We start from the raw sequence: 57671 nt of genomic DNA on the forward strand, positions 1-57671 counted from the left end.
GATCTGTTGATTGTCTCACCCAATGAATCAGCGCCTATTACAGGAGTCGTAGAGGAAGTTTTTCAGTCTGGCATTCCAGTGATTGTAGTCGACCGTAACATCAATTCAAGTCAGTTTTCGGCATACATTGGAGGAGATAGTTTTGAAATAGGAAAGACTGTAGGACAATATATTCTCAATACTTATCCGAATGATCATAGAATTTTAGAAATATGGGGTTTGAAAGGAAGTTCACCTGCTAAAGAAAGACATCAAGGTCTAAGGTCTACAATTGATGGTAGTGATCATTATATCAAGTATCAGATAGATGGGGAATGGGAACGAGAGGTAGCAAAAGAGAGGTTTCGAGAATTTTTGAAGTCAAATCAAGATGCGCAATTTGATATAGTTTTTTGTCACAATGATGTTATGGCAATATCAGCATCGGAGGTTTGCAAAGAATTTGGTTTAGTAGATGTCAAAATATTGGGAATTGATGCGCTTCCAGGTCCTAGAGCCGGCTTGCAAGCGGTAAGTGATGGGGTGTTGGATGCTACTTTTTTTTATCCCACAGGGGGAGATAAAGCCATTGAGGTAGCTTGGAAAATTTTATCAAATGATAGTTTTGAGAAACTGAATTTTATGCAAACTGCACCAGTTGATTTTACTAATATTCGAGTCATAAAACAACAGACTGATAGGATTATCAATCAACAAGCCAATATTATAAGACAGTCTGAAATGATCGCTTCTCAGGTTAAGATATACAATAATCAAAGAGGATTGTTGATTGTATTTGGTATGACCTTATTGATTGCAGTGGTTTCGCTTGGTTTTGTATTCAAATCTTTGAAGGAAAAGCAGGTGACTAACAAAAAGCTCAAAAGAAAGAACGATGAGATATTGAATCAAAAAGAACAAATTGTACAGTTTGCAAAAGATGCTGAAGAGGCAACTCAATACAAATTGGAATTTTTCACCAATGTTTCACATGAGTTTAGGACACCACTTACCTTGATTCAAGGGCCTGTGGAGGATATGTTGGCAAATAGCAATGCTTCTCCTTTCAAAGAGAACCTTATTTTGATAAGAAAGAACACTTATAGACTATTAAGGTTGGTGAATCAATTGTTGGATTTCAGGAAAATTGATAGTGGAAAATTAGCTATTCGTGTTTCGGAAATCACTTTGGAATCCTTTATTCTTGAGATCATGTCAGTATTCATGAAGCATGCAAAAGATGAACAGATCAGGTTCAAATTGTTTTGTGAAGACTCATCACTGAAGCTATGGTGTGATCCTTTGATGTTAGATAAAGTGATTTTTAACTTGTTATCTAATTCATTTAAATTCACTCCTAAAAAAGGGAGTGTTAGTATCAGAGTTTTTAAAGACTCATTGAATTATGAGGCTGTGATTCAAATAGAAGATACTGGTGAAGGAATGAGTGAGGAGGAACTCAAGCATGTGTTTGATAGGTTTTATCAAGGTAGTTCAGGAGTTCGGAATATAGGATCTGGACTTGGCTTGGCTCTGGCAAGGGAACTTGTCGAAATCCAACAAGGTCAAATTCATGCACAGAGCAAATTAGGAGAAAGTACAGTATTCGAGATTCGGATGAAGTTGGGTAAAGATCACTTTCAAAAGGGTGATTTTTTAGAAACGGATTTTAAGGATCTTGTTTTGGATCATGAAAGCTACGTTGCCGATGAATCAACCAAGCCAGCAAAAATAAGAGATAACCTAGAAGCGGAGAAGTCGATTTTGGTCGTAGAAGATGATAAGGAGATTAGGGAGTATTTGCGTAGGGGGCTGTCACATTCCTATCAGATTCTTGAAGCTCAAAATATTGATGTGGCCTTTTCGTTGGCAGTGGATAATATTCCTGACTTGATAACCTGTGACTTGATGATCAAAAGTCAAAATGGCTTTGATCTTGTCGCAAAGCTAAAGGATGATTCACGTACCTCTTCTATACCCATCATAGTGATATCGGCCAAAAGCTCGCAAGAGGATCATCTGACAGGGGTAAAGCTTGGGGTAGATGATTTTATGTCCAAGCCTTTTAGCATAACTTTTTTAATAGAGCGGATTAATAATATTTTCAAGAATCGATCAAAGATTGAAGAAAGGTTTCTTCACAGCTTAGCCATTTCTGAAGACAAGTCAATAGAAAGTAGTACAAAGAAAGTCAACAAGAAGTTTATCAATGAGTTTCGTACAGCAGTCGAAGAGAATATGTCGAACCCTGAAATTGGTGTGAATGATATCTGTCGGCAATTGGGCTTGTCTAGAGGACAGCTTTACAGGAAAGTTAAAGCTGAGTTAGGCTATTCTGTCAATGATTATATTGTAAAGGTTCGTCTACAGAAGGCAAAGTTTTTATTGGGAGATGGGAATCTTAGTATTTCGGAAATTGGATTTCAGACAGGTTTTAAGACGGCAGCATATTTCTCAACAGTATTTAAAAATTCCTATGGAATGACTCCGAGTGAGTTTAGAGAGAAGCGTAAAAGTTGAAATAAAATTGAAATCTTGGTACAAAATTGAAAGTTTCAACAGTAAAGATATTTTTCTAAATCGATTGCAATTAGTCAAATGGCTGTTTTTTCTTAAAAAATCTTGTTTGAAACAAATTTGAAAGTATTAAATACTCAATTGAAATTGGTTGAGTCTGCAGTGGGCTAATTTGCTGATAACAAAATTCCCAAAATATGAAAACTGTAGTAGCAAATCTATGCATAGCTGAGAAAGTCAGATTTTTGTTTGGTTTTAATTTAAATGAAGGCTTAAAGGTCTCACCAAAGTACTTTTCAAAAATATTCAATCCTTCACCTTCTTACTTTACACCTTTTACTTCTTTTCAAAGTGATGATAATTCAGGAGAATTGTCTATGCTCTTTAGGGAGATCCTTTACCCAGATTTTAAAATTCCTGCGAATTGATTTATCAGGAAGCATTGGCTTTGAAGATCATGTTTTCAAGTGATACGCTTCTTTAGAGATTTCTCCTTTGAAAATAATACAAAACTCAACCTATTAAATACCTATGCCCACAGCACAAATGGCTGTGGGTTTTCATCAAATTCTCACAATAAACCCCAAGTTTATGAAAAAAAGATTATTACTCATTTTATGTGCTGTATTGGTAACTATACCTTCTATAGCACAACAAGCGAATGTGACAGGTACTGTACTGGATAAATCGATGGGAGAACCATTGCCAGGAGTGACTGTCTCTGTAAGTGGCACTACCAAGGGGGTAGTGACTGATATGGACGGAAAATATTCCATTGAAGCGCAATCTTCAGATGTTTTGATTTTCTCCTTTATAGGTTTTTCTTCTGTTAGAGAGACAGTAGGCAACCGAAGTATTATTGATGTATCAATGGAAGAAGATATTGATGAGCTGGATGCAGTGATGGTGATAGGCTATTCAAGTCAACGAAAAGCGGATGTGACAGGCTCAATCGTATCTGTAGATTTAGGTCCAGTACAGGGTCAAAGTATGAGTTCAGGAAACCCAATGCAGGCTTTGCAAGGAAGAGTGCCTGGCTTGTATGTAGAGAAATCTGGAAGTCCTTCAGGTGCGAGCTCTAGGGTTCTTATCAGGGGCGTTTCTACCTTAGGAAACAATGACCCTCTTTATGTGATAGATGGTGTGCCTACTAAGCGGCCAGGTGTTTTTGCCAGCTTGAACCCAGAAGCTATTGAGTCTATTCAGGTTTTGAAAGATGCTTCAGCAGCTTCGATTTATGGTTCTAGGGCAGCAAATGGTGTAATTGTAGTCACTACAAAAAGTAGGGCAAAGGGTGGAGAGAGTTTGAGTGTTTCGATCAATTCGAATTTTTCTATTCAATCAGAAAAGCAGCAACGATACAAAATGCTCAATGCTACCCAAAGAGGAGAGGTACTGTGGAGGGCAATGGTGAATGATGGATCAGACCCAAATTCAGGCTATGGTGAAATATATGACTTTGATTGGAATGGTGATTTTAGTAACCCTGTTTTGAATAGTGTTACTCCGAGACCATTTGTAGGGGGAGATCCAAATGTCCCTGTAGGAGATACTGATTGGCAAGCTGAAATGTATCAACCTGGATATGTTTTCAACAATGAAGTGACAGTATCTACCAACAATGAAAAGTCTTCCTTGATGATCAATTTGGGTCACCTTAAGAATACTGGAATATTAAAGCATACTGGATTTGAGCGTTATAGCGCTAGGATTAATGCAGATACTTATCTTTTTAATGATAAGCTGAGATTTGGGGTAAGTACTCAGTTTACAAATTCGAATGAAACTCCAGCCTCAAGAGATATCGGTAGTGCCCCAGTACCAGAGCTTGCCATTTTTATGGCTCCAACTATCCCAGTAAGAGATGCTAATGGGGATTTTGCAGGACCCTTAGGTGCAGGGTATTCTGATCGTAACAATCCATTGCTTATGCAATACATCAATCGATGGGATAATATTAGAAACAATAACTTCTTTGGAAATGTCTTTGCAGAATTGACCATAATCGATAATCTGACTTTCAAAACTAGTGCAGGAATAGATTACAATAGTTTTTTTCGAAGAGATATAGAACCAACTGTAAGAAACGGGTTTATTACTAGATCAAATAACAGACTGATTCACGATACTAATGAGTTTTCAAGTTTGGTTTTTTCCAATACCTTGAACTATAGCCTGACTTCGGGCAATCATAGGTTTAGCTTTTTGGCAGGGCTAGAGGCTATTAAGGATGATTTTTCGTCTACAGTGTCTATCGCAGACGGTTTCGCAGTAGAGACCAATGACTACTTTGTCTTAGATGCTGCTACAGGAGCAAGAACCAATACAGGTAGAATGACAGGAAGCAGGCTTTTATCTCAATTTGGTAAAGTGGATTATGCCTTGTCTGATAAGTATTTGGCTTCATTTACGATTCGTAGGGATGGATCCTCGAGATTTGGAAGAAACAATAGATACGGGATCTTTCCAGCGGGTACTTTAGGATGGAGATTGATTGAGGAAGATTTTATCAAACAAGTTAAATCCATTTCTGATTTGAAAATTAGAGCTGGATATGGGATAGTTGGGAATCAAGAGATTGGTGACTTGGCAAGGTTTGGTCTATATGAAGCTAGGTATGGAGCAAATCAGTCACAGTTTATAGATGGTTTTTTTGAGTTTTACTACAACGTTGGTACAGCTTATGATATCGCTGGAAATGGTACGGGTACATTACCTTCCGGCTTTGTGTCGATCCAAGGTGAAAATCCGGATTTGAAGTGGGAGACTACAAAGGAACTGAACTTTGGGTTAGACTTCAGTTTATTTGACTATGCTATAGTGGGTTCATTTGATTATTACAGGAGAAATACCAGTGATATACTTACAACTCCTCCTATCGCCTCTGTAATAGGTGAAGGGCAACAGCGAGTTCTCAATGGTGCTTCTACAGCATCTCAAGGCTGGGAATTGATTTTGAGCTATAACAAACAGCTGAACAATGGATTGAACCTTACTGTAAATACAAACTTTGGAGCATTCAGAGATAAAATCACTTTCTTACCAGAGGAGGTTCGTGCCGCATTCCCTGGGACAGCTCAGAATTCAATTATAGGTCAGTCGCAGTTCTCTATTTTCGGATACAAAACGGATGGGCTTTTTCAAAGTGAAGAGGATGTAGCCAATAGCCCAACGCAAGTGGGAGCAAGACCAGGGGGAATCAAGTTTGTTGACTTGAACGGCGATGGAGTAATTGATGCAGATGACAGGGACTTTATTGGTAATACACTTCCAGCACTAGAGTTTGGTTTGGGCATTACACTTACCTACAAGAACTTTGACTTTGCAGTCTTTGGGTCGGGTGTGACAGGTAGAATTGGTCTTGATCCTTATATTTTCTGGAATAATTTCGTTCAAGGCCGTGAGAATGCGGGTTTAGGAGTACTAAATGCTTGGACTCCTCAAAACCCAACCTCTGATATTCCTGCGCTTTCGTTGGCATTTAATGAAACATTGACCTCTGATTACTTATATAGAAATAACTCATATTTCAAGTTGAGAAATCTTCAATTGGGATATTCATTGCCTGAATCTTTGGTAGATAGAGTAACAGGACTTGGGAGTGTGAGAATGTATCTCCAAGGTGAAAATCTTTTCTGGGTTACCCCTAGAAACTATATAGGGTCTGATCCAGAGAGAACAGAACTCAATCGAATTCCAGTGCCAGCAGTGTACTCCATGGGGCTTAATATCAATTTCTAAATCAGATAATAATGAAAAATTTATATAAAACATTAGTTTGTGGCTTGTTAGTAGCAAGTATCATGGGATGCTCTGATTTTTTGGATTATAATCCAAAAGGAGTGTTGTCAAGTGAAAATGTCAGTACACCTGCAAATGCAGAATCTTTGGTGATCGCCGCATATGCGGGGATTGGAAATGATGAAATGATAGGACCCCTTACAAGTATGTGGGTGTACGGAAGTGTGAGGTCTGATGATGCCTACAAAGGTGGAGGAGGTAGAAGTGATGTGGACGTAGTAGACCGATATGAGCAGTATAACCTCACCCTCCCTGATATGGGAGATCAAATGGCGCCAAGGACTTGGACGAACTATTACAAAGCAATATCAAGGGCAAACTTTGCATTGCGGACGATCAATAATATACCCGATGAAGATTATGATCAAAAGTTGATCAGACAAGCTGAATTAAGATTTCTTAGGGCTCACTCCCATTTTATGCTAAAGCTTATCTTCAAGAAGATACCTTTTATCACAGAGGAATTGACTCAAGAAGAAGCCGCGAGTGTATCCAATGATATACCAAATGATGAACTATGGGATAAAATAGCAGCTGATTTCTTATTCGCTTACGAGAACCTTCCTACTTCTCAAGATGAAGTTGGAAGAGCGAATAGAAATGCTGCAGCAGCATATCTTGCCAAGCTTAGGCTTTATCAAGCTTATGAACAAGATGAAAGACATCAAGTTACCAATATCAACAGGTCAAGACTTGAAGAGGTTATAGCGTATGCTGATGAGGTAGAAGGGGCATTGGAACCTGATTTTGCAAATAACTTTCTAGATGGATTTGACAATGGTGTGGAGTCAATTTGGGCGGTTCAATTTTCTATCAATGATGGGACTGTGGTAAGTAGGGTCAGTTTTGTAAATGGGCTGAATTCCCCACATGGCACGGAGCTTTATGGTTGTTGTGGTTTTCATTTAGCCAGCCAAAACTTGGTAAATGCATTCATCACAAATCCTCAAGGATTGCCTTTACTTGAAGATTTTAATAATCAAAGTATTTTCAATGTAATCACTTCTGGTGGAATAGCACCATTAGCTGAAGGTAGAACCATAGACCCTAGGTTGGACCATACTGTTGGGATACCAGGGAGGCCTTACAAGTACCGCAATTCTTTAAGCACTAGCGGGGATATGATTTATAATTTTTCATGGGCAAGAGATCCAGGAGTATATGGTTATTTTGGAAATATGAAAGAGCAACAAGCGCCAGATTGTAGCTGTTATGTCAAAGAAGGACCTTTTATTGGTACATCAAAGAATATAGATTTTATCAGGTACGCAGATGTTCTTCTATTCAAGGCAGAGGCATTGATTCAATTAGACAGGTGGAATGAGGCTTTGCCTATTATCAACCAAATCAGGGAGCGTGCAGCACAAAGTACCCAGCGACCGCTTGCAGCTGGAGCTAGCAATGTGTACAATATAGCTTCTTACGCATCTTTTCCAGACAAAGACTTTGCTTTACAAGCTTTGAAATTTGAGAGAAGACTTGAATTTGGAATGGAGGGGCATAGGTTCTTTGATTTGGTAAGATGGGGAGAGGCTGCCCAGGTGCTCAATTCATATTTGAATACAGAAAGACAACGCAGAGATTTCTTATCAAATGCGAGATTTACCGCTGGAAGAGATGAGTACTACCCTATACCGCAGCGAGAAATTGACTTTACCCGTGGAGTATATAAGCAAAATCCTGGTTATTAATTTAGCATGTAGCCTTTGAGTTTTAATTAAATGCTTCATACTGAACAGTATCAAAATTGAAATTATTAATTTGAAAGCATGTATACATAAGTGTTTGATCATGGAGATCTCTTGATTTTCGAGTCAATAAACCAGTTTAAATGGTAAATCTCTTTGAAAATGAATTGCTTATGTATACTTTTTAACTTTATAAAACAGATATTCATGAAAAATACAATATCCCCAATTACTTTATTGTTGATTTGGTTGATGCTATCATGCCAGCAGCAAGAAAACCAAGAAGTGGCTAATGGATACTATCAAGAGCCATACAGGCCTCAATTTCACTTTAGTCCAGAGGCAAACTGGATGAATGATCCCAACGGGATGGTTTATTATGAAGGAGAGTATCACCTTTTCTATCAGTATCATCCAGAAGGCAACACATGGGGGCCAATGCACTGGGGGCATGCAATTTCTGAAGATTTGGTACATTGGGAGCATCTTCCCATAGCGCTGTATCCAGATCAGCACGGTACCATTTTCTCTGGTTCGGCAGTAGCAGATTTGAATAATACCTCAGGATTGGGAACTGAAGACAACCCACCATTGATAGCTATATTTACCTATCATGATGCAGAGGCTGCAAAAGATGGCGCTATCGACTTTCAAACCCAAGGCATAGCCTACAGTTTAGACAAAGGAAGAACATGGGAAAAGTATGATAAAAACCCTGTTTTAAAGAATCCTGGAATCAAAGATTTCAGAGATCCGAAAGTAATGTGGTATGAAGATGCTGATGGTAATGGGAAATGGATCATGAGCTTAGCCGTGAAGGATAAAATTTCATTTTACAGCTCTGGGAATCTGATAGATTGGGAGTATGAGTCTGATTTTCAGCCTTTATGGGCGGCTTATGGAGGGGTTTGGGAATGTCCTGATTTGTTTAAAGTGAAAAGTAATGAAGGAGAAGATAAATGGGTATTATTTGTAAGTATAAATCCAGGAGGACCTAATGGTGGCTCGGCTACCCAGTACTTTGTGGGGGATTTTGATGGTAAAGACTTTACTACCACAGAGGAGGAAGTAAAATGGCTAGACTATGGAGCGGACAATTACGCAGGAGTCACATGGTCAAATGTGCCAAAGGAAGATGGACGTGTGTTGTTTATAGGTTGGATGAGCAATTGGGATTATGCCAATGTGGTGCCTACAGAAGTATGGAGATCAGCCAAGACTATTCCTAGGTCACTTGAATTGTTCGAAATAGGAAATAAGTCGTACCTAGCCTCTAAGCCTATAGAAGAACTGCAAAAGCTTCAGGCGAGCACACAAAAACTCAAAGGAGATGAAATTGTACTTGAAGATGAACTTCTTGAGATCGTGTTGACTATAGATGAACCCAATTTTGAGTTTCAACTTTCTAATGATGCTGGAGAATCAATTGTATTGAAAAGGGAGGGCGACAAAATTCACTTTGACAGGAGCAACTCTGGAAAAACAGCTTTTGAAGCTGCCTTCAAGAAGTTGCACTCAGCGCCAGATTTGGGTATAGCTTTAAAAGATTTGAGGGTATTCGTGGATAAAGCTTCCATTGAATTTTTCTTCAATGATGGAGAATTGGTCTTGACAGAAATCATATTTCCAACGCAGCCTTATAGTCTACTAAAAACAGAAGGTTTTTCTGACACAAAGCAGATCCATGTACTTAAGTCTATTTGGTAAATTGACTAGATTGAAGTGTTAAATTAAATCGGAGATAGGATGATTTTCACAAATATTAAATTGTGAATTGAAATATTGCATTATCTTCGCACTTAAAGTAAAATATGCTATTCAGGACAGTTAAATCAATTTAGCATATTTAATTTGATATTTTAATTTTAGAAAAAAACCTGAAATCTGAAATATACATTAGCGGAAGGCATAAGTTGCAAAATGAGGCTTAGCAAATGCCAATGTGTATTTCAGGTTGAAATAACCTATCAATTACCCTATGCAAAATAAAAATTACGTTCTCTTCTTATCCATTACAGCTGCGCTTGGTGGTTTTCTTTTTGGTTTTGATACAGCTGTAATCTCTGGTGCGGAAAGAGATATTCAAACATTGTGGCAGTTATCTGACCTTAAGCATGGTTTGGCTGTAGCGATTGCCTTGTATGGGACTGTACTCGGAGCGCTTTTTGGAGGAATACCTGCTGATAAATGGGGTAGAAAAACCTCATTGTTATGGATTGGTCTTTTTTACTTGGTGTCCGCTTTAGGTTCAGCCTTGGCTACGGATGTGAACAGCTTTATGTTTTTCAGGTTTTTGGGTGGTCTGGGAGTAGGTGCATCATCCGTGGTGGCGCCGATGTATATCTCCGAAATAGCCCCTGCAGCCAGAAGGGGCCAGTTGGTGGCTCTTTATCAATTCAATATCGTATTTGGGATATTGATGGCCTATTTTTCCAATTACCTGATTGGCACGGCAAATCTAAATGAGGCGTGGAGATGGATGATGGGAGTAGAGGCTATCCCAGCTTTGATTTATACTGTTTTGATCTTCAAAGTACCAAAGAGTCCAAGGTGGCTAATTGCAAAAATGCGTGATTTTGATGAAGCTAGGGTGATTTTGACCAAGACTGACCCCGAAGGAGTGGATGAAGCTATAGCTTTGGCAATAGAAGAAAGTAAAACCATCAAGGGTAAAGCAACCGTAGGGATGCTTTTCAATAGTAAGTTTAGGAAAATCAGTATCATGGCAGTTCTAATGGCTTTCTTCAATCAGGTGTCTGGAATCAATGCGATTATTTATTTTGCTCCCAGGGTTTTTGAATCGGCAGGGATTGCAAGTGAGACAGCATTGATGTCCACGATTGGTATTGGGGTGATCAATTTGGTGACGACCATGCTTGGCTTATACTTGATTGACAAGTTTGGGAGGAAGTTGCTCATGTACATCGGTTCGATTGGGTATATTGTTTCGCTTTCTTTGATGTCCTATAGCTATTTTGGAGGGGCAATTGATAGTAGTTTGCTACCGTATTTCGTTTTCGCATTCATTGCTTCACATGCGATAGGTCAAGGATCAGTAATTTGGGTGTTTATTTCAGAAATATTCCCAAATGAGCTAAGAGCGTTTGGACAATCCATGGGGTCATTCACACACTGGATTTTGGCAGCTTTGATAGCAAATATTTTCCCTTTAATTGCCAATAAGTATGGTGCTGGAAATATTTTTGCTTTTTTTGCAGTGATGATGGTGTTACAGTTACTTTGGGTAGCTTGGAAGATGCCAGAAACCAAAGGTCGATCATTGGAAGAACTACAAAGAGAATTACAAGGTAAAAATGGCTAAGAATATAATTTGTTTTGGAGAGATGCTTTGGGATTGTTTCCCAGATGAGGATGTAGCTGGTGGTGCTCCTATGAACGTTGCCTTGAATCTACAGCAGTTGAGGCTTGACGTCGCGATGATTTCTAGATTAGGATCAGATGAATATGGGGATAAGATGAGGGCTTTTTTGCAATCATATAGTTTTCCCATGGACTTAGTACAGACTGATGAATTTAATCCCACTGGCTTAGTCAAAGTAGATAATTCAGATAAGGAACATATCAAATATGAGATTGTAGAACCTTCTGCGTGGGATTTTATTTCACTTTCAGAAAAAAATCAGCAAGCTGTAGCCAAAGCGGATGCATTGATATTTGGGAGTTTGGCGGTGAGAAATGATGTTTCTTGGCAGACCCTGTATCATTTGGTTCACCAGCCCTTACTTACTGTTTTTGATATCAATTTGAGAGCGCCATTTATTGATTTTTATAAAATTGATAGCCTTTTAGGATATACCGATGTGCTGAAGATCAATGAAGATGAGCTGGATATTTTGTTGGATTTTTTTGAATTGAAAGCAAGTCTCGAAAATCGAGAAAAGGTGCTTTGTGAATACTTAGAAGAGGCGTATCCCATATCGTGCATTTGTATCACTCAAGGCAGCAAAGGTGCAATGATGTATCAAGAGGGTAAGTTTTACAAACACGATGGTTACAAAGTGGCAGTAAAAGATACCGTAGGAGCGGGAGATGCTTTTTTGGCTGGGTTTGTGAAAAATTACCTGCAAGGAAATAGGCCATTAGAAATTCTTGATTTTGCAACCAAAATCGGTGCTTATGTAGCGAGTCAAAAAGGGGGTACGCATAAATATACCATGGAAGACATCCAGGGTATAGGATCAATACGTTAAATCAATGTTAGCATCTTTTTTATCATTTTTCATAAGTTCAATGCACAAAAAATGTATCAAAACCAACATGGTTGTTTTGATGGGGTTTTTGTTGAGTGGTTAAAAGTCAGGTTAAATTGCGTTAATAGTCTTTTAGCTTGATGAGCTTTTGCCTGAATCGCTGAATCGGAAGGAAGTTTTGTTCTAAGCTTGGTGCAAAAGGAATGGGTGAATCTAGACTTCCTTCGCGCATCACTGGTGCGTCTAGATACTCAAAGCAGTGTTCTGATATCCATGCACATATTTCTCCACCTATTCCTCCTGTCAAGCAATCTTCTTGCAAGAAAATCACTTTTCCAGTTTTCTTCACCGTATCTCTCACTGCATCTTTGTCCCAGGGAAGCAGTGTTCTCAAATCTAAAATATCAGCGTCTATATGCAGTTCTTCTAAAGCAGACTTCGCCCAATGGACTCCCATACCGTAGGTTATGATGGATAGCGTATCACCTTCTTGAATCAAACTAGCTTTCCCTACAGCTACGGTGTAATAATCGTCAGGTATATGCTCGCTGAGGGATCTATAAAGTGCTTTATGTTCAAAGAAAAGAAAAGGGTTGGGTTCTTCTATGGCTGCGTTTAGAAGACCTTTGGCATCATAGGGGCTCGATGGATAGACGATTTTGAGTCCTGGAGTGTGAAAAAACCAAGCTTCATTGGATTGGGAGTGAAATGGGCCAGCAGCTACTCCAGCACCTGTTGGCATACGAATTACCACATCGGCATGCTGTCCCCAGCGATAGTGAATTTTAGCAAGATTGTTCACAATTTGATTGAATCCAACTGAGACGAAATCCGCAAATTGCATTTCTATCATTGCTTTGTAACCCTTGATCGATAGACCAAGGCCAGCACCTATAATCGCACTTTCACACAAAGGCGTGTTTCTGACCCTTTCAGCCCCGTATTTTACTTTGAAACCGGCTGTAATTTTAAAGGCTCCACCATACTCACCAATGTCCTGCCCCATGAGGATCAACTTTGGAAACTTCTCCATTGATTGGTCTAAGCTGCCAGAAATGGCGTCGATAAATCGTCGTTCGGATAATTTATCAGAGCGAGGTTGAATCAGTGCTTGTGTAAATGGTGAATAGACATCCTGTAGCTCATCAGCAGTGTTTGGAGTTATTTTTTCTTCCGCAAAGGCAATGTCCAATGCCTTATTTATGGAGGCTTTTAGTTCGTTTGAAATACTTACTTTTATTTTTTCATTTAGGATACCCAAGCTAAGTAAGTACTTCTCATAGTTATCTACAGGGTCTTTGAGCGCCCATGTTTTCATTAATTCTTTTGGGACATATTTTGTACCAGAGGCTTCTTCATGTCCTCGCATTCGAAAAGTGATAGCCTCTACGAGTACGGGTCTGGGGTTTTGACGAATATCCTCGGCCAAGGTTTTGATACAATCGTAGACTTCCAGTACATTGTTGCCATCAATCCTTATGGTTTCCATGCCATATCCTGGACCTTTTTCAGTGAAATACTGAAATGCAAACTGTTCTTCACTAGGCGTACTCAGTCCGTAGCCGTTGTGTTCTACTATAAAAATCACTGGTAGCTTCCAAACTGCAGCTACGTTCAGACCTTCATGAAAATCTCCTTCCGAACTCGCCCCATCTCCTGTAAAGACCAAGGTAACTTTGTTTTCTTTGGATAATTTATGGGCTAATCCAATGCCATCTGCTATGGCTAGCTGAGGACCAAGGTGTGAAATCATTCCAACGATAAAATGCTCCTTGCTTCCAAAGTGGAACGACCGATCCCTGCCTTTAGTAAACCCAGATTTTTTTCCTTGAAACTGTGTAAATAATCTCTCAAGAGGGATCTCTCTGCCTGTAAAGATTCCCAAGTTTCTATGCATAGGGAGAATATATTCGTCTTTTTCTAAGGCATTCACAGCTCCTATAGAAATTGCCTCCTGACCCCATCCGCTAAACCACTTTGATACCTTACCTTGTCTAAGTAAGATGAGCATTTTTTCCTCTATCCTTCTGGGCAAAAGCAGAGATTTATACAATGAGATTAACGTGTGATCGCTGTAGTCCTTTCGGTCAAAAACAACTGGGGTGTCGGCTGAAATAGCTCTATTCATTATGGGTTTATTTTGATACACCAAAATAGAATTTTCTTTTTGAAATATTACATGGAAATTTCTATTTCATGTCTTATTTTACTTTTCCAACTCCTTCTAATTTGGGAGTTGTCTCCAAAGACCAATGATCTTCCCATATCAAGAAAAGACAAACCTTAGTCTGTGTCTTTGAAGCCCAATTGACTGTGATCCAAAAGGCCGAATTTTATGTGTTCCTATAGATCAATTTATTTTCTACCTCCTGAACTTTGTCTTCAAAGGTCAGTGATTATTTTAACTCCTTGTGACATTTCAATAGTTTCCAGATTTACTTAGTTGAAGGTGTTTTTCATTTCAAGTGTAATTCTTTCTAACTTTACTGATATGGACACACTATTGATCAAGAATATGGTTTGCCCGCGTTGTATTATGGCGGTGGAGGACTTGCTACAAGCTGAATCTATTGCTTACAACAAGGTTCTTATGGGGAAAGTTATACTTGAAGAATCACTTTCAAATCAAAAGAAGATTCAATTTGAAAATGGATTGAATCAATTAGGTTTTGAGATACTGAAGGATAAGGATGTTAAACGGATTGAGTTGATCAAAAGTAGTCTTAGAGAAGTAATTTCAGATGGGGAACTTTCATCTGACTTCAATCTGTCTGGATACATCAAGTCAAAACTCTTTGAAGATTATAGTATGCTTAGCCATCTTTTTAGTAGCATGGAAGGAGTTACTATCGAGAAGTTTTTCATAGCGCTGAAAATTGATAAAGTTAAAGAATTTCTGTTTTATGAAGAGTTGACGTTGAGTGAAATATCTTACCAGTTAGGCTATAGCTCTGTTCAGCATCTTTCCACTCAATTCAAAAAAATAACTGGAATGACACCCACAGCCTATAAGAGACTTGTTAAGGAAAATTTATCTGGCTGGAAGTAAGATGAGAATTTTGAATTAAAAGGTTTTTGAAAATTGGAACCATTAAAATTTTAAAAGAAAAGCCTCTTGATCACTCAAGAGGCTTTTATGGATAAAAAAGTTGGTGGTTTAGAAGTTGAAGTTCAATCTTGTAAATAAAAATCTTCCATTGAATCCCATTTGTTGTACTCTTCGGGAATAAAAAAATCTTCCAAGCCTGAAATTATTGCTCGTTTCAACCCGTTGAGATTTGCATAAAACTGTGGGTAGAATGCCGTAGGCATGAACGACAGGTCCTTGGCATGCTTGATATGTGGTATCAGTAAATCATCACTCTCCATATAACTGGATCAAAGCCTCGGTGTCAGCAATGCTTCTGTCCAAAATACGAGGTAAGATGAAAATACTGACAAATAGAAAAGCTATTGAAGTTAAAATCATTCCCATAAATAACTTAGCAAAAAGGCCCTCGTGTATTCCTTGTTGCCTGTAGACAAAAGTATAGCCTTGCATACAAATTATGACACCAAAATTAATTATTCCATACAGGTTGTTTGATGCTAAGAAAGAAGCATATTTCCTGAATTTTTTATACGTATGCCGATATTTGATCCATATCCAAAAAAACGATAAAAAAAGAAAACCTATCATCATCAGAATCCAAGATTGAGGATCTTTCAGTAATTTGGAGGATTGGGAAAAGATATATAGTAAACCTAATGGATAGAGTACTCTATAACTTGACAAAAGTGCTTTTAACTCTGTCCAATAGTATATTCAAAGTCTCTTTTTTCGATCATTTTTTTATAAGACTCCTCCAATGCTGAAAAGCCAAAAATCCCAAAAGTGGCATGGGCTTTTTGGAATGCATCACCGATACTTAGCTTTGGATTTGAGGCTATCAGCTCTTCTACTTTACAAGCGACATGGTCCAAAATCTCATATTGCACATCGACTTCTGGATAGCCCTTGTACGAGATCAGTTTTTTGAGTTGATCAATTTGGTCCTTATCGAGCTTCATGGAGGAAAGGTTTTAGTTGTGTTTTAAATACTTGGTAAATTGCTCTCATTGACACCAACATGAGAAAGATAATGGGAATTGTAATGGCTGGGTTGTGATATGCCAAACTAAAGAATCCATCTAAATCTAAATATTCTCTACCTTCGGTAAGAATAATCTGCCAGCTGAAGAAATTAGCAGTCACAACAGACCATAAAGCATCACGTTTAGCACTTCCATACCTTTTGTTTTTAAAAATCTTTGACTTTTCTCCGAAAGTGTCACCATTGTAATGGACCCAAGTTTGAAAGGTTACAGGAAATACAAACCAAAGAACCATAATCAATCCTTTCATTAAACCTTCATCTTGGTAAAAGTTAAACCCAAAAATGATAGCAAATCCAAGAAACACAAGGTTGACTTTGAGGTTTTGTTTTTGTAAAGAAAACAAAGATCTAAAGTAACATTTTAGAAACTTCAAAATCATCAAGTTATGGAATTTTATTCTCAACTTGAATATCTTCCACCAACTCCAATTTAATTTTTCCTGCTCCCAAAATTTCTCAACATTATCGATTCCAGAGGCTTCATACTTGCAAAGTACGTGGTCAAGAATTTCATAATATAATTCTTCCCACTTGAAAGGTCTTTCTGCCAGTTTTTCCTCTAAATAATTTATATCTAATGTATTCATGATTTGACCAGCTTGAAGGTTTTTAAATTGATGGAAGTAAATACTACCCAAGAAAATGCTAGGAGAAGTGTTCCCAAAAAGAGAAAGAGAATTGGAGTGAAATTTTCATAAGGAGTGTTTTGTAGAAACTTAGGGAGTAATTGGGCAAATAAGTTAATCATCCCAAAAACTAATCCTTGAGAACCGAAGAACATCGCTGCCATAATGTGTTTAGGTTGATGTTTGCCCGGAGAAAGGGATAGCGTGAATCCATATTTTTTTCTATTGTAATAGATAGAGTATCCTGATAATATTACAAAAAACATCATTGCTGCAACGTAATAAAACGCTGCTCCTGCAACGTAAAAAATTGGAATTAGAATAAGTGTAGTAAGCATCAAAACACCAATTTTCTTCCAGCCCAAGTTCCAGATTTTGTAGCAGGTTTTAACGGTATTCATCAATTCTCGCCAAGCAACCTTTTGCAGGTCTTTTTCCATTTGCTTGATGATAGACCATGAAAATTCATCATCCAAAGCTTCTTTTTTTATTATAAAACTTTCTTTTGGTGTTTGCTCTAAAGCTGTGATATAATGATCCAAGAGCTCATCATATATTTCTACATAAGCAATCAAACAGCGATCTAGCCGGTCTTTGATGATTTGGATTTCTATGTCAGTTAGTTTTCTCATGGCTTAAAAGAGTTATCTGAATCGAGGTTTGGAGAGCCTGGTCTTAACGCTATACCTTACTATTGTCAATAGGAGGAGAAGCCAAACGCCTATTATAGTGGCATAGAGGTATGGTGGTTCGAAAATAATAGACTGACTCATTGTCTCATCAGTATATATCCCATAAGTGAAGAATAGCGGGATCATTACTAATGCCATTATAATTACATGAAGTATGGCATAACCCTTTGGTGTGTCGGCCTTGGTATGGGCAAAAATGGGTTTGTCATCCTTACTTCTGTAATGATGTTTATGTTTTTTGTTAGCGTAATTTCTCCCGATCATCCAATTTTCAATGCTCATGGTAGAGATTACAATCAAATTGAGTAGATGTACTAATGCACCGCTTTTTGGAATCCAACTAGGAAAAGAAATCACTATTCCCAAAATTAACAGCGTGATCCAAATTTTTCTAGTTGTAAATAGAGCTATTAGTTCTTGCCTGAATCTTATGGTATATTCTTTTTTTAAGTTACTCAAATAGTCTCTTCCTGCTTTTCTACAATAGCCAATTGTGAAAGTTTGATCAAGAGATCTCAAGACATCTTCCATTGACTTTGCATCCTCTAATTCCAATGCAGTCTGATAGTGATCCAATACCTCGTCTCGAATTTCAACATACTCGATATGTTTGGCATTGATGTGGTAATGCAATTGCTCAATTTGGTCTTTATTTAACTTCATGGCTTGATCAGTTTGAAGGTTTTCAAATTGATGGAGTGATAAAGAGATAGCGCATAGAGATTCAAAAATGTACTGTAGAATAGCATCAGAATCATTGCTGAATTTTCTAAATTGTTGTTAATCAGTATAATTGATGTGATGAAAAAAAAGAAATTACTCGAATTTAAAACAAACAAGTATCTTCCTACAGCTGCCTGTAAGATTACATTTCTAGGTCTGAAATATCTTGGATTGAAAGAAAACCAAAAATTATTACCTGAGTGATAAAGCAAGGCTGTTATAACCCCGAACCCTGGCAAAAAAGCAAAAGCCATCATTACATCAAGACTTATCGTTTTATAAATAAAAATTAATAAAACTGTGTAAGTGAAAATCCCGAAAACTCTCCAAAAGTCCATTTTCCAAAACTTCAAGGCTTCTAATTGTGAACTTTGAAGTTCCTGGCTAACATTTTTTAGAAGTTCTTTTTCCATATGATGAACCACCGACCAAGCAAACTCGTCATCCAATATTTCTTTTTTTTCAACAAATTCTTTTGAATCTACTTGTTCTAATGCCGTTACATAATGGTCAAAAAGCTCATTGTAGATTTCTATATATGAAAGACTCAGGCTTTCAAGCCTTTCTTTGATGATTTCCAATTCTACATCAGTTAGTTTTCTCATATCAATGCCGTTTTTGATTTGATTTTCAAGACTTCTAATAATGAGACTGCATAAAGTGTGAGCAAGACCGTGATAGCGGCCGATACTGCAGGCAAAAAGGGTGGTAAGTCAATTTGGGAGAAGATTAATTTTGGAACATAGACAAAAATTTGCGCCATCAAAATAGGGAAATACATCCGCTCAGTGATTGGTAGCGCCAAAGAAGAATTGATTGGAATGCCAATACCTTTAAATGTTTTCTTGATCGGTCTGAGCTTTTTGATATTTTGATAGCCAAAGGCCATATTTGCTAGAAGCAAAAGCATCATGGGAGATAACAAAAGGATTCCTAGTTCTTTTTCAGTTTTAGCTTGTGTCGCTACATAAAAAACCAAAACCAAAATCCCCGCTAAGTACAGCCATCTGGAAGTACAGAAATACTTTCTAACCACCATCCATTGAGTTTGGTGAATATCTTCCTTGGCTTTTTTATTGAACCTAAATTGCAAGGCATGGCAATACCCATAAGTGAATTTTTGGTCTAATTCAACAAGTTGATCATGGAACTCCGCTTCTGAAAACTTCTGCAAATGGCTGAAATAATGATCATAGATCTCCATAAGAATCTCTGCTGAAGAAATTTCTTTCCTCATGATAGATCTTCTGATTTCTTGGAGTTCTATTTCTGTTAGTTGACGCATATTTCCGATTAACCTTTAAGGTCTTTTTTAGACCTCGAAGTTTTGAGATTTGTGATGGTATTAATCTGTTTTTTGGTTTTAAACCTTCGAGGTTTTTAAAGCCTCAAAGGTTTGTCTCACGCCAAGCCTGGCTTCCATTCTGGATCTAGGATTCGCTGTAAATTGCCTACAAAGCTTTGAAGCTCGGACATTTTGGTGCTGACTTCCTTTTGTCCATCTTTGGTCAGGCTATAATACTTCCTCACTCGATTATCCACATGTTGAATCTCTGTAGTCAGCATCCCTTCTGCTTCTAATTTGTGGAGGGCAGGATAAAGGGCTCCTTCTGTGATTTTGATTTCCCCTTCTGTAAGTTCCTTGACTCTCTGTGTGATTTCATAGCCGTACATTTTTTCATTCTCTTCTAAAAGTTTGAGAATAATAGTTTGCAGGCTTCCTTTGATTAAATTATTGTTTGACATGGTGTTTTTGATGCATCAGTAAGTCAAATATATAAAATAATTATATACATAAGAAAATTAGGTGTTAATTTTTGGTATAAGCGAAAGGTTAGAGGTGAGAAGCGAGAGATTATAGTTTTGAATCAATAGGATAAGTAGCTCCATTTAACATTGATTAACCATTGTGTTAGTTGTGTTGTTAAAGATTTAATCTATTTTTGTATAAATCAAACCTGAAATAAAATGAAAACATGTTTTACAGCAATTATTGTATTAATCGGTTTTTTATTTTTCAATAGAGTAGAAGCACAAGGTTTGGTAGACTTAGAGCTTTATGGTGGGTTGAATGTAAACTATTTTGAAATGGGACAATTCTCTAATCTGCCAGATACTGAACTTTCTAGTAAACTAGGTCTGCATGCCGGAGCAAACCTTCTACCTAAGATCAGTGAAAAATGGCAACTGAGTTTACAGGGAGAATGGATGAGGTCTGGAGTACATGTTGAAACCACCAGCTTAAACGAAAATACCATTTACAGAAACTATGGTAACTATGCCATAGGTGCAAGGTATAATTTTAATAAGGGGAAGAGAGCTTTTTATGTACAGCCCTCTGTTGGGATTTCACAGCATAAGTATAATGAGGTATTACCAGGTTTTGCTTTTCAGGAGCAAAGAGAAGCAGTTTTTATGGCAAGAGTGGAAACTGGAGTCAAGTTTTATACAAGAAAAAGTAACTATTTAAATATTGGCCTTAGGCATCAGCAAGGCTTTGATAATACTACTCCGTATGGTAGAGAGGCAGCTGGTGGGCTTCCGTTGACAAGCAATAATTCCTACACAGGGTTATTTGTAGGGTATGGGTTTAGTTCAAAGAGTTGGTTCAAAAGATAGAATACTGTAATACAGGCCTGATTTTTGCCTGTCTTTCCGTATGGATTATCAGAAAATTATTGAAGAAGTATACCAAGAAGTACAATCAGAAAATAAGCGTGGAAAAGTAGCCGATTATATTCCTGAGTTGGCCAACGTCAATCCAGATCAATTTGGAATTGGTTTAGTTGATTTGGAAGGAAATGTTTTTGGTGTGGGTGACTATGAAGTGCCATTTTCCATCCAAAGTATCAGCAAAGTACATACACTTGTAATGGTATTCCATGTTTTCAAAAGTAAGTTATGGTCAAGGGTGAATGTCGAGCCTAGTGGTAACCCTTTCAATTCGATTGCCCAATTAGAGTTTGAGAAAGGCGTACCCAGAAATCCATTTATCAATGCTGGAGCCTTGGTCATCACGGATGCTTTATGCAGCAAGTTTGAAAATCCAATAGAACAAATCTCTGCTTATATCAATGAGCTTTCGGGCAAATCATGTGTAAGGATCAATTCCTCTGTAAAGGAATCAGAGAAAAACCATGCAGAAAGAAATACAGCATTAGCATATTTTCTTAAGGCTTATCAGAATTTTGAAAATGAAGTAGACCAGGTCTTAGACGTTTATTTTTCCCACTGTGCAATGGAAATGAGTTGCTTGGATTTGGCACGTTCATTTTCTTTCTTGGCCAATGATGGCTATTCTATTTTTGCCAATAGAGAAATTGTTTCAGAAAGTCATGCCAGAAGGATCAATGCTTTGATGCTTACTTGTGGTTTTTATGATGAGGCTGGCGAATTCGCATTCAGGGTGGGGCTTCCAGGAAAAAGTGGAGTAGGAGGTGGAGTAGCTGCGGTGATGCCTCATAAGTTTAGCATTGCAGTATGGAGTCCCGAACTCAATGAAAAGGGGAATTCTGTAAAAGCAATCAGAGCCTTAGAGTTACTGACTGACAAATTATCTTTTTCTTTGTTTTAAAAAAAAGGCTTTGGAAATAATTTCCCAAAGCCTTTACCAATTAGCGTATGAAAAAATGATATATTAGTTGTGACTCGAAAAAACTGAAATAATTCAGACATTTACCAGTTTAAAAAGTCTGAAAGATTATGGATCAATTATTTTTTTCTACTCGAACCTCAACTCTTCTGTCCTGATCATTGCTACTTCTCTGTGACCCTCGTATCACTTGACCCCCTGATTCAGTAGTGATTTTTGAAGCAGGTATTCCAAACTGCTCGGTTAGAATTGTAGCCACAGCATTGGTTCTGTCCTCAGCCAGTTTTAAATTGTAAGCAACATTTCCTGTATTGTCAGCAAATCCTGTTAGGATAAGGTTATGCCCTTCATTATCTTTGATGAAATCAGCTAAATCAGCTAGTTTTCTCGCTTCTTCTACATTCGGGGTTCTTTGATTCACCTGAAAATAGATTGTTTCTTTGAATCTTAATAGCTTGATTTCAACCTCGGGGTCTCTTTCTATGAATACAGTGTCAGCCTGAGGAAGTAGAACGCTTTTAGTTAGTTCTTCCTTTACAACCTGCTCCTCTTCTCCATCTTTTTGAGCGATGTTTCTCTTGCTAGGGTCTAACATGTCTGGACTAATTCTAAGCATTAAAAACCCTAAACTCTGAGCTACCTTTTTTGATCTTTCAAATTGTTCATCTTGTTCTGTAGCCAAGTTGGCTTGAGCATTTCTATACTCTTGTACAGGCCCACTCACTACATCCCTGCTCACCATTGGGTAGTTATTATTGTTGGTGTTTGAAGACCTGGAGTCTAGAGCTCGAGATGCCGCAGCACCTCCAAAAAAAGCGGCGATGGACTGCCACAGTCCACGCCTTTGTCTTTCCTCCCTAACTGTAACGTCATTGTTTGTAGCAGCTGCTGGCTGTTGTTGATATATCACTGTCTCCTGTGGCCTGTTCGCATCTCTGAAAGATTGGTTGATAGGGGTTTGTCTGTTGGTTTGATTTGTTTGGGCTGGTGTAGCATTGTTTCCTCCCAAATAAATCACCTCTCTTGGCAGTGCGTTTAAACTATCTCTTTGTCTTTGAAGTGCTCTAGATTGATTCTCCAATTGACGAATCCTCTGTTCTTGTTGTGCAACTCTAGGGTCTTCCTGCACTTGACTTCCCAATGTACTTGAGGTTGGCGGTTGTTGAGCCAATTCATTTTGTTGAACACGCTGCAATTCTGAATTGGTCGCAGTGTTATTTGTGCTTTCATTTCCTCCATTTTGCAATGAACTCACCGTTGTGTTTTTGGGGCTATTCCGTAAAAGACTGTCTGTTGAGGATATCCTTTTATTGACTGATAATGAGCTCGTAGAGTCAGCGGTATATTTAGTCTTAGAAACAATAAATGAACTGTCCGTTGGAATATAGCCTCCTTGCATACCAAATATGGTAGGGTCTAAGTAAGGTTTGCTACTGCGCTTGATTTGATGATTTTTTTTCAGGTTAGAGAGACTGTCTATATGAATAAGAAGTTCTGCCTCCCTTCTTTGAATGCTATCCAAGGAGTATCTTATATCAAACCTTTTTCGTTCAGTAACTCTTAGTAATGAGTCTTTAGATGATACTCTAAGCAAAGTGTCAGCTTTTAGCGCTAACTCTTGCGTACTGATGTTTTGTTGAATATCAGCAAGCGATTTCTCCTTAACTTTACCTTCTAGGATTTGCCTTCTTTTCCCTTCTATAAGCTGATTCCATTGGAGTGTTTGAGATAGGAACTGAAGACTATCCACCCTTTCTTGATCAGCTATCTGGATATTATTGAAATAATTATAAGTATTTCCACCGATTGGTTGTGCTTGGGTTGGTTCAAGTTGTGGTTTTTCGTCATTTAACTTCTTAGGCTCTTCGATTCTCAATGGCTTTGGCCCCACTGGTTCGCTGTAGTCAGGGTAAGGTGTACTTAATTTAGGGCCTCTGAAAGATTCCTTTCTAGCACCAAAGTTATATTTCAACCCAATTCCATGATAGATAATCCAATCATTTTGTCCATCATTTTCTCCTCTATTTCTGGTGTTAAGATCTATGATATTAGTGCCTGGATAGGCGGCATACTCTTGGAAGGAGTTGTCATAAGTTTCCCTATAAGTACCGCTTACATCATCAAGATACCCAGTGAAAGAATGTATGAAATCTGTCTGAGCGAAGAGTTCCATCCTGTGGCCAAGTCTAAACCTGATACCTAAGCCTAAATTTGCATAGAATACTCCTAAATCATAACCGTTTCCAAGCTCTGTTCTTAGGGGAGATAATTCAGTTTCATAAATTCCATTTGGAGAAACCGTAGGGTCAAAGTAATTGTATGGATTTCCATTGCTATCAAGTAGGTCTCCTTTGACAGTATAGTCTATCAATCCAAAGCCTAAAGAAGCATAAGGAGCTATCCATGATTTTGCTGGAAGTAGTCGATCATTGTCTGTTTTGAACACGAAAGCTATACCCATATCTCGAGCATCAGTTTGGAAGTTGAGCGCTCTATCAAAATTCCTAGCATCAGTCATAAGCTGACCGTTGCGCATGATGTACCGATCTGACATAGCAAATTGATACTGCCCATAACTAAACTGCAAACCTATGGTAGGGCTTAATTGTCTTTCCAGCGAAACTTTCCAAGAATATTGGTCAAAGTAATTGTCATTAAAATAAAACAAATGCTGTATGGCATCCAGATTAGAGATTCCACGAATTCTATGAGGTGTAAGGTCCCCGTAATAGTTGCTATAGCCTCCACTTACTCCTATCCTCCAATCATATGCTTTTTGCTGAGCATACATGGTGGAAAGGGTGAACAAGCTGAGGCAAAATGTGATCATCAGCTTTTTCATGGATTACCTCCTGTTGTTAAAACCTAACCAAAGATTGAGTTCTAAACTCATACCTACATAAGGCTGAAGATAATCTGTTCGCGTGTTCATGTTAGAATCTTCCATGTTAATAAGAACAGCACCAGCATTAAACCTCATTACATTAAACATTTTATACCCAAGTCCTGCATATATCGGGAGGTTTACAATAGGTCCTGATATGCTTTCCCCAGTACTTGCGTTGAAGTTTTGTAGAAATACTCCAGTTGAGAAAGAGGCATTTCCTAAAAATCTTTTGAAAGTCTTGTTCCCAAGGGGTAATGATAATCCTACGTATGGGCCATTGAAGTATTCAGTAGAGCTGAGGTGTCTTTTAACTGCAAAAGCACCATATCCAAAGTTAAGAGGTAAAACACCAGGCTTTTTTTCTGTAGGGTATGAGCTGATGTTCCTGATATCTACTAGAGACATTAAGCTACGAGATAAGTATTGACCAAGCTCATTTTCAACACTTTCTTCCAATTCAATAATGTATTTGTTCGCATAAGTAGCTTTGTCATTATCTTCCTTGTTTTTGCCCAAGATATTGAATCTTGCTCTTCTTAGTTTCAATTTGTTTCTTTGAGCTAGTTTTTGTCTGACCAAGTCAGAAAATCCAGCGAAATCTCTACCTAGAAAATGCCTGTAATCTTCCAGACCATTTTCTACGATCTGATTCATTTGTGCAATCATTACTTGATCACTGTTGGAAGATCTGATTCCACTTGCTGTTACTTCAAAATTTGCCCTGATGTATGAAGATAAGTTTTTTGATATAGCTTCTTTGATTTCAGTCATTTGGTCTACACTAGCTCTCTGGTAAAACGCGAATTCAAAATCATAATTTGTATTACTCTTCAGAGGCTCACCAATAAACAATTCATATTGATTTACTTCGTAGTTAAAAGCTCTTTTCCATTCATAAACCTCTGCTTGTTTTAGCCCTTTACCAAGACGATTGACTTTCACTTTTACATATTCAATGTCTCTAGGTAGAGCACCTTTGATGTAAAAAGGTTCTTCTGCAGGTAGTGCTACTCCAGAGTTGATTTGATTCGTGACTACGTCAAAGGCGACGGACCTGATTTGTGCTTGACTAGATGAGATGAAGCCAATTAATAGTGTTAGTAATACCAGTTTTTTCATAAAATTGAATTTTGGAAAATGAAAATAAAATAGAGACCAAATGGCAAGTCCTATGATTTAATAGCTTTTAGTTGATTGTTAAATGTTTTCAAAAACGGACAGTTAAGTGTTCGGAATAGATTAAATCTGTACACTAATTTAATTTTAAAGCGCAGGGATGTTAAGCTATTTTCAGTTTTTCAAAACAGATTTTCATTAATTGGACACAGATTTTTGGCTTTGGTCACATTTTTTTTCAAGAAATTTTTGAATTGACTTTGTTTGGCTTGATATTATCATTTCACTTTAATCATTTATTTTAAGAAAATACGTAATGAACTACCTTACAAGATTCCTGTGGTTTTGCTCTGGGGCGAATTTTACTTTGCTCAAAAAGGCACCGACTGACGCTAGCAAATATGTAGGAATAGGCGGTACGATATTTTTTACAGGAATTCTGGCTTCTTTGTCTGCAGGTTATGCGCTATTTACAGTTTTTCAGTCCATTTGGTATGCTGTAGGATTTGGGTTGCTTTGGGGATTAATGATTTTTAATCTGGATAGGTTTATCGTTTCAAGTATGAGAAAAGAAGGTAAGGTGTCCAATGAGTGGAAAATGGCAGTTCCACGACTTGTGATGGCGGTTATTTTAGCTCTTGTGATCTCGAAACCATTAGAGTTGAAAATTTTTGAAAGAGAAATCAATAGAGAGCTTGATAAAAAGAAAATTGAAATGCTTGCAGAAAGCAAGGAGAGGATAGCAGCTGGTTTTCCAGAGGTTGAGCAACTTGAAGTTCAAAAGGACAGCTTGAAGTCTGAGATTGATGGAGCGAGACTTTATAGGGATCAGTTGCAAGAAGCTTATGATCAAGAAAGATTTGGTGTAAAAACAAGTGGTAGCTCAGGGATAGTGGGATTGGGGACAAATGCCAAGAAAAAGGAACAACAATTAGATGCAGCCCAAAGAACCTTAGATCAATTACAAGTGGATCATCAAGCAAGAATCGATAAGATTGACGAGAGATTGGCAGATTTGACCAAAGCAAAAGAAGAAGAGTTTTCTAAAGTTCAACCACAAATTGATGGATTTGATGGAATGGCTGCACGAATCGATGCATTGGCTACGATAAGTGGGCAAAGTCAATCTGTGAAACTGGCTAACTTGATGATAATTTTACTTTTCATAGCTGTTGAGACAGCTCCAATTTTTGTAAAATTGATCTCGCCTAGAGGACCTTATGATCGGTTACTATCTTTAGCTGAGAAAAAAGTAGAAGTCTATGTCGATGAAAAAACGACATTGCTAGTACGTGAGAGTGAGTTAAGATTGGGGAAATGCTAATTATTCAGAATTTTTTCAAATAGACTCAACTTTTTTTGATGTTTTGGATTTATATCACTGAAGTCCTATCTTGAGTGCTTAATTCATCCAACATGCCTTCTTTAAAAGTCAATCAAGTTGAAATATTTTATACCGATTCAGGTGAAGGTAAGTATACTGTAGTTTTGTCACATGGACTTTTGTGGAGCCACAAGGTGTTTGACAAGCAAGTAGAGGTATTGAAAAATAACTACCGGGTGATTGCATTTGATCATCGTGGTCAAGGTCAGTCGACAATATCCAAAGAAGCATTTGATATTGATGATCTAACTGAAGATGCAAGAGTCTTGATTCAAGAGTTGGTGGGGAAGCCTGTTCATTTCGTAGGATTATCTATGGGTGGTTTTGTCGGAATGAGACTTGCAGCACGGTATCCAGAACTGATCAAAAGCCTAGTGCTTATAGAGACCTCAGCCAATGCTGAACCAGTTGAGAATATTCCTAAGTATAAAGTGCTTAACGGAATGGTAAAGTGGTTTGGTGTAATGCCTGTAGTGGCACAAGAGGTGATGAAAATTTTGTTTGCTCAAAGTTGGTTAGAAAACCCCAAGAACAAAGCTGACTATAAAGCTTGGTATAAAGCGCTCAAATCAAATAAAAAATCAATTACCAGGTCTGTTGACGCAGTGATGAATAGGAGGGGTATTGAAGAAGAAATCAGGTTGATCAAATCACCAACTATGATCATGGCTGGAGATGAAGATATGGCCACTAAACCTGAAAAGGCGAAGTTTATTCAAATGTCTATCCCTAATGCTACGCTGCATATGTTGCCAGGAGCGGGGCATTCTAGTACCATAGAGAAACCCCATGAGGTGAATAAACTACTTTTGGAATGGCTTAGTAACTTCAGGTAGTTTTACTGATACATTATTATTGTGTTGAAAATAAGGGGTTTGTAAATTTATTTTCGAATCATGGAACATTTTATTACATTTGCATGTATATACATTATATACAATTTAAGTTAATTCGATGAGAATAGAAGATGAGATCAAACAGAAGGCTTTCAAAGACCCATACAATAAAGTAGTAGTAAACTTGCTTTACACCCACAGTTACTTTGTGACCAAACAAAGTGCTTTGTTTAAGCCATATGGTCTTTCTCCAGAGCAATACAATGTGATGAGGATATTAAGAGGCCAACAAGGTAAACCTATCACTGTCTCATCTATTCAAGATAGGATGCTAAACAAAATGTCGAATGCTTCGAGATTGGTTGAGAAGCTTAAGCAAAAGGGCTATGTAGTAAGAGAGGAATGTCCTTCTGATAGACGTCAAGTTGATATAGTAATAACAGCTAGTGGTCTTGATATCCTAAATCAACTGGAAGAGTCTGTGTATGCTTTCAATAAATCCGTCGTTAACCTTACTGAAGAAGAAACAATTCAGCTAAATGAATTGTTGGATAAATTCAGAGGCTAAAATATTTAGACTGATAAATGTATATACATAAATTGTAAAGACAAATAATTTTGAATCACTTAATAAATAAAAATCATGAGCAATTTAACTAAATGGTCAATTGACCCTACACATTCAGAAGTTTCATTCAAAGTAAAACACTTAGTAATCTCGACTGTTACAGGTTACTTTAGAAAATTCGAAGGAAGTGCGGAATCTACTTCAGACGATTTTGAAGGTGCTAAGGTAAACTTCACAGCTGACATTGACAGTATTGATACCAATCAATCTGATAGAGATGGGCACCTAAAATCTGATGATTTCTTCAATGCAGAGGCATACCCTAAACTTTCATTTGAAGGTGTAGTGAGTGGGGGTAAATTGAAAGGTGACCTAAGCATCAGAGAAGTTACCAAAGCCATAGAACTAGATGTTGACTTCGGTGGAGTAGCTGAAGATCCATATGGTAATACCAAGGCAGGATTTGAGATAGAAGGGAAAATCAGCAGAAAGGATTTTAACTTGAAATGGAATGCGGTAACTGAAGCAGGTTCTGTTGTAGTATCTGATTCAGTTAAGCTTATCTTGAGTGTGCAGTTGGTGAAGCAGTAATTCGCATTGGGATATTAAACTTCCTAATGAGTCTATCGCTTAATTCAAAAAAAATAATCAAAAGGCTGAAACAATTCTGTTTCAGCCTTACTTAAAATAATAAATCCCAATCAATATGGCAGCCTTAATCACTGGTATTCATCACATCACTGCAATCGCAGGTAATGCACAAAAAAACGTAGATTTCTATACTGGAGTCTTAGGTTTGAGGTTGGTCAAAAAGACGATCAACTTTGATGCACCTGATGTTTATCATTTTTACTTTGGGGATACCTTAGGAACTCCAGGTACTGTATTTACCACATTTCCATTTGACGGAGCTCGCAAAGGCTCTAAGGGAACTGGTGAGCTTACCTATACGGCATTTTCGGTTCCTATTGATGCGCTGGCTTACTGGAAAGATAGATTGAAAAAATTTGGTGTGCCCACTTCAGATGAGTTGACTAGATTTGGTGAGAAGCTGATTAGGTTCGAAGATCATGATGGGATGGGAATAGAGCTTATAGCTACTGATAAGGATGATCGTAAAGGTTGGATTGGTGGATCTGTACCAGAGGCTTATGTGATCAGAGGTTTCTACGGTGCCACCCTCAACTTGAAAGCAAAGGAGCTTACTGAGAAATTGCTAACCCAGTTCATGGATTATAAGTTTATTGCAGAAGAGGATGGAAGATTTCGCTATGGCACACAAGGAAAGGCTGGGGATATCGTTGACATAGTATTAAGTCCTTCAGGGAGACAAGGTGTTCAAAGTGCAGGCTCAGTACATCATATTGCTTTCCGAACAGCAAACAGCGAGAGTCAGTTGGAAGTACAGAAATTGTTAATGAACAATGGCTATCATGTCACTGAGGTGAAGGATCGGAATTATTTCACATCTGTATATTTCCGTGAGCCTGGAGGAGTCTTGTTCGAAATTGCAACTGACGAGCCTGGATTTGCTATAGATGAGGATGAAACACATTTAGGTGAATTGCTAAAATTACCAGAATGGGCTGAGCCTCATAGGGATCAGATTACAGCAAACCTTCCGAAGATACAACTAAATACAAGTTCATATGAGTGATATAAGCATTGTAGGATTGCCATTAGGAGAAAGTGAAAACGTCGCTATAATGATTCATGGAAGAGGTGCTTCAGCATCAAGTATCCTAAGCTTGCAGCGATACCTTAAGTTGGATAATTTTACGCTGATAGCTCCTGAAGCTTATGGTAATACTTGGTATCCTTACAGCTTTATGGCTCCAGATCAAAGCAATGAGCCCTCTTTGAGCCAAGCGCTAGATAAGATTGAAAGTATCGTTCATGATGTTTTGAAGCAAGGATACTCGTCCACTCAGATTTACTTCATTGGGTTTTCCCAAGGTGCTTGTCTTTCATTGGAGTACGTGGCGAGAAATGCCAAGAAATATGGAGGAGTAGTGGCTTTTACAGGGGGATTGATAGGTGAAAAGCTAGACACATCCAAATACCTGGGCGACTTCGATGGCACACCGATTTTTATCGGTTCTAGCCAGCAGGATATGCATGTGCCATTGGAAAGGATCAAAGCTTCAGTAGAGGTATTAGAGAAAATGCATGGAAAAATAAAAACCTTGATATTTCCAGACCCTGAACACACGATAAGAGAAGAAGAAATCGATTGGGTGAATTCCCACATCTTATAGACTTTAATATAGTTTGTTTCTGATTGAAAAGGGCTGGTGGTTTCACTGGCTTTTTTTTTATGATTAAGCATTATGTTCTTCCCCAAGTTTTTTGTATTCCCCCACTTTCAATCCTCCAAATTCTATGTCCTCACAGAACTTTTCACCTATTAAATCTTGATATTTATTAAAAATGGGTTTGTGAGGACACAAACCAAGGAGGAGATAATTCATTAAAAATAGGCTTGTGAAGACACATGCCAAGTAGTGTTCGGAAATACAAAGGAGATTGGACTACGCCAATCTCCTTTATTCTTTACTAGAGCTTTATCAGCTTAAAGACCTAGCTTATGAAAAGTGTCACTCCATTTGATTTCATTTTGGAGTTGTCTAAGGTTGGTGTCTTTATCGATAATGATATTTTCTATACCAGCAATTTTTGCAAAGTCGGTCAAATGCTCCGAAGTCAAGCTTTGGCTAAAGCAGGTATGGTGTGCTCCTCCGGCATAAATCCAGCCTGCACAGCCTGTATTCATATCTGGTAGTGGTTTCCACATTACCCTTGCTACAGGAAGTTTTGGCAAAGCATGAGGAACTTCCACAGCTTCTACTTCATTGACTACTAGCCTGAATCTATTTCCCATGTCTACAAGGGATGCATTGAGTGACGCTCCAGCTTTGCCATTGAATACCAATCTCACAGGATCTTCTTTTCCACCGATTCCGAGGGGATGAACCTCACAAGTTGGTTTTCCACTTGCCAAAACGGGATCTACTTCTAACATGTGTGCACCAAGTACCATGCTATTGCTTGGGTCAAAATGGTAGGTGTAATCTTCCATGAATGCATTTCCCCCTTCAAGGCCTGTACCCATTACCTTCATAGCTCTCACCAAAGCGGCTGTCTTCCAGTCACCTTCTCCAGCATAGCCAAATCCTTCAGCCATCAGTCTTTGGGTAGCAATTCCAGGAAGTTGCTTCATGCCATGTAAGTCCTCAAAGGTATTGGTGAAGCCTTTGAAGCCACCATCCTTTAAGAAATTGCGCATTCCAATTTCGATTTGTGCAGCATCGATAAGTGAAGCTCTTTTTGCTCCGTTGGCTTTCAAGTTATCTGCCAAAGTATAACTTGATTCATATTCCTCGATTAGGGCATTTACTTCAGCGTCAGTAGCCGCATTGATTCGCTCAACCAAATCACCCACTGCAAAAGTATTGACAGCAAAGCCAAATTTTAATTCAGCTTCCACTTTGTCTCCTTCAGTCACAGCTACATTTCTCATGTTGTCACCGAATCTTGCAAACTTGGCTCCTTGCCAGTCATTCCATCCTGATGCAGCTCTTGCCCATGTGTCAATTTGTGACTTTACTTGTGGGTCTTGCCAGTGTCCTACGACAACTTTGCGCTCAATCTTCATTCTAGACACGATAAAGCCAAACTCCCTGTCTCCGTGAGCACTTTGGTTGAGGTTCATGAAATCCATATCGATGCTTTCCCATGGAATGTCTCGATTGAATTGTGTGTGGAGGTGAAGCATGGGTTTTTGAAGAATTTTCAATCCATTGATCCACATTTTTGCTGGAGAGAAAGTGTGCATCCAAGCAATTACACCAATACAATTTTTGCTCTGATTTGCCTCTTGACATATCGCATATATCTCCTCTGTAGTCTTTACAGTTGGCTTGAAGATTATACTTACACTGATTTCTTCAGCTTGATTAAGTTCTTTTGCAATGATTTGAGAGTGCTCTGCTACTTGGCGAAGCGTTTCTTCTCCATATAGGTGTTGGCTTCCTGTGAGAAACCAAACCTCATTTTGTTTGAGGTTAGTCATGTTTCTATTTTATTATTATTCATTATTTTAATTACATCCAGAAGAAATAGTAGAGTAACACTACTATAAGAATGATGCCTGCTGCACCAAGGTTAAAAGGAGTGGCAGTGTTATAGAGTTTAGGATCTACTGTAAGTGACTTTGGATCTGCTGTTTTCATTTTGACATTGGTGTAAAGTATTACTCCTAGCATCAGTAGCATTGCTGACATCATGAAAGCAGATTCTATTCCTATTGACGCCCAAGTATTGAATTGAACGATACCTACGATTGCCATGATTATACCGAGTAGCATGAAGAAATATCCTGCATTCAAGGTGGTACTTCCTCTTCCATCTGCTTTGTAACCTGGATTTTGATAGGTTTTTTTCTCTGCAAAGCTTATCAAAGAAGCGATAAGTAATAGGATAATAAATACATATCCCATTCTTAAAATAAATGGCATATCAGGATAAATTACCTTGAATACTATGCCAGCTGGTATCGTAGCTATAGCTGTCCATAGGGCCGCGTTTCCAGTGATTTGCCTCCAGAAGAGTCCCATACAGAAGACAGCAACCACGCCTGGGTAAATATACCCTGTGTACTCTTGGATATATTGGAACACTTGGTCTAAAGATGCTAGCTGTGGAGCTACAAGCATGGCTATACCTAAAGCGACAATTGCTACTAATCTTCCGGATCTTACCAATTGATTGTTTGATGCGTCTGGTTTGAAGTATACCTTATAGATATCCATGGTGAATATGGTGGAGGTACTGTTGATCATAGATGCCAAAGATGATACGATTGCGGCAGCTAAAGCAGCAAAGGCTAGTCCTCTGATTCCTGCTGGAACAAAATTCTTCAAAAGCCATGGGTAAGCTTCATCAGATTTATCAATGGTACCGATTTGCTCAAAAGGAACATTTAGCATTACTGACAATTCTTCAGGAGTAGATTTGTTGATCAAAACCCATGCGGCAATACCTGGGATCACAACCAATAGAGGAATAAGTATCTTCAAGTAGCCAGCAAAAATTAAACCTCTCTTAGCATCTTCAATACTTTTGGCAGCAAGTCCTTTTTGAATTATATACTGATTGAAGCCCCAGTAGCCAATATTGGTGAGCCACATACCTCCAAGGATTACAGCTATGCCAGGTAAGTCCTGAAAAGCATCCTTAAGTCCTCCAGTACCATCTGGAATCATGATTTCCCCTCTTGGAATAATCATTACAAAGTGTTCTCTTGCGCCTTCATAAAGATTGGCCATCCCTGCAAAGACTCCTGCACCGTCTCCAACTGCATCTAAGGCAAGGAAAGTAGTCACTAACCCACCAGCAATTAAAACGATCACTTGGACTACATCTGTCCATGCAACAGCTTCAAGACCGCCGTAAATGGAGTAGATGCCTGAAAAGATCAGCAGTCCAATAATTCCATATTGTAAAGGAACTCCCATGATTTTTTCTAAGGCTAGAGCGCCTAGATAACTTACAGATGTAAGATTTACAAAAACATAAACCAACAACCAGAAAACAGCGAAGGCTGTACTAACTCGCTTATCGAAGCGTGATTGTAAAAATTGTGGCATGGTGTAAATGCCATTTTTTAGGAAAACAGGCAGGAAATATTTAGCTACTACAATTAAGGTAATGGCGGCAATCCATTCATAAGCTGCGATTCCAAGACCAATGGCGAAGCCAGATCCTGAGGTGCCTATAAAATGCTCTGCGGAGATATTGGCAGCAATTAATGAGGCACCTACTGCCCACCAAGTAAGTGATTTGTCAGCCAAGAAGTATTCTTGTGCTGTCTTTTGAACTCCTTTTTTGGACCGGGATACCCAGAGTCCAACTGCGACTATCACTACAGCATAGATCGCAAATACTACATAATCCAGGGTAGAAAATCCTGCTTCCATATGGTTTGATGGGTCTAATGGTTTTAAATGTCAATCTTACACATTAATTCCCAGAAATAAAAATAATTAAGTGTCACTAAAACACTATAGAGTTTTAATAATATGATTCTGCAGTGTAACTCTTAATTAAGGAGTGTTTTTTAAGCTTTATGGTTTTGTTGCTTTTTGTTTATTATGGATGTTCCTAGAATGCTAGAATATCCATGAGAAATAGATAAATTAGGATTATTAGCCATCCTTTATCATTACCAATTCTATTGACTTTTTATCGTTCAGTTGTTTTTTAAATTTAATGGCTTGAGATTCAATGGGTCTGAAATTTTCTTCAAAATTGCCTTAGGTTCATTCATTACCCACAGGGATTTCATTTCTAGGAATGAAGTTGTGTATATTGGTGAAGTTCTCTTTATAGTGCTCCTCATCAAGGGAATAGTAAAAAGCTCCTTTTTTAGAGCTTGATTTATCTTTTTCATTCTCTTTCTTCAGCAGGTTGGTAGAAAGTACTTTTCTGGTGAAATTCCTTTTGTCAATTTTGGTGTCGTACAGTCCCTCGTACATGGCTTGTAGTTGGGGAAGCGTGAATTTTTCTGGTAAAAGTTCGAAAAGTATTGGGTGAAAGGCTGCCTTATATCTTAGTTTGTTCAAAGCAAGTTCCACCATTTCTTTATGATCAAAGATCATATTGGGGAGGGACTTGATATTGTACCACCTTGCATGAAAATCATCATTGATTTGCGTCTTATATTTTTCTATGTCAATTAGGGCAACGTAAGGCAAAGCAATCACCCGCTCAATAGGGTCTCTTTCTGGAGTGCTGAACGCCTGAATCTGCTCCATATAGACTTCTGTTAGCCCCGTAAGTTGTTCCAATATTCTTGATGCCGCTTCGTCAGCAGACTCGTTTGGTTGAATAAAGCCACCCATAAGGCTCCATTTTTCCTTTTCTGGAGCAAACCCTCTTTGGATAAGCAGAAGCTTATAGTCAGTTCCATCAAATCCAAATATCACACAATCTACAGCTACAAGGAGCCTGGTTTGGCTAGAATATTTCATAAAAGTTCGAGTATAAAGATTTCCTAGGGTTGTATTCAGATTGAAATATAGACAAATTTTGGATATAAATCCAAGGATGACACTTAATCTAATAAGGTGTGCCTTGAATTAGATTTTTTTAGAAACATTAATAGATCAATAGGTAGTGTTGTGGTATAGTGTAAAAAATACAGTTAATAATTTGTGTGTTTATAATTTATTCTTTAATATTCGATTCTAAAAGGTGATGTAAATCTAACAATATTCAGTTTGTTTAAAGTATATTGTAAGTTTAAAGTGGTGTATGTTAGGAGATTACCTTTGTTTAAATAGATATTAATAGGGTAAGTAGTTTTGTAAAAGCGGGTTTCTGGCAAATTGCCAGAAACCTTGCCTTTCTTACTTTTACCATAAGAAATAGGGGCGTTTTCCCCTTCAAAATAATCTCAAGCCTATAATTCGAAAAGCAAGTCAGTTATCTGGCTTGCTTTTTTTTTGGTAATAATAAGATGTTTTGATAGGATTTTTTGATTAAAATGACCAATCATTTTTTATAGTGTAAAAAAGACAATTAATATTTGTGAGTTTCGATAATATTCTCTAATATTCGTACTTGGATCAATAGGTTAGTTTGTAGATAACCTGACTCCCAATTTAAAATGGAAGTAAAGCACCTGTAAGATAAGTTTTATTTCTATTTGTTTGATCTTGAATTTGTAATAGTTAACACATAATAAACCCTAAATTTTATGAACTACAAATGTTTACCAAGTATGGTAGCTATGCTAGTTGCATTAGGTGTAAATAATACATTTAATTCAACTATCACATATGCTTCCAATGATTCTAGCCATGTAATTGAGCTAAAAAAGAGAGATGTCACTGTGCGAGGCGTGGTGGTGTCTGGGACTGACCAAGAGCAGATCCCTGGGGTTTCGGTTTTAGTCAAAGGTACTACTATTGGAGTAGCTACAGACATTGATGGGGCATTTACCATAAATGTTCCGGACGAAAATTCAGTGTTGATATTTTCTTTTGTGGGTTACAAATCCCAAGAAGTACAGGTAGGTTCGCGATCTCTGATCAATATTACATTAGAGGAGGATTTGAGCAGCCTAGAAGAAGTAGTGGTTGTAGGATATGGTACTCAAACTAAAGCAACAGTAACTGGAGCTATAGGAGAGGTGAGAAAGGAGGATTTGGCACTTACACCTTCTGTCACCACTGGTGAAGCGCTAGTAGGTAGAGTACAAGGTGTTACTTTTCGACAAGGTGACGCTAGACCTGGTTCTTCAGTAAGCTTACAGATCAGGAATATGGGACAGCCATTGTATGTAATTGATGGAATTCCTTCGGAGGCAGGTCAGTTTAATAACCTTGGTCAGAATGATATTGAAAGCATTTCAATCCTGAAAGATGGTGCAGCTGCCATCTATGGTATGAGGGCTGCAAATGGAGTGGTTATAGTAACTACGAAGAGAGGTAAGATGAACACTAAGCCTCAAATAAATATCAATAGTTACTATGGTGCTCAAAATTTCACCAGATTTCCAAGACCAGCAAATGCATACCAGTTTGTCAGAGCTCAAGTGGAATCTGATGTGAATCTGACTGGGACTACTAGTTGGACTCCTGATGAGCTTGAGCGATGGAGGTTGGGTGAAGAGCCTGGTTATCAAAGTACAGATTATTATGATTTTATCATGAGGCCGAATGTGCCGCAGTACAATCTTAATGCGAGCGCAGCAGGGGGTAGTGAAGGTGTTAAGTATTTTTTCTCGGTAAATCACCTAAATCAAGATGCACTTTTAGAGGACTTTAATTTTAGAAGAACAAATTTCCAATCCAATATAGAAATGAGCTTAACTGATGGTCTTACAGTAGGAGCTCAGATCAGTGGGCGATTAGAAACTAGGGATTTTGCAGGTGTACCAGGATTAGATGATTATTTCAATCCATTTTTAAGTGTTTTTGCTATGTGGCCTACCGAAAGACCTTATGCAAACGATAATCCTAATTATGTGAATGCAGACGTTCATAACATCAACGTGAATCCAGCCACTTACAGGAGGGATATTACAGGATTTAATGTCGAAGAGTGGAGATCGATGAGGGGGAATTTCTTTGCAGAGTATGATTTTGGTTTTGGTTTGACGGCGAAGGGTACTTACAGTTATACTTTTACAAATTTAGATTTTGATGGTTTTGAATATACTTATGATGCTTATAGGTATGATGAAGAAACAGATACTTACCTAACTAGGCCTGAATGGGGTAATCAAAATCCATGGAGAGAAAGAAGGAAAAGGAATATTCAAGAGCGCGTGGCACAGTTCCAATTAGATTATAACAAAAGTTGGAATGGTCATAATCTTCAAGGAGTACTCGGGTATGAAAGATGGGACAATCAGCAGCACTATATGGTAGTTCATACAGTTCCGCCTAATAATTATATTCCAATCATGTCCTTTGCTGATCAGGATGTGTTGATTGATGAAATATTCGAAGAGGCAAGAGAAGGATATTTTGGTAGACTTAACTATAACTATAGAGAAAAGTATCTTGTTGAACTTATTGCCAGGTATGATGGCTCGTTCTTATTTGCACCGGGTTCAAGGTTTGGTTTTTTTCCAAGTGCGTCGGTAGGTTGGAGACTTTCTGATGAGCGATTTATGGAAGGATTGAAAGGGAACTGGTTGGAAAACCTTAAGATTAGAGCATCAATAGGACAAATGGGAAGTGATAGATTGCTTAACAATTCCTTTCTAGTAAATCCGTTCAGTTATTTCGCAGGTTATGATTTTAGAGCTGGTGCAGGTGGTAGCGCAGTTTTGGATGGTTCATTGGTTCAGGGAGTCGACCCTAGAGGCTTACCGATCACTACTTTGTCTTGGATAGTAAATACCAACCAAAATATTGGTATTGATATGTCATTGTTCAGGGGAAAGGTCAATGCTTCGTTTGATGCTTTTGCAAGAAAAAGAACTGGCTTACCAGCTGCAAGATATGATGTGCTTCTTCCAAATGAGGTAGGGTATGGTCTGCCCGCAGAAAACTTAGAGTCTGATGTACAGAAAGGCATCGAAGGTATGGTTGGTTTTAATGGAAGAATGGGGAAAGTCGATTTTGAAATTGCTGCAAACGCAACTTTTGCTAGAGCCATGATTCTAGATAGGTACAGGCCAAGGTTTTCGAACTCATGGAATCAGTATAGAAGTGACGTAGAAGGAAGGTGGCAAAATATTCGTTGGGGTTATGAAATTGATGGACGTTTTACTTCTCAAGAGCAAATAGACAATTATCCTGTGGATATTGATGGGAGAGGCAATAGAACTTTGTTGCCTGGTGACTTTATATTTAGAGATGTAAATGGAGATGGTGTGATCAATCACCTAGATGAAAGACCAATAGGGTACGCAGAAGGAGCAAATCCTTATGTTAGTTATGGTTTGAATGGTAACTTCAAATACAAGGGGTTTAATCTAGCATTTAATTTTGCTGGTGGTTCTATGCAAACCTTTAATAGGTATTGGGAATTAAGATATCCATTTCAAAACAATGGGAACTCTCCTGACTTCATGTTTGAAGACAGATGGCATAGAGAAGATCCTTTTGATCCAAATAGTGAGTGGATACCAGGACATTACCCTGCAATCAGGAGAGATTTTGGCAATGTCAATTATAATAGACACAGTACTTTTTGGCAAACAAATATAAGGTACATGAGACTTAGGAATTTGGAAGTCGGATATCAGTTTCCTCAAACTATCATGGATAAGTTTTTTGTACAACAAATGAGGGTTTATGTGAATGGTACAAATCTATTCTCTATAGATAATGTGGGCAATTTTGGAATTGATCCAGAAATTGGTTCTGCAAATGGATTAGTCTATCCACAGCAGAGGATCTATACTCTTGGTTTGAACCTTACTTTATAATTAATCAAGGGACAAGTTTTTGACACACATTAAATTGAAAATCATGAAATCTATAAATAAATATATAAGTATATTATCGCTAGGCATAGTTCTATTCTTTGCTTCTTGTCAAGATGATTGGTTGGAGCGGAATCCACCAAATATCCTGTTGGACGATCAAGTTTGGAATGATGCGAACTTGGTTTTGGGGACAATTTCCAACTTTTATGACAGGATTCCAGCCCATGTAAGTTTGACAGCAGGATGGGTAGATATGGCTGCATATGATGAAGCAATCTGGTCAGGATATTCTGGGAATGATTGGTTAAATAATTTTGTACAGTATGGCTTTGATCGATGGGGACTGTGGGATTATGGTTTAATAAGAGACATCAATTTGAGTTTGAATAAGCTAAGGACAGTCTCAAATTTGCCAGAAGAGCGTATCGAACAGTTTGAAGCTGAGCTTCGATTTATTAGAGCTTATGTTTATTTTGAACATGTCAAGCGTATGGGAGGAGTACCTTTAGTCCTTGATGAATTAATCTATGATTTCAGTGGTGACCCTTCTGGCGTTCAAGTTCCAAGAAGTATGGAAGAGGAAATTTATGATTTCATAGCTGATGAGATAGATGAAATTAGAGGGGTATTAGGTAATGTGGGGAGCAGGACTCGGGCAAATGAGTTTACAGCACTTGCATTGAAAAGTCGGGCGATGCTTTATGCTGGGTCTTTGGCTAATTATAATAGCCAAATGGGAACGCCAATTACTTTGCCTGGAGGGGAAGTGGGAATCTCAGCTTCAAGAGCCAATGAATATTATACGAAAGCCCTAGAGGCATCTCAAGAAATCATCCAATCTGGTGTATTTCAACTTTACAGCAGTAACCCAGATTTGGGAGAAAATTTCTATGAATTATTTATCAATAAAAATGATAATCCAGAAGTGTTATGGGCACAAGATTTCTTGGCGTCCGCTGATAAAAGGCATGGCTTTACTTATGATAATATTGCTAGATCAGTAAGGGAGGATAATTTAGGTTCCTCAGCCATAACTCCTGTCTTGAACCTTGTTGAGGACTATGAATACCTTGATGGTAGCTCGGGGGAATTGAATTTGAGAACTTCAGATGATAGTGATTACATCTACTATGATGATGTCACAGAAGTTTTTGCCAATAAAGATGCAAGACTTTATGGTACTGTGATTTATCCTGGTAGTCAATTTAGGGGGAATGAAATAAGAATGCAAGCGGGTGTTTTGCGCTGGAATGGTAATGGATATGATAGAATAGAAGGAAATGATTTGGGTGGGATGTTTGAAGATGGAAGATTACTGGTAGGTGAATCAGGACCTCATCGAAATATTCAGGAAGTTTCAAATACTGGTTTTTATCTCCGTAAATATGTAGATAACGCACCCCAATCAAGTACAAGGGGTGTACTCAGTACTGTTTGGTGGGTAAGGTTTAGGTTAGGTGAGATCTATCTTAATGCAGCAGAAGCAGCATTTGAGCTTGGGCAGGTAGATGTAGCAAGGAATTATCTAAATGCCTTAAGAGAGAGAGCTGGATTTGGTGCTAATAGCTTAGAGATAAGTGATGTAACGACTGATAGGATTAGAAATGAAAGAAGGGTTGAGTTGGCTTTTGAAGACCATGTAGTATGGGATTATAAAAGATGGAGAATAGCACATCAAAAATGGGATGGAAATAATAATAACCCTGATGCAGTGATGTATGCTCTTTATCCTTATAGAGTTATTCATCCAAATGATCCCTCGAAAGATGGAAAGTACGTGTTTGAAAGAATTAGAGCACCTAGATTTATAGCTCCTAGATTCTTTAGAATGGGAAATTATTATTCCTTAATAGGTAACAATTTGGTAGATGCTAATCCTAGACTAGTTCGTAATCCTTTCCACTAAAATCACTTTTGAACTCATGAAAAATCTAAAAAAAATAAATATCCTCATCCTTTGCTTATTTGCATTGGCCGGAATGACAAGTTGCGAGTATGATAATTTTGATGCTCCAGAATCTATGTTAACTGGAAATGTTGTCTTTGAGGGAGAACCTATTTCTGTGAGGAGTGCAGGTGTAGAACTTGAGCTTTGGCAGCGAGGTTTTGAATTGTTTCAGAAAATCCCAGTTCATGTTGCGGCGGACGGTTCATTCTCTGCAAAGCTATTTGATGGTGAATACCAAATGACTCAACTTAATAACAACGGTCCTTGGATCAATAATCCAGATACTTTACATGTTACTGTGAGAGGGAATACAGTGGTAGACTTTGAAGTTACTCCTTACTTCATTATTCCAAATGCATCCTTTTCCTTAAGTGGGACTGAGGTTACAGCTACTTTTGAAGCGCAGAGAGCATTTCAAAATGCAAACATTGAGCTTATCGGTCTATATATGGGGACTACATACCACACTGATAGGGTCAGAAACGAAGCGGCCTTCGAAATCACAGCTGCAAATCTTGCTCAGCCAGAAGGTCAGTTTGTCGTAAGAGGGCAGATTCCTGCAGGTCTCAGGTCTAGGAGTCAAATACATGTAAGGGTGGGAGTGAAAAATGTTGGCACTGAAGAGTTGGTTTATAGTCTCCCTTTTCTATTACAATTGAACTAATTATAGAAATAATTCAAGGGTATGCATTTGGCATGCCCTTGAAATTTGTAAAAGAATATATGAATAAATGTCTTCTTTCTTTTGTTATTGCGATCATGCTTTTGGTTGCTTCTCTTCGAGCTTATGGGCAATATAGAGATTCAATTCAAATACCTGTGCACGATCCGGTAATGATACAGGAGAAGGATTCATTTTATTTATTTGCCACAGGAAGAGGGATAAGCGTGTGGAAGTCTTCAGATATGCAAACTTGGACTCGTCAAAATCCAGTTTTTGAACAAGCAACTGATTGGATGAAAAAAATAGTTCCAGACTTTAAAAATCATATTTGGGCACCAGACATATCTCATCACAATGGTTTCTACTATCTATATTATTCCATTTCCGCATTCGGAAAGAACACTTCTGCTATTGGATTAGCTAAAAATAGCACGCTAGATGAGAATTCTCCAGATTATGAATGGGAAGATCTTGGTATGGTAATCCAATCGGTTCCTGGTAGAGACAATTGGAATGCTATCGATCCCAATTTAGTGATAGATAGGGAAGGTGTTGCCTGGTTGAGTTTTGGGTCATTTTGGGATGGAGTGAAGATGGTAAGGTTGGCTGATGACCTCAAAACAGTTCAAAATGGAAAAGATGATTGGTTTACCATTGCTAGACGAAAAAGAACCTATGAACTGAATGATCGAAGTCCCGGAGATGGGGCGATTGAGGCTCCATTTATATTTGAAAAAGAGGGGTATTATTACCTCTTTGTATCTTTTGATTATTGCTGTAAAGGAGCCGAAAGTACATATAAAATAGTTGTCGGTAGATCAGATAAGGTACAAGGGCCATACTTTGATCGAAACGGTGAACCTATGCAAAATGGTGGAGGCAGTCTTGTTGTAGAGGGAGATGATAAATGGTATGGAGTAGGGCATAATGCAGCTTTAACTTTTGAAGAGAAAGATTATTTAATCTTTCATGGATATGAAGCTAAAGATAATGGTCGCTCCAAGTTGTTGATAAGGCAAATTAGTTGGGATCAAGATGGATGGCCTTCAGTGAGCTTAGTTCAAGAATGACTAGAAGAAATTTAATAGATAGAATTGAAATTAAACAAACCTCTAAAATGACCTCAAGTATCAAATTAGTGATGTTCTCACTTTCGCTTTGTGTTAGTACGCTCGCCTTTGCTCAGAAAGAGCGGCTACATTACTTCCCTTTGGATAAAGTCAAACTCCTTGATAGCCCATTTAAAAAAGCTCAAGAGGTAAATAAAAAATACATCCTTGAAATGGATGTAGATAGACTTCTCGCTCCTTACATGAAAGATGCAGGAGTCACTTGGGAAGCCGAGAACTATGGCAACTGGGAAAATACAGGGCTGGATGGCCACATTGGAGGTCATTATCTTTCGGCACTAGCCATGTTGTATGCATCCTCTGGTGATGTAGAAATTAAAGAAAGACTTGACTACATGATAGCCCAGCTTAAACTTGCTCAAGACAAAAACGGTAATGGATATCTTGGTGGTGTGCCGGATGGTCAAAAAATATGGGAAGAGATCCGAGCAGGTAAAATTAAAGCGGGTGGATTTTCTCTAAATGATAGGTGGGTACCACTTTACAACATCCATAAAATATACGCAGGCTTGCGTGACGCTTATTTGATAGCTGGAGTTGATGAAGCGAAGGATATGTTGGTAGATCTCACAGATTGGTTTGCTGAGTTGACCAAGGATTTTTCAGATGAACAATTTCAAGAAATACTTATCAGCGAGCATGGAGGATTAAACGAAGTATTTGCTGACCTTGCCGAAATCACAAATGATCAGCGATATTTAGTCTTGGCCAGGAAAATGTCTCATCGTGAGATCATGGATCCTTTAGCCCAAGGTAAAGATCAATTGACAGGTAAGCATGCCAATACACAAATACCAAAGGTGATTGGCTTCCAGCGTATTGCACAACTAGATGAATCTGCTGAATGGAATAACGCTGCGGAATATTTTTGGGAAAATGTCACCAATCAAAGGTCGATCTCTATAGGAGGTAACAGTGTAAGGGAACACTTCCATGGAACTGATGACTTTTCGCCGATGCTATCTTCGGATCAAGGACCAGAAACATGCAATACATACAACATGATGCGTCTGTCCGAAAAACTATTCGAAAGTGCTCCAGACAGAAAGTATATAGATTTTTATGAAAGGGCTATGTACAATCATATTCTCTCTTCACAGCATCCTGAGCATGGTGGATTTGTATATTTCACCCCAATGAGGCCGAATCATTATAGGGTATATTCTCAGCCTCATGAAAATTTTTGGTGCTGCGTGGGATCTGGTCTAGAGAATCACACCAAGTATGGTCAAGTGATCTATGCTAATCAAGAAAATGATCTTTTTGTAAATTTATTTATTCCTTCAGAATTGAATTGGTCTGACAAAGGAGTGAGGCTTATCCAGCAGACAAATTTCCCATACGAAGAGTCAACTACCCTTACATTTGATCACAAAGGGAAAAAGGATTTCAATTTAAAGATCAGGTATCCAAGTTGGGTTGAGAGAGGTTCGCTTAAAGTAAAAATTAATGGAAAAGAACAGCCTATAACACTAGCTTCTGATGGGTATGTACTGCTCAATCGCAAATGGAAAAAAGGGGATCAAGTGCAAGTGCTATTACCTATGAAAACCAAAGTGGAATATTTGGCAGATGGATCACCTTGGGGCTCTTTTGTACACGGCCCCATTGTGCTAGCGGCTGAAACAGGGACAGATGAACTCAAGGGGCTTATTGCTGATGATAGTCGAATGGGGCATGTAGCAAGTGGTAGAATGCATCCAATCTATCAGACTGATATTCTTAACAAAGTTGAGCTAAATGAAATGCCTCAAAAGCAAGCGGATGGGTTTAGGTTTTTACTTGCTGAAAATAGCTTTCATAATAGAAAAGAAGCTTTGAACTTGATGCCATTTTATGAATTACATGATAGTCGATACCAAGTATATTGGCCCATATTGGATGTAGAAGAAGTGGAAAGTTTCAGGGAATCTTTGAAATCAAAGGATGAATTGATGCTAAGGTTGGAAAGGATGACACTAGATAAGGTGGCTGCGGGTGAGCAGCAGCCTGAATCAGAGCATGATTTTCGAGATGTAAGTAGCAAGACTGGGCAAATAGACGGTCGCTTCTGGAGAAGTACTTCTACTTCTTTTCAATACACGCTTAAGAATCCAGCAAATGAAGGAGCTACTCTCAGAGTGACCTACCTTCCTGTCCAGAGTGGAAAGCCTTTCCATGTGCTGGTCAATGGGGAAGTGATAGCCAAAGAGCAAATTAGCTCAAAAGACGAGGCTTTGATTATAGATAAAGATTATGATATCTCTGGCCTAGATCAAGACACCTTGGAAGTTAAATTTGAAAGTGTAGATGGTGAAGAAACAGCTCCTGTACACTTTATCAGGGTTCTAAAAAGCGTAGGCAAAATTAAATAAGAACATAATAAACCTTTAATTACAAATAAATGAAGACACAAAGCTTAAAAGGAATGATGCTCATCACAGTGATGTTTTTATCATTTTTTGCTCATGCCCAAAACAGGTTGATCGTCAATGCGGATCAAGGAAATGTTACGATCAATAAACATATCTACGGACATTTTGCAGAGCATCTTGGAAGGTGTATTTATGGAGGGATTTGGGTAGGCCCTGATTCTGATATTCCCAATGAAGATGGTTACCGAAAGGATGTGATGCAAGCATTGATTGACTTGGAAATCCCAAATTTGAGATGGCCGGGAGGATGTTTTGCTGATGAATATCATTGGACAGACGGTATAGGTGATCCAGCAGATAGACCAAAAATGGTCAATACACACTGGGGTGGTGTGACGGAGGATAACTCCTTCGGTACCCATGAGTTTATGAATTTTGTAGAAAAGATCGGGACTGAACCTTACATTACAGGAAATGTCGGTAGTGGATCAGTAGAGGAAATGTCAAAGTGGATTGAATATATCAATTTCGATGGTGTAAGCCCGATGGCTGATCTTCGGAGAAAAAATGGACAAGAAGAGCCTTGGGGTATTAAGTACTGGGGTGTAGGTAATGAAAGCTGGGGCTGTGGTGGAAACATGACACCAGAGTACTATGCCAATGAATACAGAAGGTATGCCACTTTTGCTAGAAATTATGAAGGATCTAAACTTTATAAGATCGCAGGTGGTGCCAATGATTGGGACCTGAACTGGACAGATGTCTTGATGAAAAATATCCCTTTGAACATGATGGATGGATTATCCCTTCATTATTATACAATTGCTGGATCATGGGAAAATAAAGGCAAGGCCACAGAGTTTGACAAGCAAGAATACTTAGAAACATTAAGAAAGGCAGCTAGAGTAGATGAGTTGCTTACCAAACACAGTACGATCATGGATAAGTATGATCCAAACAAAAGGGTAGGTATCATCCTTGACGAATGGGGAACGTGGTTCCAAGTGGAGCCAGGAACTAACCCTGGATTCTTGTATCAGCAGAACACCATGAGAGATGCTCAAGTGGCAGCCATTTCACTGAATATTTTCAACAAGCACGCTGAAAGGCTTCATATGGCTAATCTTGCTCAGACTGTAAACGTCCTTCAAGCGGTTATTTTAACCAATGAAACCGACATGATTTTGACCCCAACGTACCATGTCTTTGACCTATACAAGCCGCACAAAGATGCGACTTTGCTTTCACATGATCTGAAAAGTGAGGAAGTTAGCTTCGGAAGAGAGAAAATGGAAGCTTTACATGTCTCTACTTCAAGATCTGAAGATGGCACAGTCAATATCAGCATTGCCAATATTAATCCTGACAAAAAGATTGATCTTGATGTAGTGCTAAGAGGCATTGACGCAAAATCTGTTACTGCACAATTCATCACTGCACCAGCTGTAAATTCTCATAATACATTCGAGCACAAAGATGTGGTCAAAAAGGCTGAATTCAAAGATTTCAAATTGAGCAAGGATAACTTGAAAATTGCTGTTCCAGCAAACGCTGTAATGATGGTTCGAGTAAAGTAAGTCTTATCATTGAAAAAGATTTGCTTGTTTAAATAAGGGATGAATTCAATGTCTTTACGGAATCTATTCTTTATTGTAAGCTGTCAACAGTTGACATTCCGAGCATGGTATTGCTTACGGATTGTCGACTGTTGGCATTGTTGGTTTTAAAATATTAAGCATTGGAAGAAAAATCTAACAACCATAATGAAAAGTTCAATTAGCGTATTTATAACAGCTTTGCTTGTAGTGTGTACATTTGCATGCGATCAAAGCCATGACCATGAACACCATACTGTAGGTAGTCCAGATAAACTAACTCAAGTAGCTTTTAGCATAGAATCAGGAGAGCTTTTCTATGAGATATATCATAAGCAGGAGCAAATTTTAGAACCATCAAGGTTAGGTTTGGTGTGGGAAAACTTTGATTTTTCCAATAACCTTCAGCTTACAGCTGTATCAGAAGTGTCTATTGTAAGTGATACCTACGAGCTTGTTCATGGAAAGCAGAAGTCTCACCACTATCAAGCTAACGAAAGAATCTTGACTTTGGAAAATAATGAGGGAAAAGAGCTTCAAGTGGTATTTAGCGTGTCAGACAACGGCGTAGCTTTCAAGTATGTACTTCCAGATCTTGGTGATTCAAAAGTGAAAATGCTTGAAGAATTGACCACTTATAATTTTAAGACATCTGCAAAGACTTGGATTCAGCCTATGGCTGACCCAAAGACAGGTTGGGAAAAAACTAACCCTTCTTATGAAGAGTCTTATGAGAAAGGAGTAGCTGTAGGGAGCCCATCACCAATTGCCTCTGGATGGATTTATCCAGCACTTTTCCAATCGGATGATACTTGGGTACTGATCTCGGAAGCAGGTTTAGGGGCTGATCATGCCGCTAGCAGGTTAGCAGCAGATTCTCCTAATGGTGAATACAGAATTACTTATCCTTCAGACCAAGAGAAGATTTTTGATGGAGCAGTTTTTCCCTCGGCAACCGAATCCTGGGAAAGTCCTTGGAGGGTTTTGGCAATTGGCTCATTAGAAGCTATAGTTCATTCTACCTTAGGGACAGACCTCGCAGCCCCTCAGCGCACTGATTTAGATTTCACATATGTGAAACCTGGGGCTGCTTCATGGAGTTGGGCTTTAGGGAAAGATGAGTCCATTTACTATGATATTCAAAAAAAACACATCGATTATGCATCAGAGATGAACTGGAACTACTGCCTAGTAGACGTGAATTGGGATGTAAATATTGGTTATGAAAAAATAGGAGAATTGGCACAATATGCCCAAAGCAAAGGTGTAGGTTTGATTTTGTGGTATAATTCTGCAGGTGATTGGAACTCTACTCCCTACACACCAAAGCATCAATTGTTGACTAGAGAAATGCGTACAGCGGAATTCAATAAAATCAGAGATTTGGGAGTCAAAGGTGTGAAAATTGATTTTTTTGGAGGGGATGGCCAGTCTGTGATGCAGTACTATCATGATATTTTGGAAGATGCAGCTAAGTCAAATTTGGTGGTCAACTTCCATGGGGCAACCTTACCGAGAGGTTGGCACAGAACATATCCCAACTTGGTCACTGTAGAAGCCGTCAAAGGATTTGAAATGATTACCTTTGATCAGAAGTTTGCTGATGAAGCGCCCAAGCACATGGCTATACTTCCATTTACAAGGAATGTGTATGATCCGATGGATTTTACGCCTATGGCACTTCATGAAATCCCAAATATTATAAGAAGAAGTTCCAAAGGTTTTGAATTGGCATTATCTGTATTGTTCTATTCTGGAATTCAACATTATGCCGAATCACCTGAGGGAATGGCCAAGCAATCGGAGGAGGTAAAGGATTTTCTCAGAAAGCTTCCTAATTCCTGGGAAGAGACTAAATTTATAGAAGGGTTTCCTGGAGACTATGTGGTATTAGCCAGAAGAAATGGATCCGATTGGTATATTTCAGGAATCAATGCGCTTGAAACTTCTCAATCTATCGATATAGATCTTTCCAAACTCGGGCTTTCATCCTCCAAAGGCTTTTTAATCACCGATGATGAATCTAGTGAATCATGGCGTTTTGAAGATTTGGATGAATCCTCCAATTTATCCGTAGAAATGAATCCAAATGGTGGGTTTGTAATCCATTTAACGAAATAAAAATAAGTAAAATAATGAATAATAAATATGTAATCGGACTTGATTATGGCTCGGACTCTGTCAGGGCAGTATTGGTAGATACTTCAAATGGGAACTGTCTTGCTAGCCAGGTCTACTGGTATCCAAGATGGAAAGCAGGGAAATATTGTGATCCTGTGTCCAATAGGTTTAGACAACATCCAAAAGATCATCTTGAAGGCCTAGAGGAGACGATCAAAGGTGTGCTAGCAAGTTCTGGGGTAGACAGTACATCTGTCAAAGCAATCTGTGTAGATACCACAGGCTCTTCACCTATGCCAGTAGACGAAAAAGGTCAGTCTCTGGCACTAAAACCAGGGTTTGAAGAGAATCCAAATGCTATGATGGTGCTATGGAAAGACCATACAGGAATCAAAGAAGCCGATGAAATCAATCATGTGGCTAGAACGTGGGGAGGAGAAGATTATACCAAATATGAGGGTGGAATTTACTCTTCTGAATGGTTTTGGGCAAAAATCCTTCATGTAGCTAGAGAAGATGAGGCAGTAAAAAATGCAGCCTTCTCATGGATGGAGCATTGTGATTTTATTACAGCTCAATTGATCGGAAGTACAGATCCATTGACATTCAAAAGAAGTAGGTGTGCAGCTGGTCACAAAGCGCTTTGGCATGAGTCATGGGGAGGTTTGCCACCAAAGGAGTTTTTGGGGCTGTTTGACCCTTATTTGGCAGAATTGAGAGATAGGTTATTTACAAAAACATATACTTCAGACCAAGTAGCAGGTAATTTGAGTCCCGAATGGGCAAGTCGCTTGGGGCTGTCAGAAGATACCATTGTGGCAGTAGGTACATTTGATGCCCATGCAGGAGCTGTAGGAGGGGAAATCACAGAAAACACCCTGATCAAAGTCATGGGGACATCCACATGTGATGTGATGGTAGCCTCCAGAGAAACTATTGGCGATAAGCTAGTCAAAGGAATCTGTGGACAGGTAGATGGCTCAGTGATCCCCGGGGCAATTGGATTAGAAGCTGGACAGTCTGGTTTTGGTGATGTACTTGCCTGGTTCAAAAATCTTGTTGTCAAGCCAACCATCTCCGTGATCAAGGATACTGATCATATCAGTCAAGAACAAAAAGACAATTTGATAGCTGAAATAGAAGACAGGATCATCGTTCAACTTTCAGAAGATGCATTAAATATCCCCGTTTCTGAGTCCAAGATTGTCTCCTTGGATTGGATTAATGGTAGAAGAACACCAGATGCCAATCAGTCTTTAAAAGGAGCTATCAGGAACTTGAACATGGGGTCTGATGCTGCAAGGGTGTTCAAATCCTTAGTAGAAGCTATCAGTTTTGGATCCAAGCGCATAGTGGAGCGCTTTAGAGAAGAAGGGGTACAAATAGATGCAGTAATTGGTCTAGGAGGAGTCGCCAAGAAATCCACTTTGGTGATGCAAACTTTAGCTGATGTGCTCAACATGCCGATCAAAGTAGCCACTTCTGATCAAGCACCTGCACTCGGAGCAGCCATGTATGCAGCAGTAGCAGCTGGAATTCATCCAGACACAGCATCCGCAATCAAAGCCATGAGCAACGGCTTCGATAAAGTATACGAACCAATTTCAGCTAATGTCCCAGTATATGAGAAGCTGTATGCTGAATATGTGGAATTCGGGAAGCTAGTGGAGAATGGCAATTGATTTTAGAAGGTAGTCCCGATAGCTTGGGATTAGATTGGAAAAGGGATTGTGTATTTTTATTACACATTAATTTTCTAATCTAACTGTTACCGCTAGGCAAAATCAAATAAAACATAGGACAAAGCAGTTTGCTCTAGCTGTGATTGAAGTTATTGAATTTCTAACAAATTCCGCATCAGCAAAAGTAATTTCACATCAGCTTACTAAAGCAGCTACTTTTGTAGGTGCAAATTATAGAGCTGTGTGCAGGACAATAAGTGATGATGAGTTTATTTCTAAGCTTCAAATAGCTTTAGAAGAGGCAGATGAAACTTGTTATTGGTTAGAATTAATTCAAGCGAAGTGTTGGGTTGATGTTTCAAATCAACTACAAGGAGCAAATGTGCTAAAAGCCATTTTTGTCAGTAGTCTAAAAACGATCAAAAGCAGGATTAAAAATTCGAGTAAATGATTTAAACTCCAAAATCTACAATAAACAATGTACAAAGAACTAAAACAAGCCTGTTACCAGGCGAATATGGAATTGCCGAAGTTGGACTTGGTGGTCTATACTTTTGGAAATGTGAGTGCTGTTGATAGGGCAAATGGAGTGTTTGCTATCAAGCCTAGTGGAGTGCCTTACGAGAGCTTAAAGGTTGATGATATTGTTATTGTCGACTTTGATGCCAAGGTAGTGGAGGGAAAAATGAGACCTTCATCAGATACCAAGACCCATGCGTTTTTATACAAGCACTGGGAGCATATTGGTGGGATATGTCACACGCACTCTACCTATGCAGTTGCTTGGGCACAAGCCATTATGGATGTGCCTAACTTTGGGACCACTCATGCTGATCACCTTACGGCTGACATCCCGTGTGCTCCACCTATGGCGGATCATTTGATAGAAGGGGATTATGAATACAATACTGGACAGCAGATTTTGGATTGTTTTTCAGAGAAAAACTTGAGTCCAGAAGAGGTGGAAATGATATTGGTGGGAAGCCATGGTCCTTTTGCTTGGGGAAAAGATGCCGCAAAGGCAGTCTATAATAGCAAAGTGCTTGAAGAGGTGGCAAAAATGGCTTACCTTACACTGCAAATTAACCCAAATGCTGCGAGGCTAAAAAATGCGTTGATCAAAAAACACTATGAAAGAAAGCATGGTAAGGACGCATACTACGGTCAAGGTTGCTAAAAAATAAAACACATGAAGAAATCAAATTTTAAAACAATAGCCTTATTGTTTTCAGCATTCCTGGTAGGAATGTGGAGCTGTTCAGCTCCCAAATCAGAAGAGACTTCTGAAGAAATTGAAGAAGTGAAATTTATGTCCAATGTTTCCGAAGTAAAAGTTGGAGATCAGCAGGCAAAAGTATTCCATCTAGAAAATAGTAATGGAATGGTCGTTGAGATTTCTAGCTTTGGAGGCATTGTTACCAAGCTGATTGTGCCCGATAGAGATGGCAAGTTGGAAAATGTAGTACTCGGATATGAATCTGTGGATGGGTATGATACCAATGATTACTACTTGGGAGCTACTGCAGGAAGATATGCTAATCGGATAGCCAAAGGAAAGTTTGAGCTAGATGGTACAGCCTATCAAGTGACCACAAACGATGGAAATAATCACCTACATGGCGGTACACTTGGCTTCAATCGCAAGCATTGGGATGGTACATTAGAAGAAGATGATGAAGCAATTAAAGTGAAATTAACTTATACTAGCCCTGATGGGGAAGAAGGATATCCGGGTAATTTGTCTACTACGCTAGTCTATACTTTGACTGAAGATAATAAGCTCTTGATAAGTTTTGAATCGGAGACAGATAAGCCGACTATAGTGAATCTTACACATCATGGATACTTCAACTTGAGTGCGATGAAGGAAGATATCCTAGGCCATGAGCTTTCCATCAATGCCGCAAAATACACCCCAGTAGACGGAGAATTGATCCCTACGGGTGAGCTTAAGGAAGTTAAAGACACACCGTTTGATTTTAACAAATCTACTCCAATAGGCGAAAGAATCTCAGATGTACCAGGGGGATATGACCACAATTATGTAGTCAAAGAAAAGCATGATGGTAAACTTGCCAAAATGGCTACCTTATATCATGCTGGTTCAGGTAGGATGATGGAGCTTTATGCAGATTCGCCAGCTGTACAGTTTTATTCAGGAAACTTCTTAGATGGCGCATTGACGACCAATGGTGTCACGTATTCTCAATATATGGGACTTTGTCTGGAGCCTCAGACTTTTCCAAATGCACCAAACGAGCCAAGCTTCCCTTCTGCCAGATTGAACCCTGGAGAAAAGTATGTTCATAACATTGAACTCCACTTCTCTGCGAAGTAATCTTCCATAGATACATTATTATATTTAAAGTGTGGTTTGGATAGTTTTCTTATCCAAACCACACTTGTTTTTGATCCTATAAGTTTTAAAAGAGTAGATAGTTTTATTTTTTGATATCATATGAGGTTTCCCTAGTTGATTTTGCCTTTTCTGGTTAATTTGGTCTAAAATATAATTCTAGATTATGGAAAACGATGCTTTTGACTTTTGGAAGTTTTTAGCTGGGATTGGTATATTCCTATGGGGAATGAATCTTTTGGAAGGTGCAATCAAAGAGTTAGGGGGTAAATCATTTCGAAACCTCTTACAGAAATCTACCAATACAGCTCTTAAAGGTGTGCTTATTGGTGCCTTGATTACCGCTGTACTCCAAAGTAGTTCTTTAGTAACCCTCATGGTACTCGCTTTCTTGGGAGCTGGGGTAATTAATTTAAAAAATGCGATAGGGGTGGTCTTAGGTGCTAATTTAGGGACTACTATTACAGCTTGGATAGTGGCCACATTAGGTTTCAAACTTAGTGTAGCGGCTTTTGCTTTACCATTTTTGGGTGTTGGCTGTATTTTGTATTTGTTTTTGACAAATAGGCCCATTTTAAAAAACACTGGTGCATTTGCTATTGGGTTCGGATTGTTGTTTTTAGGATTGGATTTCATGAAGACAGCTATTGAAGCAGTTGCTGAACAGATAGATTTGAGCGTATTTGCTTCTTATGGCCTTTGGGTTTTTATGATCATTGGCATAGTGGTCACTGCATTGATCCAATCCAGTTCTGCTATGATCGTCATAGTGCTTTCTGCTATGAGTTCAGGGGTTATTGATTTGACTGCTGGAGCAGTTGTGATCATAGGAGCCAATATTGGAACTACCATCACCGTCGGTTTAGGTTCAATAAAAGGAACTCCTGATAAAAAACGATTGGCTTTGGCTCACTTTTTATTCAATGCAGTGACAGGTATAATTGTGTTTATTTTTATTGAGCGTTTGATTTTTTATACAATGAAATTTTTTCATATCAGTGATCCATTGATGGAATTAGTATTGATCAATACGGTCATTAATTTGATTGGCTTGATTTTATTTTTCCCCTTTATCAGTCACTTAGAAAAATGGTTGAATTCAAAATTTGTCAAAGGAGTAAGTGATAACGTCGCTCAATACATTCATAAAGTGAGTCCAAGCATCCCTGAGGCTGCGATAGCAGCTTTGGAAAAAGAGGTTGTGTTGGCTATGCACTTGTCAGCCAGCTTTATACAAAAAGTTTGGGGTAATGGGGATAATTTCGAAAAACAAGATCCTTTATGGAAGAGGATTGTTCGAGAGCCTAAAAATCTCATGGGCGATTATCAGAAAATCAAGATGCTAGAAGATGAACTGACTGCATACCACATCATCATCCAAAAAGAAGAGTTAGATATAGACTTGGCTAACAAAGCTACCTCTTTGATGCTAGCATTGAGGTTGGTAGTGTATGCTGCAAAGGATTTTAAAGATATCATACATAATATTGAGGAGATGAAAGAAACTGGAGATTTGCATATAAAAGATTTGTATAGATCACTATCTAAATTCACACATGATGAAATTTTGAGGATGAATGAACAAATTGACCAAAAGACAAATATTGAAAGCAATACATGGATTAGTTTGCATGACAAAACTTATCAGTTGATGATTGATGACCTCTATAGGAATGCTAAAGACGGAAAATTAGCCTTGCCTTTTTCGACATTGACTAATGTAATTAAACAGACTGTCTCTGGATTAGATAATTATGGAGATGCTTTACTGCACAGAAAGTATTTGGAGACCAATGTGATAGATTTACCTTTGAGCGAGCTACACACGTAAGTGAAAGGATCAAATTATCTTCTTTGTGACTATTGTTACAAAGGCCTGAAAGGCGAATATTTAATTTTAAAAATATGAATGAAATTGAATTGAGTGCATTGAAGCAAATTTTACCAGAAATTACAGATCCTTTTTTACTAGAAGAGATGGTGAAACATGGTGGGGTCTATTATTTTGAACAAGGTAAGACGATTACTGAACCTGGACAATTTGTGAAGATGGTGCCCATAGTACTGGATGGTGCTATCAAAATCTTAAGAATGGACGAAGAAGGTAGGGAGTTGTTTTTGTATTACCTAGAACCAGGAGAAACTTGTGCACTATCCCTGACTTGTTGTTCGGCTTCTAAGCCTTCGGAGATCAAAGCAGTTGCAGAAGAGCATACCAAAATACTTGGTATTCCTGTACAACTGCATGAATTATGGGCGGATAAGTTTAAGCAATGGAAAGATTTCGTGTCCAGTACTTACCAGAGAAGGTTTCAAGAGTTGCTCGTTGCATTGGATGCTGTTGCATTCAAAAAAATGGACGAGCGACTGATGAGGTATATTGTTACCAAAATGAAGCAATTAAAAGCTAACGAATTACATACAACGCACCAAGAGATAGCTAATGAATTGAGCACCTCAAGAGAAGTTATCTCTAGACTTCTTAAGCAGCTTGAAAAGAAAAAGTGGATTGAACTTGGTCGAAATGTAATTTATGTCAGAGATGATTTTGAGGAGTTGATGGGGTGATTTTATGCCCCATAAAACTTTTTTCTCTTCATGTATTGTTTTAGACCACCCTGCCTCCTTGTTGAATCTATGTTTCTCAGAAAAAAGATTAAGGGTTGAAATTCAAAACACGTCCATCATTGAGCCTTATACTGGCGGTGGATTGACATGCTTCACCTTGGCTGAAAGTAAGGGTATGTGCGACAGATTGTGATGGGGTTCTAGAAATCTCCCATGTCTCAATCCCTGAGCTTGCAATAACAATTCCTTCATTTAGGCATTCTTTTCTGTAAACTCTAGGAGAAGTTTGTTGCATTTTTATGGTTCTGCCGGTTTTATTTCTCCCTATTAGATTACCACTACTTGAGATTGTAGAAATAGAGTCGTTAAGGTATTGAACCTGGTATTGGTAATTGCCATCGACTTTGGAGGTGTTGTCATCTTCATCTGTGATCACAAGATCTTCAAATGATTCTGATATCCTTCGAGTATTGCCAAGACCGACTACTTCTTCAAAAGTTCGTTTTCCTTCTAGCCTTTTTCCTCGAACTTTATAATCATCATATTCAAGAGCGACAAGCCCATTATCTGATTCTAATCCTGCATATGATAATTTTATAAAGCCTGTTCTTTCAATTTTTTTTGTGGTGCAGTTTTCTGTCTCAATAGCTACAAAAGTGAGCTTAACGTTCATGTCTTCTTCAGATACTTCAATAAGTGGACAGCCTAGGATTGATGTTGATCCGTTATTTTTGAAATCATCGAAACTATAAAGTGCAAAGCGTAAGCTTTCTTCAATAGCAAGGGAGATTTCAAAAATTTCATTTGCTTCTACTTGGACATCGGTTGTGATTTCTTTATCGATATCATTTGAACATGAAGATATGGTAGTAATGGTAGCGATGAAGATAAGTAGCTTTTTCATGAGTGAATTTTATAAATGCGAATTTACTTCCTTTCATAAATAAAAAAAATGATGCCAATTGTGATTTCAGTCTTTCATTTAAAGATTGTAATTGATATCTTAAGTCTTTAAACCCAATAATCGATGATGCATACAGAAGGAATGTTGAAAGAAGGCGCCCTAAAGGGCAAAACAATCATAGTCACTGGAGGAGGTACAGGATTAGGGAAGTCTATGGGCTTGTATTTTTTGAAACTTGGAGCAAATTTGGTGATTACCTCGCGAAAACTTGATGTCTTGCAAGGTACTGCAAGAGAAATGGAGAAGGAGACTGGTGGAACAGTACTAGCGGTGTCTTGTGATGTAAGAGAAATAGATCAAGTTGAATCCCTCTTTGATCAAGCAGAAGCTGCCTTTGGAAAGGTAGATGGTGTGTTGAATAATGCAGCAGGAAATTTTATTAGCCCTACCGAACGGCTCTCTACTAATGCTTTTAATACAGTCATTGATATCGTTCTCAAAGGTAGTGCAAATGTCACTATGACTGCAGGTAAAAGATGGATTCAAAATAAACAAAAGGGTACTTTCTTGAATATTGTAACCACATATGCATGGACTGGATCAGGCTACGTAGTGCCGAGTGCAGCGGCTAAGGCTGGAGTACTT

The 57671-nt window shown here is 38.4% G+C and carries 45 protein-coding genes (2 of these 45 cut by a window edge); 30 read left to right on the forward strand and 15 right to left on the reverse strand.

Annotated elements, in window-relative coordinates; translation table 11 throughout:
• The 7 genes from MM239_RS02460 to MM239_RS02490 all read left to right on the forward strand — a co-directional run.
• A protein-coding gene (locus MM239_RS02460) for a hybrid sensor histidine kinase/response regulator transcription factor (RefSeq protein ID WP_241346309.1) crosses the window boundary here: on the forward strand, positions 1–2499 show its 3' portion. Its footprint begins 261 nt before the window's first position; the window shows 2499 of its 2760 coding nt (coding positions 262–2760); the start codon falls outside the window, past its left edge; the stop codon is at positions 2497–2499.
• A gap of 194 nt (positions 2500–2693) precedes the next feature.
• On the forward strand, positions 2694–2924 hold the full coding sequence (locus tag MM239_RS02465) for a hypothetical protein (protein ID WP_241346312.1): 231 nt from the start codon (positions 2694–2696) through the stop codon (positions 2922–2924).
• Positions 2925–3087: 163 nt separating this feature from the next.
• The gene (locus MM239_RS02470; protein WP_241346314.1) at positions 3088–6237 is read left to right on the forward strand and encodes a SusC/RagA family TonB-linked outer membrane protein; all 3150 of its coding nucleotides are present in this window, start codon (positions 3088–3090) and stop codon (positions 6235–6237) included.
• An 11-nt stretch (positions 6238–6248) separates the two neighbouring features.
• The gene (locus MM239_RS02475) at positions 6249–7988 is read left to right on the forward strand and encodes a RagB/SusD family nutrient uptake outer membrane protein (protein WP_241346316.1); all 1740 of its coding nucleotides are present in this window, start codon (positions 6249–6251) and stop codon (positions 7986–7988) included.
• A gap of 204 nt (positions 7989–8192) precedes the next feature.
• Positions 8193–9692, forward strand: a complete 1500-nt coding sequence (locus MM239_RS02480) for a glycoside hydrolase family 32 protein (RefSeq protein ID WP_241346317.1) — start codon at positions 8193–8195, stop codon at positions 9690–9692.
• Between the two features lie 271 nt (positions 9693–9963).
• Positions 9964–11307, forward strand: coding sequence for a sugar porter family MFS transporter (locus MM239_RS02485; protein ID WP_241346318.1), 1344 nt, complete (start codon positions 9964–9966; stop codon positions 11305–11307).
• Positions 11300–12196 (forward strand): carbohydrate kinase family protein, encoded by an 897-nt coding sequence (locus MM239_RS02490; protein ID WP_241346319.1) that lies wholly within the window; start codon positions 11300–11302, stop codon positions 12194–12196. Before MM239_RS02485 ends, MM239_RS02490 begins: the two co-directional genes overlap by 8 nt.
• Positions 12197–12317: 121 nt before the next feature.
• Here the strand turns inward: MM239_RS02490 and MM239_RS02495 are convergent, their stop codons facing one another.
• On the reverse strand, positions 12318–14324 hold the full coding sequence (locus MM239_RS02495) for an alpha-ketoacid dehydrogenase subunit alpha/beta (RefSeq protein WP_241346320.1): 2007 nt from the start codon (positions 14322–14324) through the stop codon (positions 12318–12320).
• Between the two features lie 363 nt (positions 14325–14687).
• Here MM239_RS02495 and MM239_RS02500 point away from each other — a divergent pair, with 363 nt between their 5' ends.
• Positions 14688–15245, forward strand: a complete 558-nt coding sequence (locus MM239_RS02500; protein ID WP_241346321.1) for a helix-turn-helix domain-containing protein — start codon at positions 14688–14690, stop codon at positions 15243–15245.
• Positions 15246–15367: 122 nt separating this feature from the next.
• Here the strand turns inward: MM239_RS02500 and MM239_RS02505 are convergent, their stop codons facing one another.
• The 8 genes from MM239_RS02505 to MM239_RS02540 all read right to left on the reverse strand — a co-directional run bounded on the left by MM239_RS02505 (position 15368) and on the right by MM239_RS02540 (position 20119).
• Positions 15368–15565: a hypothetical protein gene (locus MM239_RS02505; RefSeq protein WP_241346322.1), complete on the reverse strand. Its 198-nt coding sequence runs from the start codon at positions 15563–15565 to the stop codon at positions 15368–15370.
• A gap of 414 nt (positions 15566–15979) precedes the next feature.
• The gene (locus MM239_RS02510) at positions 15980–16246 is read right to left on the reverse strand and encodes a hypothetical protein (RefSeq protein ID WP_241346323.1); all 267 of its coding nucleotides are present in this window, start codon (positions 16244–16246) and stop codon (positions 15980–15982) included.
• Positions 16233–16919: a hypothetical protein gene (locus tag MM239_RS02515; protein WP_241346324.1), complete on the reverse strand. Its 687-nt coding sequence runs from the start codon at positions 16917–16919 to the stop codon at positions 16233–16235. The genes MM239_RS02510 and MM239_RS02515 overlap by 14 nt, the downstream gene beginning before the upstream one ends.
• Positions 16916–17590, reverse strand: a complete 675-nt coding sequence (locus MM239_RS02520; protein ID WP_241346325.1) for a hypothetical protein — start codon at positions 17588–17590, stop codon at positions 16916–16918. The genes MM239_RS02515 and MM239_RS02520 overlap by 4 nt, the downstream gene beginning before the upstream one ends.
• Before the next feature lie 12 nt (positions 17591–17602).
• Complete coding sequence (locus MM239_RS02525; protein ID WP_241346326.1) at positions 17603–18313, reverse strand: hypothetical protein; 711 nt, start codon at positions 18311–18313, stop codon at positions 17603–17605.
• Positions 18310–18978 carry a hypothetical protein gene (locus MM239_RS02530; protein WP_241346327.1) on the reverse strand — a complete coding sequence of 223 codons (669 nt, stop codon included), beginning with the start codon at positions 18976–18978 and terminating at the stop codon, positions 18310–18312. Before MM239_RS02530 ends, MM239_RS02525 begins: the two co-directional genes overlap by 4 nt.
• Positions 18975–19658: a hypothetical protein gene (locus MM239_RS02535; protein WP_241346328.1), complete on the reverse strand. Its 684-nt coding sequence runs from the start codon at positions 19656–19658 to the stop codon at positions 18975–18977. Before MM239_RS02535 ends, MM239_RS02530 begins: the two co-directional genes overlap by 4 nt.
• Before the next feature lie 116 nt (positions 19659–19774).
• Positions 19775–20119, reverse strand: coding sequence for a PadR family transcriptional regulator (locus MM239_RS02540; protein WP_241346329.1), 345 nt, complete (start codon positions 20117–20119; stop codon positions 19775–19777).
• 222 nt (positions 20120–20341) lie between these two features.
• On the opposite strand from MM239_RS02540, the gene MM239_RS02545 reads away from it, so the two are divergent.
• Positions 20342–20992 carry a hypothetical protein gene (locus MM239_RS02545; protein WP_241346331.1) on the forward strand — a complete coding sequence of 217 codons (651 nt, stop codon included), beginning with the start codon at positions 20342–20344 and terminating at the stop codon, positions 20990–20992.
• 40 nt (positions 20993–21032) lie between these two features.
• Positions 21033–21947, forward strand: coding sequence for a glutaminase (locus tag MM239_RS02550; RefSeq protein ID WP_241346333.1), 915 nt, complete (start codon positions 21033–21035; stop codon positions 21945–21947).
• A gap of 133 nt (positions 21948–22080) precedes the next feature.
• On the opposite strand, the gene MM239_RS02555 is transcribed toward MM239_RS02550, so the two are convergent.
• Positions 22081–24807 carry an OmpA family protein gene (locus tag MM239_RS02555; RefSeq protein WP_241346334.1) on the reverse strand — a complete coding sequence of 909 codons (2727 nt, stop codon included), beginning with the start codon at positions 24805–24807 and terminating at the stop codon, positions 22081–22083.
• A gap of 3 nt (positions 24808–24810) precedes the next feature.
• Entirely contained in the window at positions 24811–25971 is a 1161-nt protein-coding gene (locus tag MM239_RS02560; protein WP_241346337.1) for a hypothetical protein, read from the reverse strand.
• A gap of 313 nt (positions 25972–26284) precedes the next feature.
• On the opposite strand from MM239_RS02560, the gene MM239_RS02565 reads away from it, so the two are divergent.
• The 6 genes from MM239_RS02565 to MM239_RS02590 all read left to right on the forward strand — a co-directional run bounded on the left by MM239_RS02565 (position 26285) and on the right by MM239_RS02590 (position 31014).
• Positions 26285–27292 (forward strand): DUF4407 domain-containing protein, encoded by a 1008-nt coding sequence (locus tag MM239_RS02565; RefSeq protein WP_241346339.1) that lies wholly within the window; start codon positions 26285–26287, stop codon positions 27290–27292.
• 92 nt (positions 27293–27384) lie between these two features.
• Positions 27385–28188: an alpha/beta fold hydrolase gene (locus MM239_RS02570; RefSeq protein ID WP_241346341.1), complete on the forward strand. Its 804-nt coding sequence runs from the start codon at positions 27385–27387 to the stop codon at positions 28186–28188.
• Between the two features lie 118 nt (positions 28189–28306).
• Positions 28307–28756 carry a MarR family winged helix-turn-helix transcriptional regulator gene (locus MM239_RS02575; protein WP_241346343.1) on the forward strand — a complete coding sequence of 150 codons (450 nt, stop codon included), beginning with the start codon at positions 28307–28309 and terminating at the stop codon, positions 28754–28756.
• Between the two features lie 75 nt (positions 28757–28831).
• Positions 28832–29347 (forward strand): YceI family protein, encoded by a 516-nt coding sequence (locus MM239_RS02580; RefSeq protein WP_241346345.1) that lies wholly within the window; start codon positions 28832–28834, stop codon positions 29345–29347.
• Positions 29348–29462: 115 nt separating this feature from the next.
• Positions 29463–30413 (forward strand): ring-cleaving dioxygenase, encoded by a 951-nt coding sequence (locus tag MM239_RS02585; RefSeq protein WP_241346346.1) that lies wholly within the window; start codon positions 29463–29465, stop codon positions 30411–30413.
• A complete protein-coding gene (locus MM239_RS02590) occupies positions 30406–31014 on the forward strand; it encodes an alpha/beta hydrolase (protein WP_241346348.1) in 609 nt (202 codons plus the stop codon). Before MM239_RS02585 ends, MM239_RS02590 begins: the two co-directional genes overlap by 8 nt.
• 314 nt (positions 31015–31328) lie before the next feature.
• Here the strand turns inward: MM239_RS02590 and araA are convergent, their stop codons facing one another.
• The 3 genes from araA to MM239_RS02605 all read right to left on the reverse strand — a co-directional run bounded on the left by araA (position 31329) and on the right by MM239_RS02605 (position 35787).
• Positions 31329–32828, reverse strand: a complete 1500-nt coding sequence (gene araA, locus MM239_RS02595; RefSeq protein WP_241346350.1) for an L-arabinose isomerase — start codon at positions 32826–32828, stop codon at positions 31329–31331.
• A gap of 31 nt (positions 32829–32859) precedes the next feature.
• Positions 32860–34734: a sodium/sugar symporter gene (locus MM239_RS02600; RefSeq protein ID WP_241346351.1), complete on the reverse strand. Its 1875-nt coding sequence runs from the start codon at positions 34732–34734 to the stop codon at positions 32860–32862.
• A 342-nt stretch (positions 34735–35076) separates the two neighbouring features.
• Positions 35077–35787, reverse strand: a complete 711-nt coding sequence (locus MM239_RS02605) for an NUDIX hydrolase (RefSeq protein WP_241346354.1) — start codon at positions 35785–35787, stop codon at positions 35077–35079.
• Positions 35788–36515: 728 nt separating this feature from the next.
• Here MM239_RS02605 and MM239_RS02610 point away from each other — a divergent pair.
• The 13 genes from MM239_RS02610 (at position 36516) to MM239_RS02670 (ending at position 56122) form a co-directional block, all read left to right on the forward strand.
• Positions 36516–39704: a SusC/RagA family TonB-linked outer membrane protein gene (locus MM239_RS02610; RefSeq protein WP_241346355.1), complete on the forward strand. Its 3189-nt coding sequence runs from the start codon at positions 36516–36518 to the stop codon at positions 39702–39704.
• Positions 39705–39747: 43 nt separating this feature from the next.
• Positions 39748–41610, forward strand: coding sequence for a RagB/SusD family nutrient uptake outer membrane protein (locus MM239_RS02615; RefSeq protein WP_241346357.1), 1863 nt, complete (start codon positions 39748–39750; stop codon positions 41608–41610).
• A 16-nt stretch (positions 41611–41626) separates the two neighbouring features.
• On the forward strand, positions 41627–42316 hold the full coding sequence (locus MM239_RS02620) for a DUF3823 domain-containing protein (protein ID WP_241346359.1): 690 nt from the start codon (positions 41627–41629) through the stop codon (positions 42314–42316).
• A gap of 59 nt (positions 42317–42375) precedes the next feature.
• On the forward strand, positions 42376–43386 hold the full coding sequence (locus tag MM239_RS02625; protein ID WP_241346361.1) for an arabinan endo-1,5-alpha-L-arabinosidase: 1011 nt from the start codon (positions 42376–42378) through the stop codon (positions 43384–43386).
• Positions 43387–43433: 47 nt separating this feature from the next.
• A complete protein-coding gene (locus MM239_RS02630) occupies positions 43434–45800 on the forward strand; it encodes a glycoside hydrolase family 127 protein (protein ID WP_241346363.1) in 2367 nt (788 codons plus the stop codon).
• Between the two features lie 29 nt (positions 45801–45829).
• Positions 45830–47377, forward strand: coding sequence for an alpha-N-arabinofuranosidase (locus MM239_RS02635; RefSeq protein WP_317235598.1), 1548 nt, complete (start codon positions 45830–45832; stop codon positions 47375–47377).
• A gap of 186 nt (positions 47378–47563) precedes the next feature.
• A complete protein-coding gene (locus tag MM239_RS02640) occupies positions 47564–49516 on the forward strand; it encodes a glycoside hydrolase family 97 protein (protein WP_241346365.1) in 1953 nt (650 codons plus the stop codon).
• A gap of 14 nt (positions 49517–49530) precedes the next feature.
• Positions 49531–51198 carry a ribulokinase gene (locus MM239_RS02645; RefSeq protein WP_241346368.1) on the forward strand — a complete coding sequence of 556 codons (1668 nt, stop codon included), beginning with the start codon at positions 49531–49533 and terminating at the stop codon, positions 51196–51198.
• Between the two features lie 106 nt (positions 51199–51304).
• Positions 51305–51649: a four helix bundle protein gene (locus tag MM239_RS02650; protein ID WP_317235599.1), complete on the forward strand. Its 345-nt coding sequence runs from the start codon at positions 51305–51307 to the stop codon at positions 51647–51649.
• A gap of 27 nt (positions 51650–51676) precedes the next feature.
• A complete protein-coding gene (locus MM239_RS02655) occupies positions 51677–52375 on the forward strand; it encodes an L-ribulose-5-phosphate 4-epimerase (RefSeq protein ID WP_241346373.1) in 699 nt (232 codons plus the stop codon).
• Between the two features lie 12 nt (positions 52376–52387).
• Positions 52388–53536, forward strand: coding sequence for an aldose epimerase family protein (locus tag MM239_RS02660; RefSeq protein WP_241346375.1), 1149 nt, complete (start codon positions 52388–52390; stop codon positions 53534–53536).
• Between the two features lie 184 nt (positions 53537–53720).
• Entirely contained in the window at positions 53721–55385 is a 1665-nt protein-coding gene (locus MM239_RS02665) for a Na/Pi cotransporter family protein (RefSeq protein WP_241346376.1), read from the forward strand.
• 83 nt (positions 55386–55468) lie between these two features.
• The gene (locus MM239_RS02670; protein ID WP_241346446.1) at positions 55469–56122 is read left to right on the forward strand and encodes a Crp/Fnr family transcriptional regulator; all 654 of its coding nucleotides are present in this window, start codon (positions 55469–55471) and stop codon (positions 56120–56122) included.
• An 88-nt stretch (positions 56123–56210) separates the two neighbouring features.
• Here MM239_RS02670 and MM239_RS02675 read toward each other — a convergent pair whose 3' ends face one another.
• On the reverse strand, positions 56211–57026 hold the full coding sequence (locus MM239_RS02675; RefSeq protein WP_241346378.1) for a hypothetical protein: 816 nt from the start codon (positions 57024–57026) through the stop codon (positions 56211–56213).
• A gap of 123 nt (positions 57027–57149) precedes the next feature.
• Here MM239_RS02675 and MM239_RS02680 point away from each other — a divergent pair, with 123 nt between their 5' ends.
• Positions 57150–57671: the 5' portion of an SDR family oxidoreductase gene (locus tag MM239_RS02680; RefSeq protein ID WP_241346379.1), read on the forward strand. It continues 351 nt past the right edge of the window; only the first 522 of its 873 coding nucleotides appear in the window; the start codon lies at positions 57150–57152; its stop codon lies off the right edge, out of view.

Source organism: Belliella filtrata, assembly GCF_022549775.1.
Taxonomy (GTDB): domain Bacteria; phylum Bacteroidota; class Bacteroidia; order Cytophagales; family Cyclobacteriaceae; genus Belliella; species Belliella filtrata.

Bases quoted from the DNA above. Each gene is read 5' to 3' on its own strand.
- MM239_RS02465 (WP_241346312.1), top strand. From the start codon at position 2,694: ATGAAAACTGTAGTAGCAAATCTATGCATAGCTGAGAAAGTCAGATTT.
- MM239_RS02470 (WP_241346314.1), top strand. From the start codon at position 3,088: ATGAAAAAAAGATTATTACTCATTTTATGTGCTGTATTGGTAACTATA.
- MM239_RS02475 (WP_241346316.1), top strand. From the start codon at position 6,249: ATGAAAAATTTATATAAAACATTAGTTTGTGGCTTGTTAGTAGCAAGT.
- MM239_RS02480 (WP_241346317.1), top strand. From the start codon at position 8,193: ATGAAAAATACAATATCCCCAATTACTTTATTGTTGATTTGGTTGATG.
- MM239_RS02485 (WP_241346318.1), top strand. From the start codon at position 9,964: ATGCAAAATAAAAATTACGTTCTCTTCTTATCCATTACAGCTGCGCTT.
- MM239_RS02490 (WP_241346319.1), top strand. From the start codon at position 11,300: ATGGCTAAGAATATAATTTGTTTTGGAGAGATGCTTTGGGATTGTTTC.
- MM239_RS02495 (WP_241346320.1), bottom strand. From the start codon at position 14,324: ATGAATAGAGCTATTTCAGCCGACACCCCAGTTGTTTTTGACCGAAAG.
- MM239_RS02500 (WP_241346321.1), top strand. From the start codon at position 14,688: ATGGACACACTATTGATCAAGAATATGGTTTGCCCGCGTTGTATTATG.
- MM239_RS02505 (WP_241346322.1), bottom strand. From the start codon at position 15,565: ATGGAGAGTGATGATTTACTGATACCACATATCAAGCATGCCAAGGAC.
- MM239_RS02510 (WP_241346323.1), bottom strand. From the start codon at position 16,246: ATGAAGCTCGATAAGGACCAAATTGATCAACTCAAAAAACTGATCTCG.
- MM239_RS02515 (WP_241346324.1), bottom strand. From the start codon at position 16,919: ATGAATACATTAGATATAAATTATTTAGAGGAAAAACTGGCAGAAAGA.
- MM239_RS02520 (WP_241346325.1), bottom strand. From the start codon at position 17,590: ATGAGAAAACTAACTGACATAGAAATCCAAATCATCAAAGACCGGCTA.
- MM239_RS02525 (WP_241346326.1), bottom strand. From the start codon at position 18,313: ATGAAGTTAAATAAAGACCAAATTGAGCAATTGCATTACCACATCAAT.
- MM239_RS02530 (WP_241346327.1), bottom strand. From the start codon at position 18,978: ATGAGAAAACTAACTGATGTAGAATTGGAAATCATCAAAGAAAGGCTT.
- MM239_RS02535 (WP_241346328.1), bottom strand. From the start codon at position 19,658: ATGCGTCAACTAACAGAAATAGAACTCCAAGAAATCAGAAGATCTATC.
- MM239_RS02540 (WP_241346329.1), bottom strand. From the start codon at position 20,119: ATGTCAAACAATAATTTAATCAAAGGAAGCCTGCAAACTATTATTCTC.
- MM239_RS02545 (WP_241346331.1), top strand. From the start codon at position 20,342: ATGAAAACATGTTTTACAGCAATTATTGTATTAATCGGTTTTTTATTT.
- MM239_RS02550 (WP_241346333.1), top strand. From the start codon at position 21,033: ATGGATTATCAGAAAATTATTGAAGAAGTATACCAAGAAGTACAATCA.
- MM239_RS02555 (WP_241346334.1), bottom strand. From the start codon at position 24,807: ATGAAAAAGCTGATGATCACATTTTGCCTCAGCTTGTTCACCCTTTCC.
- MM239_RS02560 (WP_241346337.1), bottom strand. From the start codon at position 25,971: ATGAAAAAACTGGTATTACTAACACTATTAATTGGCTTCATCTCATCT.
- MM239_RS02565 (WP_241346339.1), top strand. From the start codon at position 26,285: ATGAACTACCTTACAAGATTCCTGTGGTTTTGCTCTGGGGCGAATTTT.
- MM239_RS02570 (WP_241346341.1), top strand. From the start codon at position 27,385: ATGCCTTCTTTAAAAGTCAATCAAGTTGAAATATTTTATACCGATTCA.
- MM239_RS02575 (WP_241346343.1), top strand. From the start codon at position 28,307: ATGAGAATAGAAGATGAGATCAAACAGAAGGCTTTCAAAGACCCATAC.
- MM239_RS02580 (WP_241346345.1), top strand. From the start codon at position 28,832: ATGAGCAATTTAACTAAATGGTCAATTGACCCTACACATTCAGAAGTT.
- MM239_RS02585 (WP_241346346.1), top strand. From the start codon at position 29,463: ATGGCAGCCTTAATCACTGGTATTCATCACATCACTGCAATCGCAGGT.
- MM239_RS02590 (WP_241346348.1), top strand. From the start codon at position 30,406: ATGAGTGATATAAGCATTGTAGGATTGCCATTAGGAGAAAGTGAAAAC.
- araA (WP_241346350.1), bottom strand. From the start codon at position 32,828: ATGACTAACCTCAAACAAAATGAGGTTTGGTTTCTCACAGGAAGCCAA.
- MM239_RS02600 (WP_241346351.1), bottom strand. From the start codon at position 34,734: ATGGAAGCAGGATTTTCTACCCTGGATTATGTAGTATTTGCGATCTAT.
- MM239_RS02605 (WP_241346354.1), bottom strand. From the start codon at position 35,787: ATGAAATATTCTAGCCAAACCAGGCTCCTTGTAGCTGTAGATTGTGTG.
- MM239_RS02610 (WP_241346355.1), top strand. From the start codon at position 36,516: ATGAACTACAAATGTTTACCAAGTATGGTAGCTATGCTAGTTGCATTA.
- MM239_RS02615 (WP_241346357.1), top strand. From the start codon at position 39,748: ATGAAATCTATAAATAAATATATAAGTATATTATCGCTAGGCATAGTT.
- MM239_RS02620 (WP_241346359.1), top strand. From the start codon at position 41,627: ATGAAAAATCTAAAAAAAATAAATATCCTCATCCTTTGCTTATTTGCA.
- MM239_RS02625 (WP_241346361.1), top strand. From the start codon at position 42,376: ATGAATAAATGTCTTCTTTCTTTTGTTATTGCGATCATGCTTTTGGTT.
- MM239_RS02630 (WP_241346363.1), top strand. From the start codon at position 43,434: ATGACCTCAAGTATCAAATTAGTGATGTTCTCACTTTCGCTTTGTGTT.
- MM239_RS02635 (WP_317235598.1), top strand. From the start codon at position 45,830: ATGAAGACACAAAGCTTAAAAGGAATGATGCTCATCACAGTGATGTTT.
- MM239_RS02640 (WP_241346365.1), top strand. From the start codon at position 47,564: ATGAAAAGTTCAATTAGCGTATTTATAACAGCTTTGCTTGTAGTGTGT.
- MM239_RS02645 (WP_241346368.1), top strand. From the start codon at position 49,531: ATGAATAATAAATATGTAATCGGACTTGATTATGGCTCGGACTCTGTC.
- MM239_RS02655 (WP_241346373.1), top strand. From the start codon at position 51,677: ATGTACAAAGAACTAAAACAAGCCTGTTACCAGGCGAATATGGAATTG.
- MM239_RS02660 (WP_241346375.1), top strand. From the start codon at position 52,388: ATGAAGAAATCAAATTTTAAAACAATAGCCTTATTGTTTTCAGCATTC.
- MM239_RS02665 (WP_241346376.1), top strand. From the start codon at position 53,721: ATGGAAAACGATGCTTTTGACTTTTGGAAGTTTTTAGCTGGGATTGGT.
- MM239_RS02675 (WP_241346378.1), bottom strand. From the start codon at position 57,026: ATGAAAAAGCTACTTATCTTCATCGCTACCATTACTACCATATCTTCA.